Annotated in this window: 52 protein-coding genes and 6 pseudogenes; 43 read left to right on the top strand and 15 right to left on the bottom strand. The window is 69.7% G+C overall.

What is annotated here, in order from left to right:
- The 4 genes from BCY76_RS07950 to BCY76_RS19160 all read right to left on the bottom strand — a co-directional run.
- Nucleotides 1-647 (bottom strand): methyltransferase domain-containing protein (locus BCY76_RS07950; protein WP_139827681.1); only part of this gene is annotated, 647 nt, incomplete at its 3' end.
- The gene (locus tag BCY76_RS07945; protein ID WP_070161974.1) at nucleotides 590-1,699 is read right to left on the bottom strand and encodes a glycosyltransferase family 4 protein; all 1,110 of its coding nucleotides are present in this window, start codon (nucleotides 1,697-1,699) and stop codon (nucleotides 590-592) included. The genes BCY76_RS07950 and BCY76_RS07945, both read right to left, overlap by 58 nt.
- Complete coding sequence (locus tag BCY76_RS07940) at nucleotides 1,696-2,106, bottom strand: 6-pyruvoyl trahydropterin synthase family protein (protein ID WP_083277734.1); 411 nt, start codon at nucleotides 2,104-2,106, stop codon at nucleotides 1,696-1,698. The genes BCY76_RS07945 and BCY76_RS07940 overlap by 4 nt, the downstream gene beginning before the upstream one ends.
- Nucleotides 2,107-2,278: 172 nt before the next feature.
- Nucleotides 2,279-2,488: a hypothetical protein gene (locus BCY76_RS19160; RefSeq protein WP_237090043.1), complete on the bottom strand. Its 210-nt coding sequence runs from the start codon at nucleotides 2,486-2,488 to the stop codon at nucleotides 2,279-2,281.
- Between the two features lie 808 nt (nucleotides 2,489-3,296).
- Here BCY76_RS19160 and BCY76_RS17520 point away from each other — a divergent pair.
- Entirely contained in the window at nucleotides 3,297-4,109 is an 813-nt protein-coding gene (locus BCY76_RS17520; RefSeq protein ID WP_139827680.1) for a CDP-alcohol phosphatidyltransferase family protein, read from the top strand.
- 36 nt (nucleotides 4,110-4,145) lie between these two features.
- The gene (locus BCY76_RS07925) at nucleotides 4,146-5,270 is read left to right on the top strand and encodes a glycosyltransferase (RefSeq protein WP_085437492.1); all 1,125 of its coding nucleotides are present in this window, start codon (nucleotides 4,146-4,148) and stop codon (nucleotides 5,268-5,270) included.
- Between the two features lie 55 nt (nucleotides 5,271-5,325).
- Here BCY76_RS07925 and BCY76_RS07920 read toward each other — a convergent pair whose 3' ends face one another.
- Complete coding sequence (locus BCY76_RS07920) at nucleotides 5,326-6,087, bottom strand: M23 family metallopeptidase (protein WP_237090042.1); 762 nt, start codon at nucleotides 6,085-6,087, stop codon at nucleotides 5,326-5,328.
- 507 nt (nucleotides 6,088-6,594) lie between these two features.
- Here BCY76_RS07920 and rpsB point away from each other — a divergent pair.
- The 7 genes and pseudogenes from rpsB (at nucleotide 6,595) to BCY76_RS07890 (ending at nucleotide 11,637) form a co-directional block, all read left to right on the top strand.
- Complete coding sequence (gene rpsB, locus BCY76_RS07915) at nucleotides 6,595-7,449, top strand: 30S ribosomal protein S2 (protein ID WP_070161981.1); 855 nt, start codon at nucleotides 6,595-6,597, stop codon at nucleotides 7,447-7,449.
- Nucleotides 7,450-7,591: 142 nt separating this feature from the next.
- Nucleotides 7,592-8,434, top strand: coding sequence for a translation elongation factor Ts (tsf, locus tag BCY76_RS07910; protein ID WP_070161983.1), 843 nt, complete (start codon nucleotides 7,592-7,594; stop codon nucleotides 8,432-8,434).
- Nucleotides 8,435-8,732: 298 nt separating this feature from the next.
- On the top strand, nucleotides 8,733-9,500 hold the full coding sequence (gene pyrH / locus BCY76_RS07905; protein ID WP_070161985.1) for a UMP kinase: 768 nt from the start codon (nucleotides 8,733-8,735) through the stop codon (nucleotides 9,498-9,500).
- Between the two features lie 126 nt (nucleotides 9,501-9,626).
- On the top strand, nucleotides 9,627-10,184 hold the full coding sequence (gene frr / locus BCY76_RS07900; protein WP_085437490.1) for a ribosome recycling factor: 558 nt from the start codon (nucleotides 9,627-9,629) through the stop codon (nucleotides 10,182-10,184).
- A 5-nt stretch (nucleotides 10,185-10,189) separates the two neighbouring features.
- Complete coding sequence (locus BCY76_RS19155; RefSeq protein WP_237090041.1) at nucleotides 10,190-10,504, top strand: hypothetical protein; 315 nt, start codon at nucleotides 10,190-10,192, stop codon at nucleotides 10,502-10,504.
- Nucleotides 10,453-11,072: pseudogene (locus tag BCY76_RS20695) on the top strand (phosphatidate cytidylyltransferase). The gene BCY76_RS19155 and the pseudogene BCY76_RS20695 overlap by 52 nt, the downstream one beginning before the upstream one ends.
- A 4-nt stretch (nucleotides 11,073-11,076) precedes the next feature.
- Entirely contained in the window at nucleotides 11,077-11,637 is a 561-nt protein-coding gene (locus BCY76_RS07890) for a DivIVA domain-containing protein (protein WP_070161987.1), read from the top strand.
- Here BCY76_RS07890 and BCY76_RS07885 read toward each other — a convergent pair.
- A complete protein-coding gene (locus BCY76_RS07885; protein WP_070161989.1) occupies nucleotides 11,626-12,252 on the bottom strand; it encodes a TetR/AcrR family transcriptional regulator in 627 nt (208 codons plus the stop codon). The genes BCY76_RS07890 and BCY76_RS07885 overlap by 12 nt on opposite strands.
- Before the next feature lie 77 nt (nucleotides 12,253-12,329).
- Here BCY76_RS07885 and BCY76_RS07880 point away from each other — a divergent pair, with 77 nt between their 5' ends.
- The gene (locus tag BCY76_RS07880) at nucleotides 12,330-12,731 is read left to right on the top strand and encodes a VOC family protein (protein ID WP_070161991.1); all 402 of its coding nucleotides are present in this window, start codon (nucleotides 12,330-12,332) and stop codon (nucleotides 12,729-12,731) included.
- Nucleotides 12,732-12,844: 113 nt separating this feature from the next.
- Here the strand turns inward: BCY76_RS07880 and BCY76_RS07875 are convergent, their stop codons facing one another.
- Complete coding sequence (locus BCY76_RS07875; RefSeq protein WP_083277737.1) at nucleotides 12,845-14,509, bottom strand: solute symporter family protein; 1,665 nt, start codon at nucleotides 14,507-14,509, stop codon at nucleotides 12,845-12,847.
- Entirely contained in the window at nucleotides 14,506-14,922 is a 417-nt protein-coding gene (locus tag BCY76_RS07870; RefSeq protein WP_085437488.1) for a DUF485 domain-containing protein, read from the bottom strand. The genes BCY76_RS07875 and BCY76_RS07870 overlap by 4 nt, the downstream gene beginning before the upstream one ends.
- A 310-nt stretch (nucleotides 14,923-15,232) precedes the next feature.
- Here BCY76_RS07870 and BCY76_RS07865 point away from each other — a divergent pair, with 310 nt between their 5' ends.
- Genes BCY76_RS07865 through BCY76_RS07850 form a run of 4 tightly spaced genes read left to right on the top strand, consistent with a single transcriptional unit; the run spans nucleotide 15,233 to nucleotide 18,919 of the window.
- Entirely contained in the window at nucleotides 15,233-16,051 is an 819-nt protein-coding gene (locus BCY76_RS07865; protein ID WP_085437486.1) for a sensor histidine kinase, read from the top strand.
- Nucleotides 16,048-16,896, top strand: a complete 849-nt coding sequence (locus BCY76_RS07860; protein WP_083277739.1) for a LytR/AlgR family response regulator transcription factor — start codon at nucleotides 16,048-16,050, stop codon at nucleotides 16,894-16,896. Before BCY76_RS07865 ends, BCY76_RS07860 begins: the two co-directional genes overlap by 4 nt.
- On the top strand, nucleotides 16,893-17,336 hold the full coding sequence (locus BCY76_RS18050; protein ID WP_070161995.1) for a hypothetical protein: 444 nt from the start codon (nucleotides 16,893-16,895) through the stop codon (nucleotides 17,334-17,336). Before BCY76_RS07860 ends, BCY76_RS18050 begins: the two co-directional genes overlap by 4 nt.
- The gene (locus tag BCY76_RS07850; RefSeq protein WP_085437484.1) at nucleotides 17,333-18,919 is read left to right on the top strand and encodes a sodium/solute symporter; all 1,587 of its coding nucleotides are present in this window, start codon (nucleotides 17,333-17,335) and stop codon (nucleotides 18,917-18,919) included. The genes BCY76_RS18050 and BCY76_RS07850 overlap by 4 nt, the downstream gene beginning before the upstream one ends.
- 26 nt (nucleotides 18,920-18,945) lie before the next feature.
- Here BCY76_RS07850 and BCY76_RS07845 read toward each other — a convergent pair whose 3' ends face one another.
- The 3 genes from BCY76_RS07845 to BCY76_RS07835 are packed head-to-tail and all read right to left on the bottom strand — an operon-like array spanning nucleotide 18,946 to nucleotide 20,470.
- On the bottom strand, nucleotides 18,946-19,503 hold the full coding sequence (locus BCY76_RS07845; protein WP_070158977.1) for a dihydrofolate reductase family protein: 558 nt from the start codon (nucleotides 19,501-19,503) through the stop codon (nucleotides 18,946-18,948).
- Nucleotides 19,500-19,865: a YciI family protein gene (locus BCY76_RS07840; RefSeq protein WP_070158978.1), complete on the bottom strand. Its 366-nt coding sequence runs from the start codon at nucleotides 19,863-19,865 to the stop codon at nucleotides 19,500-19,502. Before BCY76_RS07840 ends, BCY76_RS07845 begins: the two co-directional genes overlap by 4 nt.
- Entirely contained in the window at nucleotides 19,862-20,470 is a 609-nt protein-coding gene (locus BCY76_RS07835) for a dihydrofolate reductase family protein (RefSeq protein WP_070158979.1), read from the bottom strand. The genes BCY76_RS07840 and BCY76_RS07835 overlap by 4 nt, the downstream gene beginning before the upstream one ends.
- Nucleotides 20,471-20,648: 178 nt before the next feature.
- Between BCY76_RS07835 and BCY76_RS07830 the strand changes: the two genes are divergently transcribed.
- Nucleotides 20,649-21,134: a winged helix-turn-helix transcriptional regulator gene (locus tag BCY76_RS07830; protein ID WP_237090038.1), complete on the top strand. Its 486-nt coding sequence runs from the start codon at nucleotides 20,649-20,651 to the stop codon at nucleotides 21,132-21,134.
- 4 nt (nucleotides 21,135-21,138) lie between these two features.
- Here BCY76_RS07830 and BCY76_RS07825 read toward each other — a convergent pair whose 3' ends face one another.
- Together BCY76_RS07825 and BCY76_RS07820 are read right to left on the bottom strand one after the other, a co-directional pair.
- Entirely contained in the window at nucleotides 21,139-21,759 is a 621-nt protein-coding gene (locus tag BCY76_RS07825) for a hypothetical protein (RefSeq protein WP_139827679.1), read from the bottom strand.
- Nucleotides 21,760-21,942: 183 nt separating this feature from the next.
- A complete protein-coding gene (locus BCY76_RS07820) occupies nucleotides 21,943-22,929 on the bottom strand; it encodes a Gfo/Idh/MocA family protein (protein ID WP_070158982.1) in 987 nt (328 codons plus the stop codon).
- Between the two features lie 193 nt (nucleotides 22,930-23,122).
- On the opposite strand from BCY76_RS07820, the gene BCY76_RS07815 reads away from it, so the two are divergent.
- The 3 genes from BCY76_RS07815 to BCY76_RS07810 are packed head-to-tail and all read left to right on the top strand — an operon-like array spanning nucleotide 23,123 to nucleotide 24,398.
- On the top strand, nucleotides 23,123-23,503 hold the full coding sequence (locus BCY76_RS07815) for an MFS transporter (protein ID WP_070158981.1): 381 nt from the start codon (nucleotides 23,123-23,125) through the stop codon (nucleotides 23,501-23,503).
- Nucleotides 23,500-23,658 carry an MFS transporter gene (locus BCY76_RS17515; RefSeq protein ID WP_139827678.1) on the top strand — a complete coding sequence of 53 codons (159 nt, stop codon included), beginning with the start codon at nucleotides 23,500-23,502 and terminating at the stop codon, nucleotides 23,656-23,658. The genes BCY76_RS07815 and BCY76_RS17515 overlap by 4 nt, the downstream gene beginning before the upstream one ends.
- A complete protein-coding gene (locus BCY76_RS07810) occupies nucleotides 23,655-24,398 on the top strand; it encodes an MFS transporter (RefSeq protein WP_085437482.1) in 744 nt (247 codons plus the stop codon). Before BCY76_RS17515 ends, BCY76_RS07810 begins: the two co-directional genes overlap by 4 nt.
- 46 nt (nucleotides 24,399-24,444) lie before the next feature.
- Here BCY76_RS07810 and BCY76_RS07805 read toward each other — a convergent pair whose 3' ends face one another.
- Nucleotides 24,445-24,915: a GNAT family N-acetyltransferase gene (locus BCY76_RS07805; protein ID WP_070160057.1), complete on the bottom strand. Its 471-nt coding sequence runs from the start codon at nucleotides 24,913-24,915 to the stop codon at nucleotides 24,445-24,447.
- A gap of 174 nt (nucleotides 24,916-25,089) precedes the next feature.
- Between BCY76_RS07805 and dxr the strand changes: the two are divergent.
- Together dxr and BCY76_RS07795 are read left to right on the top strand one after the other, a co-directional pair.
- A pseudogene (gene dxr / locus BCY76_RS07800) lies at nucleotides 25,090-26,450 on the top strand (1-deoxy-D-xylulose-5-phosphate reductoisomerase).
- Nucleotides 26,447-27,976 carry a M50 family metallopeptidase gene (locus BCY76_RS07795; protein WP_070160062.1) on the top strand — a complete coding sequence of 510 codons (1,530 nt, stop codon included), beginning with the start codon at nucleotides 26,447-26,449 and terminating at the stop codon, nucleotides 27,974-27,976. Before dxr ends, BCY76_RS07795 begins: the two are co-directional and overlap by 4 nt.
- 55 nt (nucleotides 27,977-28,031) lie before the next feature.
- Here the strand turns inward: BCY76_RS07795 and BCY76_RS07790 are convergent.
- Nucleotides 28,032-29,229 (bottom strand): annotated as a pseudogene (locus BCY76_RS07790) (ROK family protein).
- A 353-nt stretch (nucleotides 29,230-29,582) separates the two neighbouring features.
- Here BCY76_RS07790 and BCY76_RS07785 point away from each other — a divergent pair.
- The 23 genes and pseudogenes from BCY76_RS07785 to BCY76_RS07680 form a co-directional block, all read left to right on the top strand.
- Nucleotides 29,583-30,056 (top strand): annotated as a pseudogene (locus tag BCY76_RS07785) (sugar phosphate isomerase/epimerase family protein); the annotation flags it as partial.
- 168 nt (nucleotides 30,057-30,224) lie between these two features.
- Nucleotides 30,225-31,377 (top strand): annotated as a pseudogene (locus tag BCY76_RS07780) (Gfo/Idh/MocA family protein).
- A 76-nt stretch (nucleotides 31,378-31,453) separates the two neighbouring features.
- Complete coding sequence (locus BCY76_RS07775) at nucleotides 31,454-32,809, top strand: ABC transporter substrate-binding protein (protein WP_201791098.1); 1,356 nt, start codon at nucleotides 31,454-31,456, stop codon at nucleotides 32,807-32,809.
- Between the two features lie 12 nt (nucleotides 32,810-32,821).
- The gene (locus BCY76_RS07770; protein ID WP_201791097.1) at nucleotides 32,822-33,829 is read left to right on the top strand and encodes a carbohydrate ABC transporter permease; all 1,008 of its coding nucleotides are present in this window, start codon (nucleotides 32,822-32,824) and stop codon (nucleotides 33,827-33,829) included.
- 51 nt (nucleotides 33,830-33,880) lie between these two features.
- A complete protein-coding gene (locus BCY76_RS07765) occupies nucleotides 33,881-34,720 on the top strand; it encodes a carbohydrate ABC transporter permease (RefSeq protein WP_070160069.1) in 840 nt (279 codons plus the stop codon).
- 28 nt (nucleotides 34,721-34,748) lie between these two features.
- Nucleotides 34,749-35,909, top strand: a complete 1,161-nt coding sequence (locus BCY76_RS07760) for a Gfo/Idh/MocA family protein (RefSeq protein ID WP_272896829.1) — start codon at nucleotides 34,749-34,751, stop codon at nucleotides 35,907-35,909.
- Nucleotides 35,910-35,974: 65 nt separating this feature from the next.
- Entirely contained in the window at nucleotides 35,975-36,994 is a 1,020-nt protein-coding gene (locus BCY76_RS07755) for a sugar phosphate isomerase/epimerase family protein (protein WP_070160071.1), read from the top strand.
- A gap of 193 nt (nucleotides 36,995-37,187) precedes the next feature.
- Nucleotides 37,188-38,357, top strand: coding sequence for a flavodoxin-dependent (E)-4-hydroxy-3-methylbut-2-enyl-diphosphate synthase (gene ispG / locus BCY76_RS07750; RefSeq protein WP_070160073.1), 1,170 nt, complete (start codon nucleotides 37,188-37,190; stop codon nucleotides 38,355-38,357).
- Complete coding sequence (locus BCY76_RS07745; RefSeq protein ID WP_070160075.1) at nucleotides 38,332-39,285, top strand: GNAT family N-acetyltransferase; 954 nt, start codon at nucleotides 38,332-38,334, stop codon at nucleotides 39,283-39,285. The genes ispG and BCY76_RS07745 overlap by 26 nt, the downstream gene beginning before the upstream one ends.
- 66 nt (nucleotides 39,286-39,351) lie before the next feature.
- Nucleotides 39,352-40,422 carry a LacI family DNA-binding transcriptional regulator gene (locus tag BCY76_RS07740; protein WP_070160077.1) on the top strand — a complete coding sequence of 357 codons (1,071 nt, stop codon included), beginning with the start codon at nucleotides 39,352-39,354 and terminating at the stop codon, nucleotides 40,420-40,422.
- 216 nt (nucleotides 40,423-40,638) lie between these two features.
- A complete protein-coding gene (locus tag BCY76_RS07735; protein ID WP_237090037.1) occupies nucleotides 40,639-41,862 on the top strand; it encodes an extracellular solute-binding protein in 1,224 nt (407 codons plus the stop codon).
- Nucleotides 41,844-41,969, top strand: a complete 126-nt coding sequence (locus BCY76_RS19890; protein ID WP_272896828.1) for a hypothetical protein — start codon at nucleotides 41,844-41,846, stop codon at nucleotides 41,967-41,969. Before BCY76_RS07735 ends, BCY76_RS19890 begins: the two co-directional genes overlap by 19 nt.
- Nucleotides 41,966-42,934: a carbohydrate ABC transporter permease gene (locus tag BCY76_RS07730; protein WP_237090036.1), complete on the top strand. Its 969-nt coding sequence runs from the start codon at nucleotides 41,966-41,968 to the stop codon at nucleotides 42,932-42,934. The genes BCY76_RS19890 and BCY76_RS07730 overlap by 4 nt, the downstream gene beginning before the upstream one ends.
- Complete coding sequence (locus tag BCY76_RS07725) at nucleotides 42,931-43,821, top strand: carbohydrate ABC transporter permease (protein WP_070160079.1); 891 nt, start codon at nucleotides 42,931-42,933, stop codon at nucleotides 43,819-43,821. Before BCY76_RS07730 ends, BCY76_RS07725 begins: the two co-directional genes overlap by 4 nt.
- A 93-nt stretch (nucleotides 43,822-43,914) precedes the next feature.
- Nucleotides 43,915-45,465, top strand: coding sequence for an arabinosylfuranosidase ArfA (gene arfA / locus BCY76_RS07720; protein ID WP_070160081.1), 1,551 nt, complete (start codon nucleotides 43,915-43,917; stop codon nucleotides 45,463-45,465).
- Between the two features lie 180 nt (nucleotides 45,466-45,645).
- Nucleotides 45,646-46,635, top strand: a complete 990-nt coding sequence (locus BCY76_RS07715) for a hypothetical protein (protein ID WP_085437478.1) — start codon at nucleotides 45,646-45,648, stop codon at nucleotides 46,633-46,635.
- A gap of 75 nt (nucleotides 46,636-46,710) precedes the next feature.
- Nucleotides 46,711-48,515, top strand: a pseudogene (locus BCY76_RS07710) (proline--tRNA ligase).
- 12 nt (nucleotides 48,516-48,527) lie between these two features.
- Nucleotides 48,528-49,331, top strand: a complete 804-nt coding sequence (locus BCY76_RS07705) for a TSUP family transporter (RefSeq protein ID WP_085437476.1) — start codon at nucleotides 48,528-48,530, stop codon at nucleotides 49,329-49,331.
- Between the two features lie 259 nt (nucleotides 49,332-49,590).
- Entirely contained in the window at nucleotides 49,591-50,661 is a 1,071-nt protein-coding gene (locus tag BCY76_RS07700; RefSeq protein ID WP_139827677.1) for a hypothetical protein, read from the top strand.
- Between the two features lie 162 nt (nucleotides 50,662-50,823).
- A complete protein-coding gene (gene rimP / locus BCY76_RS07695; RefSeq protein ID WP_070160087.1) occupies nucleotides 50,824-51,384 on the top strand; it encodes a ribosome maturation factor RimP in 561 nt (186 codons plus the stop codon).
- Between the two features lie 104 nt (nucleotides 51,385-51,488).
- Entirely contained in the window at nucleotides 51,489-52,493 is a 1,005-nt protein-coding gene (gene nusA, locus BCY76_RS07690; RefSeq protein WP_070160088.1) for a transcription termination factor NusA, read from the top strand.
- Between the two features lie 190 nt (nucleotides 52,494-52,683).
- Complete coding sequence (locus BCY76_RS07685; RefSeq protein WP_237090035.1) at nucleotides 52,684-52,953, top strand: YlxR family protein; 270 nt, start codon at nucleotides 52,684-52,686, stop codon at nucleotides 52,951-52,953.
- Between the two features lie 202 nt (nucleotides 52,954-53,155).
- A partial coding sequence (locus BCY76_RS07680; protein ID WP_170922627.1) for a translation initiation factor IF-2 N-terminal domain-containing protein occupies nucleotides 53,156-53,642 on the top strand: 487 nt, incomplete at its 3' end.

Below are 53,642 nucleotides of genomic sequence, written 5' to 3'. Positions count from 1 at the left end.
GGGCCGAGCCGCCAGGGGGTCTCCCAGGTGCGCACCGGAGTCCCCTGGCCGCGGGCGGCCTCCGTCAGGACGGCGACGGCGTCGGGCCCGCAGCGGCCGCCGCGTCGTTGGTGGCAGTTGAAGGCTTCGGTGACCAGTCCGTCCTCGGGGTGCCCGGGGTCCGCCGTCATCCGGCCGGTCACGGTGAGGGCGACGAGCAGGGGAGCGCCGCGCCGGATGCAGGTGTGCACCAGCTCCTGGACCTGGGAGGGGGTGAGCAGGTCCAGCAGTGCGGAGGCGATCGTCAGGGTGTGCCCGGCGGCGCCGTCCAGCGCGGCGTCGAGGTCGGCGACGTCGGCTTCACGCGTCTCCACCGGACCCGTCGCACCCCGCGCAGCAAGACGTTCGGCGGTGTCGGCGAGCAGGTCGGGGTCATGGTCCAGCAGGAGCCAGCCCGGATCGCCGGACAGCAGGGGCAGCAGCCACCGGCCGCCGGCCCCTGTGCCGCAGCCGACGTCGACCACCGTGGTGGGACGCAGCTCGGCCAGCAGGGCGGCCACCTCTGGGCGTGTGGGCTCCCGGGCGGCGGCGTCGGCGGCTTCGCGGAGGCTCAGCCATTCGGCAGAGATCCGATCAGCCGATGCCAGTGGTTCGCGGTCTTCTCCCATGTGGGCAGACTATCGGCTCGGGTGCGGGCAGCCTCGGCCCACCGGCCGCGCAGGCTGGGATCCTCCATCCAACGGCGCAGACGCAGGGCCCACTGCTCGGGCCGGGCGGGGTCCGCGACATCGCCGGCGGCGCCGAGCGCCTCCACTGCGCCGGTACCGGCGGAGACGATCCCGGGCACGCCGTGGGCGCAGGCCTCGACCACCACCATCCCGTAGGTCTCGGCCCAGGAGGGCAGCAGCACCAGGTCGGTGTCCTCCCACAGGGCCTTCATCTGCCCTGGAGTGAGGGCACCGTGGTGGATCACCCGGCCGGGCAGGCGGCGTCGCAGCACCGTCAGCACGTGGGAGCCGTGGTCCGTCTCGCCGCCGGGGCCCGCCACCTGGAGGACCCAGGGCTGGTCGAGCAGGCTCCCGAGGGCCTCGGCGAGCAGGAGATGGTTCTTCCGCGGCGTCAGGGAGGCCGCCACGGTGAGCCGCCACGGCCCGTCGTCCCCGAAAGCCCGGGTGGTGCGCCTCTGCGGCGCATCGGCAGGGTCCGCCCCGGGGACTACGACGTCGACGTCGTCCCGTCCGTGACGTCGGTGCAGGTCTTCGGCGGCCCACTGACTGGTGGTCACCACCCGGGCGGCGGAGGTCACCGCTCGCTGCTCGGCCGCCGACTGATCGGAAGGCGCCGGCCCCGGGACCTGGGCGGGTTCCGTTCCGGGGCGTTCGTGCTCGGCCTCCAGCGGCAGGTGGATCAGCAGGATGTCGGCGACGGGGCGCGCCTGACCGTCCGGGTCCGGGCTGAACAGCTCCGGTGCGGCGGAGCCGATGAGACCGTCCACCACCACGGCCGCGTCGGGGTGCTGAGTCCGTCGGGCGGCGAGGGTGGTTCTCAGTGCCGCGCGGCTGTCCTCGTCCGGGGAGGGCCAGGCGCCGGGGATGCGCAGAACCTCGGTGGGCAGGCCGAGGCGGTCCAGGCCGGCGATGACCCGTGCGTTGTACAGGGAGCCTCCGCTGGGGCCGGGCAGATCCGGCTCGACCCAGATCAGTCGGTCCGGAGGAGTCACAGCTCGATCCGCACGGAGGCGCTGGCCCGCGGGTTCTCCTCGGCCTCGACCTCGATGGCGGTCAGCCCGTGGTCGGCCGGCAGCACCTGGGCCAGCTGCTGGGCCAGGTAGGCGATGATCACCTCGGTGGTGCTGAGCTTGTTCTCGAAGGCGGGGTGTTCGTCCAGGTTCTGGTGCCGCAGGGGATCCAGGACGCCGGAGAGCAGCTCGGCGGCGGCTCCGATGTCCATGACCACCCCGTGCGGATCCAGCCCGGGGCGTTCGAAGGTCGCCCGGATGTGCAGGGTCGCTCCGTGCAGGTTCTGGGCGGGCCCGAAGAACGGGTCCGCCAGGCTGTGGGCGATCATCAGGTGGTCGTCCACGGTGAGGCGGAAACGGGTCATCGACGGCGTGCTCGTGGTGCTCATGGGTGCTCCTGTCGTGTCGGCGTCTGGCGGCGTCTGGCGGCGGGTGGGCGCGGGAGGCGCTGGCTCTCATCGGTGGTCCACCACGTGGCAGATGGTCCCTGCCCAGCTGGGTCGCCGTAGGCCAGGGCATCCATGACCTGTGGGAGGTCCTCCAGGGGAGAGCGTCCCGTGATCAGGCGTCGAAGCGATCGTCAAGCAGGGACAGCCCCAGGCGCAGGCGTGCGCGGCGGTCCCGACGCAGCCGGCGCGGCTGAGCCACCTCGCCCACCTGGGAGGCGATGATCCGCAGCCGGCGGGCGTGGAAGTCGCCTCCCAGCGGAATCTGCGGACGCTCGTCGCCGTACCAGGACTGCTCGATGATCAGCGCGTCGTCGCCGGCCACACGCAGCGCCTCGGCAAGGCCCGCGGCGGTGGCGGAGGAGTGCAGGACGACGTCGCTGTCGGTGCGGCCGCCCCGGGAGCGACGGCGTGCAGTCCCAGGCGTCGATGAGCTGCCGCCGGTCCTCGTCGACGACGACGACCTCGAGCCGTTCCAGGGGGATCCTGTGCGCCAGCAGGGCGGTGCTCAGGCCGATCATGCCGCCGCCGATCACCGTGACCCGGTCGCCCAGACTGATGCCGGCCTCCCAGAGGGCGTTCAGGGCGGTCTCCGCGGCTCCGGCCAGCAGGGCCCGCTCCGCGGAGCAGCCGTCCGGCAGTGGGTGGCAGTCCTGGGCGGGGACGACCACGTGGTCCCGGTGGCCGGCCAGGGTGAACACCGTCCGTCCGCGGAGAGCCGCAGCGTCGGGTCCTTCTCCGTCACGGACGATGCCGACGTTCAGGTACCCGTGGCTGACCGGATGGGGCAGCTCGCCCAGCTGATGCGGAGCGCACATGATCCCGGCCACATCGTCGGGGACCATGCCCCGGTGGACCAGGCTCTCCGTGCCGCGCGAGATCCCGGACAGGAGAGTCTCCACCAGGACCTCGCTGGGGCCCGGTGTGGGCACGGGGGCGCTGACGACCTCACCCCGCCCGGGGGCGGTCGTCCAGTACTGGCGGCTGCGCAGGGCGCCGGACGGCGAGGTGCCGGGGCTCTGGTGCAGTTCCTCCATGGTCGTATCCTGCCACGTCAGCGGGGGCGGAGGACATGGCCGCCGCGGGGCGAGCCCCTGAGATGTGCGGAGGCGGCCGGGCCTATGATCGCTGGCATGGATCATCGCCGTCGGCCTGTGCTCGGCACCCTCGCCGTCCTGCTGGCAGCGGCGCTGCTGCTGCTCGCCCTCCTGGGGCTCGGCGATCACCTGGCGGCGGCTCTCACGGCCGGATTCTCCCGCGGGCCCGACGGCGGCCCCGTGGCCCATGAGGGATTCGGCGGCCTCGCCGTGGGGGCGGGGCTGCTGGCCTTCGCCGGGTGCCAGCTGCACGCGGTCCGTGGGGCCGGGGGATTCCGTGCCGCCGATGCGGTCACCCTGCTGCGTTCGGGGCTGTTGGGCATCTTCGCCGCCGGGGTGGTCGCAGCGTCCGGTGACCTCCCGGTGCCCACCGGCGTCGGTCTCCCGCTTCCGCTGATCCTGCTGGCCGGGGTGATCCTCCTCATGGACGGGCTCGACGGCGCGGTGGCCCGGGCCGGGGCGGGAGGAACGTCGGCCGGAGCCCGGTACGACGAGACCACTGATGCTGTGGTGCTGATGGTGCTCGCGCTGGCCGCCGCGCTCGCCGTCGGATGGTGGGCCGCACTTCTGGGTCTGCTGCGGCCCGGCTTCGCCCTGGGCGCTCGGATCCGACCGGCCTGGCGTCGCCCGTTGCCGGACTCCCGACGACGGAAGGTGCTGGGCATGGCACCGGGGATCCTGGTGCTGGCCGCACTGGCGCCGTGGCACCTGACTCCGTGGCACCTGGGGGAGGTGGAGTTCCCGCTGGAGCTGCTGCTGCGGGCCCTTCCGGTGGCGTTGGGCCTGGCCCTGGTGACGTTCTCCTTCGGTGTGGACATCCGCACACTGGAACGCCCCGCCGAGGAATGACGGTGCAGGAGGGGAGGACCGCGTCGGGTTGGCACAATGGCACCTGTGCTGCGACTCTTCTTCGACGCCCGATACACCCGCACCCGGGTCCACGACGGGATCTCCCGCTTCTCCGCCTCTCTGGTCGAGGCGGTCGCCGACCGGGCGGACGTCACCATGCTCATCAGCGATCCCGCGCAGCTGCGCCTGCTGCCCGCGGGGGTGCCCTGGCTGCGGATCAGCGCCCCCACCTCGGCGGCCGAGCCGTGGGTCGCCCGGCAGATCAACCCGCACCGTCCCGACGTCGTCTTCTCCCCGATGCAGACCATGGGCGGCTGGGGTCGGCGCTATCCGCTGATCCTCACGCTGCACGACCTCATCTACTACGAGCACCGCACGCCTCCCCGGGACCTGCCCGCTCCCATCCGCATGGGCTGGAGGCTGTACCACCTCAGTCCGTGGCCGCAGCGGCTCGTGCTGGACCAAGCGGACGCCGTCGCCACCGTCTCCGAGACGACGCGCGGGCTCATGCGCGCCCACCGGCTCACTCGCCGGCCGATAGAGGTCATTCCGAACGCGCCGCAACCGGTCCAGCGGCCGCGCGACCCGCACGTCGCACCGGTCCGGCAGCTGGTCTACATGGGATCCTTCATGGACTACAAGAACGTCGAGGGGGTGATCCGCGGGCTGCGTGGCCTGCCGGACCACACCCTGCACCTGTGCAGCCCGATCGACGACCGTCGCCGGGCGGAGCTGGTGGACCTCGCGCCGCGGGAGGACCAGCTGATCTTCCACGACGGGATCTCCGAGTCTGGGTACCGGCAGCTGCTCCGGGAGTCCGCGGCCCTGGTGACGCTGTCCCGCGCGGAGGGCTACGGCCTGCCCGTCATCGAGGCGATGGCTCAGGGGACGCCCACGGTGGTCTCGGATCTGCCGATCTTCCGGGAGATCGTCGGGCAGGCGGGCGCAGGACATGGGGCGCAGTGTGTGGACCCGGATCACCCGGAGGCCTTCGCCGCCGCCGTCCGCCGGCTGCACGAGCCCGGGGTCTTCGCCGCCGCTTCCCGGGCGGCCCGCGCCAGGAGCCTCGACTTCAGCTGGGAGGACTCGGCTGATCGGCTCGGTGCGCCTGGCCGACGGCCTCGCGCAGCGTGGCGACGACGGAGCGATCCCTGGGACTGAGCCGCCGGGCGCCGTGCCGAGACGGAGCGGAGACGGCGCTGAGACGGAGCGGCCCTCATCCCGCCTCCAGCGGCAGGAGCACGGAAGGCTCCAGGTCGCCCAGGAGCATCAGCGGGTTGATGTACTCCCCCTGGAGCCGCACGCCCCAGTGCAGGCATCGACGGTCGCAGTGGTGGCCTCCGTCGGCGTAGGTTCCCAGCTCCGCGACGACGTCGCCGGCCGCCACGGTGTCGCCCACGGCGAGCTCCGACGGGGCCGGCTCGAAGGAGCTCACCAGACCGCCGCCGTGGTCCAGGGTCAGCACCTCCCGGTCGACCACCACACCGGTGAATCTCACCACGCCGTCGGCGGGGGCTCGGACGTCGCCTGATGCGGCCGCCAGGTCCACGCCTCGGTGTCCGGCCGCCCAGGGAGAGGGCGGCGCGGCGAAGGGACGGATCACCTCCAGGGCTCCGCTGAGGGGAGGGCGCCAGGCCCCTGGGGTGGACGGCCCCGCCCCACCGGGGCCCTCCGAGATCCGTGACACGGGTGCGACGGGCTCCGTCGGGGCGGCTGTGGCCGAGGGCGCCGGACCGCCGGCGCCGATCAGGCGAAGCAGCAGCACCACGATCAGCACGGCTCCCGCACGCGGCGGCGTGGTCAGCGGCGAGACGAGTTCGACCGGTTGGCATGCGGCCGCCGGGCCGCTCGGCATGCTCCGGGAGACTGTGGCGCCGGTGGGAGGGAGAGGCGCACGGACCTCCGCAGTGCCGGCCGGCAGGCGGCTCGAGAGGTCTGCTGAGGGGATGCCGGAGCGGCGAGTGGGGTGCTGATCCATGGCGCCATGCTGCCCGCTCGCCGGTCTCTCGGAACGGCCGCGGCCACCCTTGTGGAGGGGCCGGCGTGTCACCGCGGTCACCCGTCGTGCTGTGGAGGACTGCGCGCCGGGGGATGCGATCCGTCTGTAGTACACTGATCCCCAGCAGTTGACGCTGACGTTCTATCGCCCTGCCCACTTCTGGGACTTTCCCGTCATGGAATCCGGGAGGGACGAGCGCCCGCAGACGCTGACTACGCGCAGAGCCTGCCTCCTTCGCGTCGCCTGGGGCGTCGCAGGGAGGGTGATCCGCTCGGTCCGCATCGGATGGCCCCTCCAGGGCCGACCCGTCATGGGTCCGGTGCGGTCGGATCCACGATCCTCGCATCCCTGCTCTGCCAGGAGCCCCGGAGAACGGGGTGGCACGACCCGACCAACCGAAAAGAACCAGCCGGTGCTGCACGCACCTGTTCCGATCCTGATGATCGGTCGACCGCGTGTTCGAAGCCCGGCATCGAAAGGAACACCATGCCTGTCGTCACCATGCGCCAGCTCCTGGACTCCGGTGTGCACTTCGGCCACCAGACCCGCCGCTGGAACCCGAAGATGAAGCGCTACATCTTCACCGAGCGCAACGGCATCTACATCATCGACCTGCAGCAGTCGCTGTCCTACATCGACCGCGCGTTCGACTTCATCAAGCAGACCGTCGCCCACGGCGGCTCCATCCTGTTCGTCGGCACCAAGAAGCAGGCGCAGGAGGCCATCGCCGAGCAGGCGACCCGCGTCGGCCAGCCCTACGTGAACCACCGCTGGCTGGGCGGCATGCTCACCAACTTCGCCACGGTCTCCAAGCGCGTCCAGCGCATGAAGGAGCTCGAGGAGATCGACTTCGACGACGTCGCCGGCTCCGGCCACACCAAGAAGGAGCTGCTGCTGCTCAGCCGCGAGCTGGACAAGCTGCAGGCCAACCTGGGCGGCATCCGCAACCTCACCAAGACGCCGTCGGCGGTGTGGGTCGTGGACACCAAGAAGGAGCACCTGGCCGTGGACGAGGCCCGCAAGCTGGGCATCCCGGTCATCGCCATCCTGGACACCAACTGCGACCCGGACGAGGTCGACTACCCGATCCCGGGCAACGACGACGCCATCCGCTCCGTCGACCTGCTCACCCGTGTGGTCGCCGACGCTGTCGCCGAGGGCCTCATCGCCCGCGAGGAGAAGCGCGGCGGGGGCTCCGGCGCCGCCGCCGAGCCGATGGCCGAGTGGGAGCGCGAGCTGCTCGAGCAGCACGCCGCCGAGAAGGCCGGCCAGACCGAGGGCGAGGCCGCCGAGGCCCCGGCCGAGGCTGCCGCCGAGGCACCCGCCGAGAACGCCGAGTAAGACTCTCGTCGCGTCAGCTCCTCACGCTCGTCACCTGGGCTTCGCCGTCCAGGTGGCGGGCGTGAGGGCTGTGCAGAGTGCACTTTCATCGATCTGATCCGATTCATCGATCCCCATCGAACCCCAACGGAGGACGGGACTTATGGCGAACTACACCGCCGCTGACATCAAGGCACTGCGCGAGCGCACCGGCGCCGGCATGATGGACGTCAAGAAGGCACTGGACGAGGCCGACGGCAACTTCGACAAGGCCATCGAGGCCATCCGCATCAAGGGCCTCAAGGGCGCCGCCAAGCGCGAGGGCCGCTCGGCCGCCGAGGGCCTGGTGCTGGCGAAGGTCGTCGACGGCACCACCGGCTACCTGCTCGAGGTCAACGCCGAGACCGACTTCGTCGCCAAGTCCGACAAGTTCGTGGGCCTGGCCGAGAAGGTCCTCGAGGTGGCCGTGGCCAACGGCCTCGGCGACGTCGAAGCCCTCCTGGAGGCTGACGTCGACGGCAAGAAGGTCTCCGACTTCGTGACCGAGGAGGGCGCAGCCGTGCTCGGCGAGAAGATCGTCGTCCGCCGTCTGGCCAAGGTCGAGGGCGCCTACGTGGACGCCTACCTGCACAAGACCTCCAAGGACCTGCCGGCCCAGGTCGGCGTGCTCTTCGCGGTGGACTCCGACTCCGAGGCGGCCCAGACCGCCGCGCACGACGTGGCCGTCCACGCCGCCGCCATCGTGCCGCAGTTCCTCACCCGTGACGAGGTCCCGGCTGAGACCGTGGAGAACGAGCGTCGCATCGCCGAGGAGACCGCCCGCGCGGAGAACAAGCCGGAGCAGGCCCTGCCGAAGATCATCGAGGGTCGCACCAACGCGTACTTCAAGGAGCACGTCCTGGTCGACCAGCCGTTCGCCAAGGACCCGAAGCAGTCCGTCGCCCAGGTCCTTGAGGCCGCCGGCGCCGGCGCGACCGCTTTCGCCCGCTTCCGGGTCGGCAACTGACGCCTCGCACTCCACGCACCCCGACCCCGTCGTCGGGTGCTCGTCTCGGACCGTGCTCATGCCTACAATGAGGCAGAGCACATGATCTGAGACGTCAGGGGGTGGCCACGCACACGCGGTGGTCACCCCCTTTCCATGCCCGGAACCCGACCACATCCGTACGACGCCGACCCCTCGTCCCTGCCGTCTTCTCGCCCACACCGTCTTCTCGCCGCCCGCCGCCGATCCTGTCTGCAGCACCGAGCATCGCTGGAGCGGCCCGGCGGACGGGCTGAGCCCCGAAAGGACTCTGACGCCGATGACCACACAGCCTGCCGTCCCCGTCTCCGCCCAGTCCACCGACCTCGAGCTCCCCGAGGGGGTCGAGCGTCGTCGAGTGCTCCTGAAACTCTCCGGGGAGGTCTTCGGCGGCGGCAGCGTCGGCGTCGACCCGGCCACCGTGCGAGGGATCGCCGAGCAGATCGCCGCAGTCGGCGGCAAGGTGGAGGTCTCCGTCGTCGTCGGCGGGGGCAACTTCTTCCGGGGTGCCGAGCTCTCCAAGGCGGGGATGGACCGGGCGCGCGCCGACTACATGGGCATGCTCGGCACCGTGATGAACTGCCTGGCCCTGCAGGACTTCCTCGAGCAGGCCGGACAGCCGACCCGCGTCCAGACCGCCATCACCATGGGCCAGGTCGCCGAGTCCTACATCCCGCTGCGGGCGATCCGCCACATGGAGAAGGGCCGTGTGGTGGTCTTCGGTGCGGGAGCCGGGATGCCGTACTTCTCCACGGACACCGTCTGCGCCCAGCGTGCCCTGGAGGTCGGAGCGGACATGGTGCTCATGGCGAAGTCCGGAGTAGACGGCGTCTACACCTCGGACCCGAAGACCAACGACGACGCCGAGAAGTTGGACCACCTGACCTACACGGATGCGCTGCGGCGCAACATCCGAGTCATGGACCAGACCGCGATGACCATGTGCAACGACAACGAGCTGCCCATGCGGGTGTTCGGCATGGAGGGCGACGGCAACGTCACCCGCGCGCTGCTGGGAGACGAGATCGGCACCCTGGTGACCACCTGAGCGAGGCGGACGGCCCCGGTGCAGGTCAGCACGGCCCCGCCGGATGCCGACCCCCGGTGTGGGCCCGCCTCAGCGGGTCCGCACCACGTAGACTGAGACGGAAGTTCCCACCTCAAGGAGACCGACGTGATTGACGAGACCCTGGTTGAAGCCGAAGAGCTCATGGAGCGGGCCGTGGAGGCCACCAGTGAAGACTTCGCCACGGTGCGGACCGGCCGCGCCAACCCCGCGCTGTATTCGAAGGTGATGGTCGACTACTACGGCGCCGCGACGCCGCTGCAGCAGCTGGCCTCCTTCACGGTCCCGGATGCGCGGACCATCCTCATCACCCCCTACGACGTCTCCGCGATGCGAGAGATCGAGAAGGCCCTCTCGGACTCCGAGATCGGGGCGAACCCGTCCAACGACGGCAAGCAGATCCGCATCACCATGCCGGAGCTCACCGAGGAGCGCCGCAAGGAGTACGTGAAGCTCATCAAGGCCAAGAGCGAAGACCACAAGGTCTCGGTCCGCAACGCACGCCGCAAGGCCAAGGACATCATGGACAAGGCCGTCAAGGACGGCGAGGTGGGCGAGGACGAGCGCGACCGGGGCCTCAAGGAGCTCGAGGCGGCCACGAAGAAGCACGTGGAGCGCATCGATGAGATGGCCAAGCGCAAGGAAGCCGAGCTCCTCGAGGTCTGAGGCCCATGACAGGACCCGAGCGCACCGACGAGCCGTCTGAGGCGTCGAAGCCGGTGCGCACGCCGCGGGCAGGACGGGACCTGCCCGCGGCGATCATCACCGGCGCCGCCCTGCTGATCCCGGCGGTGCTGGGGATCATGTTCTTCCCGCTGCTGCTGATCATGGTGGCGGTCGTGCTGCTCTCCATGGGCGTCTGGGAGGTGGCCCGAGCCTGGAGACGCAGGGGCTGCGGCTGCCCAAGGTGCCGCTGTTCCTGGGTGCGGCCGCCATGCCGCTGTCCGCCTACTTCGGCGGGGTGGAGGCGCTCACCCTGGCACTGATGGTGACCTGCACCGCCATCGCGGTGACCGCCGCGCTGCTGCATGTGGAGGACCCCGGGCGGTCGATCATGTCCTCGATGTTCGTGGCCTGCTGGGTGCCGTATCTGATCTCCTTCGCGGTGTTGCTGCTCAGTCAGCCCGACGGGCAGTGGCGACTCGCCGTCGTCGTGCTGCTGGTGGTCTCCAATGACACGTTCGGCTACATCGTCGGCGTCCTGTTCGGCAAGCATCCGATGGCCCCGAAGATCAGCCGAAGAAGTCCTGGGAAGGCTTTGCCGGCTCGATGGGAGGTTCCATCGCCGTCGGGGTGCTGGCCTCATGGCTGATCTTCGGCGAGCCCTTGCACGTCGGGGCCCTGCTGGCCGCCGCCGTCGTCGTCGCCGCCACGGCAGGGGACTTCTCCGAGTCCATGGTCAAACGCGAGCTGGGGCTCAAGGACATGTCCCAGGTGCTTCCCGGACACGGGGGAGTGATGGACCGGCTGGACTCCCTGGTGTTCGCGATGCCCACCGCCTATTTCGTGATCGTGGCGCTCACCCGGGATTCCGGGGGAGTTCCATTAGGCTGAGAGCATGGCGCACACAGAGAACGCACTGTTCACCCTGCTCGACCCCGAGGAGCAGGGCTACAACCGCGACGAGGTCGACGAGTTCATGGCCCGAGCTCGTGTGGCCTACGACTCCGGCACCGGTATGGCGCTCTCGGAGATCCGGGAGGCCAGCTTCTCCATGGGCTCCGGCGGCTATGACCCCGCGGAGGTCGACGGCGCCCTGGACCGTCTGGAGGACGCCTTCGCCGCCGCCGAGCGGGACCGGTACATCGAGCAGCACGGCGAGGACGCCTGGTATGAGCTGCTGGCGGAGCGGGCCGCGCCCCTGCGCGTACGGTTGGAGCGTCCCGACGGGAAGCGGTTCCGGGAGCCTGCGCACTCCTCGGCGCTGGGCTACCGCAAGGAGCAGGTGGACGAGCTCTGCCGTGAGCTCGAGCAGTACCTCGACGGGGAGAACCCGATGAGTGTTGACGAGGTCCGCACCATCATCTTCGCCGGCGCGCATGGATCCAACGGCTACGACGAGGCCCAGGTGGACGCCTTCCTGGATCGCATGACCGAGATCATGGCCTCAGTGGGCTGAGCGCGGGCCCTGCCCGGACATGGCGGTACCGCCTGCGTCCGTCACGGCGTCGAGGAGCCGGTCGAGCAGCTCGTGCGCTGCTCTTCTGCGCGCGTCTCGTTCCTCGCCACCTTCGGCGATCCACAGGGCGGCATCGTTCATCGCTCCGGAGAGCTGCGCCGTGGCCGCCTCCTGGAGCTGACCCGAGTAGCCCAGCTGCCCCAGTCCTTCCTTGAGGTGTGCGGCGGCGTTCTCCGCGTCCATCCGGCGCCAGCGGGCCCATCCGAGCACCGAGGGGGCGTCGAGGAGCAGGATTCGCGCACGGGGCGCCTCGGTGATGGCGTCCAGGAATGCGTGGCAGCCGCGCCGCAGCTGCTGCTCGGGGTCGGCACCGCTCGCTTCCGCGGCGCTGCGGACCTCGGCCCCGACCTGGATCTGCAGCTCTTCCGCGACGGCGGCGAAGAGCTCCTGCTTGGTGCGGTGCCGGTGATAGACGGCTCCCCGTGAGGCGCCCACGCTCCGAGCGACGTCGTCCACCGACACGCCGGCGAAGCCGTGCTCTGCGAGGAGGGACCTCGCATGGTCGAGGATCGCGCGGGCGGTCTTGGCCGCATCCGCTGCGGAGGAGCGGGGCATGAACCCTCCCTTTACATTCGTTGTGTATGTATTCTGCGAGATGTCACATTCACAGTGTATGTATAGGAGGCCCAGCAATGGCCGTCACCAGTGTCTACCCCGTCCTCATGGTCGTCGATGTCCCGTCCGCCGCGGACTTCTTCCGAGAGGTGCTGGACTTTGAGACCGTGTTCGACGCCGGCTGGTACATCAGCCAGCGGCGAGGTCCCCACGAGCTGGCGCTGCTGGCACGTGATCATCCCACGGTCCCGGCAGGGCGCCGATCCAGCGTGGCTGGTGTGCTTCTCAATGTCGAGGTCGATGACGTCGATGCGGTGCACCGAGCCGTGACCGCGCGGTCCGACGTGCGCCTCCTGGCCCCGCTGAGAGATGAGGACTTCGGCCAACGGCACTTCATCCTCGACGGCCCGGAGGGACTCATGGTCGACGTGATCCAGCCCATCGCGCCCACTGCGGAGTTCAGTGCTGCGTACCGGTGAAGGCCGAGGCCGGTCGCATCCGCCGACGACGGCGGCCCCGCCGTGGTGCTGGAGCCGCCGTCGTGTGTGGTGCCGGAGCCGAGTGCGCAGGGCTCCGACGCAGCAGGTGTCCTTCAGTGCTCGGAGGCCTTCTCCGCGCCCACGCCGGTGAGTGAGCGGATGTCCATCTCGGCCTGCTTGGCGGGGTCTTCGAGGACTGTGGAGGTCTTCGACCCGATCCAGCCGAGCAGGAACGCCAGCGGGATGGACACCAGGCCCGGGTTGGTCAGCGGGTAGAGCGCCAGGTCGACCTCCGGGAAGAAGGACGTCTCGGCGCCCCAGACCACCGGGGAGAAGGCGATCAGCAGGATCGAGGATCCCAGACCCCCGTACATGGACCACAGGGCGCCGCGGGTGGTGAAGCCCTTCCAGAACAGGGAGTACAGGATGGTCGGCAGGTTCGCGGAGGCAGCCACCGCGAAGGCCAGCGCCACCAGGAACGCCACATTCTGGCCCTGGGCGCCGATGCCGCCCAGGATCGCGAGGATGCCCACGACCACCACGGTCATCCGGGCGGCGCGGACCTCGCCCTTGTTGTCGATCTTGCCCTTCTTGATCACCTGCCCATAGATGTCGTGGGCGAAGGATGCCGACGCGGTGATCGTCAGGCCTGCGACCACGGCCAGAATGGTGGCGAAGGCGACGGCGGCGATGACGCCGAGCAGCAGCGTGCCGCCGAGCTCATAGGCCAGCAGCGGGGCGGCCGAGTTCTGGCCTCCGGGGGCGGAGAGGATGTCCTCCTGGTTCAGCATGGCGGCGGCCCCGTACCCGAGCACCAGGGTGAACAGGTAGAAGGCGCCGATCAGCCAGATCGCCCACACCACGGACTTCCGGGCGTCCTTGGCGGTGGGGACGGTGTAGAAGCGGATGAGCACATGCGGCAGGCCCGCGGTGCCCAGCACCAGGGCGATGCCCAGGGACAGGAAGTCCATCTTGGTCAGGAAGTCCAGCCCGTACTGCATGCCCGGTTCGAGCAGGGCCTCCTGGCCGGTGCGGTCGACGGCGTCGCCCAGCAGGTCGGAGAAGTTGAAGCCGTAGAGCGCCAGCACCCAGACGGTCATGATCGCGGAACCGGCGATCAGCAGGGCGGCCTTGATGATCTGCACCCAGGTGGTGCCCTTCATGCCGCCGATGAACACGTAGACGATCATCAGCGCGCCGACCACGGCGATGATCAGCGACTGCCCGGCATGGGAGTCGATGCCCAGCAGCAGGGAGACCAGCGCGCCGGCGCCGGCCATCTGGGCCAGCAGGTAGAACAGGCACACCGCCAGGGTGGAGGCCGCGGCGGCGATGCGCACCGGCTGCTGGCGCAGACGGAAGCTCAGGACGTCGGCCATGGTGAACTTGCCGGTGTTGCGCAGCAGCTCCGCCACCAGGAGCAGCGCCACCAGCCAGGCCACCAGGAAGCCGATGGAGTAGAGGAACCCGTCATAGCCGTAGACGGCGATCGCTCCGACGATCCCCAGGAAGGAGGCAGCCGAGAGGTAGTCCCCGGCGATCGCGGTGCCGTTCTGGGTCCCGGAGAACGAGCGTCCGCCGGCGTAGTAGTCGGCGGCGGTGTTGTTGTTCTTCGAGGCGCGCAGCACGAAGAACAGGGTCACGCCGACGAAGACCAGGAAGATCCCGATGTTCGCCCAGGGGCTGCCGACCTCGGTGGAGAGGACCTCCTCCTCGCCGGAGGCGCTGAGTCTCGGCAGGGCTGCCAGGGGTGTCGATGATGTCAGGGCGGCGGTCATCGGCTCGCTCCTCCTGCGGGGGTCGTCGGGGTCGGCTCGGACGTGTCGGCGGCCGTGGGGGTCTCGTCGGGAAGCCCGACGCCGGCGGCCTCGAGCTCATGGCGGATGGCGCTGGACTTCGGATCCAGGGCCTTGGTGGAGAACGAGACATAGGCCGCGGTGATCAGGAAGGTGGTCAGGAACTGCGCCAGTCCGAGCACGATGCCGAGGTTGATGTTGCCCAGCACCGGGATGGCCATGATCTGCGGGGCGAAGGCGGCCAGCAGCACATAAGCCAGGTACCAGGCGAGGAAGACCACCGCCATCGGGAACACGAAGCTCCGGTGGGTCCTCTTCAGCTCCTGGAACTCAGGCCGGCTCTGCACCTCCTGATAGTCGACGGTCGCCGCGTGCGTCGCGGTCGGTGAGCTCATCGCTCCTCCTCGTGGTCATCGCTGCGCCGGCCGCCCGGTCAGCGGTCGGCGGGGCGGCGCCGCAGCAGCGGCGTCGCGGGTCGGTGACAGGGGTCTCCCCGTCAGTGCACGCTGACCACAGTGCCGCAGTGATCCAGGTCACGTGAAGCGGATCACGGGGTGCCTGCGACGAGCGGCGCCATCCGTGCGACGAGCGGTCTGTCCTCGTCGTCGGCCACCGCAGCTCAGCAGGAGGGGACGGAGGGCTGGCCTACGATGGTCCCCATGTTCGACGTCAGCCCTGCGATGGTCGCCCTGATGGGCCTGGTCGGTGTCCTCACCGCCTGCGTGCTGCTGCTGGCCACACGGCGCACCAGCCCGTCTGAAGTGCCCGCCGCAGCCGCGGAGCGCCCAGGGCGCCGACGCCGACGGTCAGGGCGGCGCCGCGGGTGCCGAGGCGGAGGGACCGGACTACCGACGCTTGGCCGAGTCGCGCCGTCGACAGCTGGTGGAGGCTGAGCTGCGCACGCTGCGGGCCCAGATCTCTCCGCATTTCATCTACAACAGTCTCAACGCGATCGCGGCGTTCATCCCCACGGACCCGGTCCGCGCCCGGGAGCTGGTCCTGGACTTCGCAGACTTCACGCGATACAGCCTGCGGGCTGAGGGGGACTTCTCCACGCTGGAGGAGGAGCTGGACGCCGTCGAACGCTACGTGCTGCTGGAGCAGGCACGCTTCGAGGACCGGGTGCAGGTGGAGCTGCAGGTCGCTCCTGAGGTCCTGGGAGTGCAGATCCCCTTCCTGGCGGTCCAGCCCTTGGTGGAGAACGCGGTGCGACACGGTCTCGACTCCGAGGACGGACAGGTGACGGTGCGGCTGAAGGCTGCCGACGACGGGACCCACGCGCTCATCTCCGTGGAGGACGACGGCGTGGGTGCGGACCCGGAGCATATGGCATGCGTGCTGGCCGGTCGGGCCGGGGGTTCGCACATCGGGCTGCGCAATGTGGACCTGCGGCTGCGCCAGGCCTACGGCGGCGGCCAGGGTCTGGTGATCGACACCGCCGTGGGAGCAGGCATGATGGTGTCCATGCGCATCCCCAAGTTCCAGCCGCAGCAGGCCCCGGACGCGGAGGTGGGAGCCCCATGAATGCCGTGCCGTCAGGAGCGTCCCGTCCTGAAGCGTCCCGTCCTGAATCGTCCCGGTCGGGATCGGCTCCGCAGGAGCGGGCGCTGCGGGTCCTCGTGGTCGATGATGAGCCGCCGGCGGTCGCGCAGATGCAGTGGCTGCTGGAGGCCGACCCGCAGGTGGGGGAGATCCACACCGCATCGAATGCTGCTCAGGCGAAGCACCAGCTGGACACCCGCCGGATCGACGTCGTGCTGCTGGACATCCACATGCCGGGCCCCTCCGGTCTGGCCCTGGCCCGTGAGCTGCCCGGCGACGATGCCGCACCGCAGATCATCTTCGTCACCGCGGACGCCGCACCGGCGGTGGAGGCCTTCGAACTCGCGGCTCGGGACTACCTCCTCAAACCGGTGCGCGCCGCTCGACTCGCTGAGGCGCTGCGCCGTGCGTCCGACGCCTTGCGGCCGGCCGCCGAACCCGCGCCGGACAGCGCGCCCCAGCGGGTCTCGGTGCTGCAGGGTGACACCACGGTGCTGCTGGACATCGCCTCCATCCGCTGGGTCCAGGCACAGGGGGACTACGCCCGTCTGCACACGGCCGAGGGCTCCTATCTGCTGCGGATCGCCTTGAGCGACCTGGAGGAGCAGTGGGCCGAGCACGGTTTCGTGAGGGTGCACCGTTCCTCGGCGGTCAACCTCCACCATGTCCGTCGGGTGCTCCACCGTCAGGGCCGGATGTCGGTGCAGCTGCGGGATCCTGCCGGCACGGAGCAGGAGATCGCGGTGAGCCGCCGGCTGATGCACCACGTCCGGGAGCGCCTGGAGGTCCACAGGGTCCGCGGCGCCGGTCGAGGCGGTCAGGGATGACCCACCCGGCTCATCCTGACCCGTCCGGGGCAGAGCACCTGGACGCCCAGCGGGCGGCCCGGGTGCGTGTGCGAGGGCCAGCGACGGCTCCGGAGGAGGAGGAGGTCCTGCTCGCCCCACGGCGCGGGCATGTCCGGAGGCGAGCGACCCCCGGACAGGTCAGGGAGCTGATCCGGCACCAGCTGCGACTGGGCGTGCTGCTGGGCCTGGGCTTCTTCCTGCTGGTGGTGGTGCTCTACCTGCTGCTCTCCACCGTGGCGGGGCTCGCGGACGTCACGGTGCTGGGGGTGCCGCTGCCGTGGGTGGTGCCGGCCGTCTGCTTCTATCCGCTGCTGATCCTCGGCGGCTGGCTGCACGTGCGCGCCAGCGATGCCGCCGAGCGTCGCCTGCTGACCACGATCGGCGCGGCAGAGGCGCAGGGGGTGGAGCGGCGGCCATGAGCTCCCCGTCTGCGGTGCTTCTCGCGGTCGCCCTGGTCTGCGTGTTCTCGGTGGCGATCAGCGTCGGTGGTCTGCGGTCGCGCACCACCAGTGACTTCTATGTGGCCTCCCGGCGGGTGCCGCCGTGGATGAACGCCTCGGCCATCGCCGGGGACTACCTCTCCGCGGCCAGCTTCCTGGGGGTGGCCGGGCTGATCGTCGCCTACGGGGCACAGGGACTGTGGTTCCCGGTGGGCTACACGGCAGGCTTCTTCACGCTGCTGCTGTTCGTGGCCGCCCCGTTGCGACGTTCCGGGGCCTATACGCTGCCGGACTTCGCCACCTTGCGGTTCCGCTCCGCGCAGCTGCGGCGCCTGACCGCGCTGATCGTCATCATGACCGGCTGGCTCTACGTCGTGCCGCAGCTCCACGGCGCGTCCCTGACCCTGAGCACGACGGCGGGGATGCCCGGGTGGGTCGGCCCGCTGGTGGTGGTGCTGGTGGTGCTGCCCACGGTGCTGGCCGGCGGGATGCGGTCGGTCACGGTCGCGCAGGCGGTGCAGTACTGGATGAAGCTGTGCGCCCTGCTGATCCCGTGCGTGTTCATCCTGATCCGTCTGCAGCGCGACGCATCGACCGGAGGTTCTCCGCTGACCGACGCGCTGCCCCCGCTCGGCGACGTCTGGGAGACCGGGCTGCTGCCGCAGGCCCTCGACGGCGGCGCCGGCCTGTACCAGACCGCATCGCTGGCGCTGGCGCTGATGATGGGCACCGTCGGGCTGCCTCACGTGCTGGTGCGGTTCTCCACGAACCCGGACGGGGCCGCGGCCCGGCGCACGACGCTGCTGCTGCTCAGCCTGCTCTCGATGTTCTATCTGCTGCCGGTGATCCTGGGGGTGCTGGCCCGGCTTGTGCTGCCGGTGGCCGAAGGAGGCTTGGGGCCCGCGGCGGACGACGGCGGCGCCGCGACCCCGGCGCCGTCCGGCGGCACCGCCGCGGACGTCGGCGGAGGAGCCGCCGATGCGGCGCTGCTGCGTCTGCCCGCTGCCGTCTTCGAGGGCGCGGCCGGCGATGTGCTGGTCGCGGTGGTCGCGGGTGGGGCCTTTGCCGCGTTCCTGTCCACGTGCTCCGGTCTGGTGGTCTCGATCGCCGGAGTCGTGTCCCAGGAGTTCTTCTCCGGCACCGTCCGCGGGTTCCGGCTCGGGGCCGTGGCGGCGGTGGGCCTGCCGCTGCTGGTCGGCGCCGTGACCAGCCAGGTGGCGCTCGCCGGTGCGGTGGCGATGGTGTTCACGTTCACCGCCTCCGCGTTGGGTCCGCTGATCCTGCTGGGGATCTGGTGGCGCGGGCTCACCGAAGCCGGTGCGATCGCGGGCATGGTCTCCGGGGCGGTCGTGTCGTCGCTGTCCCTGGTCATCGGGCTGGGGCTGGGGGAGCACACGGCTGGGGCGCAGGTTTTCCTGTATCCGGCACTGTGGTGCATCCCGCTGTCCTTCCTCCTCACCGTGGCGGTGAGCCGATTCGGTCGGCAGTCGCCGCCGCACAGTGCCGAGGCCGTGCTGGCCCGCCTTCATCTGCCCGAGGCCGCCCAGGCCCTCTCGCGGTGAGGCGCCGAGAGCTCCACCGGGCTCCGTCAGCTGTCGCTGCGGTCTCGAGGTTCCCCGTCCCGACGCACTCGGAAGAGCCGGGTGCGGGGACTCTCGTCCACCACGTCCAGGTCGATCTGGCCGGTCGAGCCCTGAAGAAGGGGCGTCCCCTGGCCCAGCATCACCGGCACGGTGGTCACCATCACCAGGTCCACGGCTCCGGCCTCGAGGCACTGACGGGCGACGTCGGCGCCCAGGATGGAGACGATGCCGTCCGGGGCGGCGGCGCGGCACGTGCTCAGGGCGACGTCGAGGTCGGTGGTGACGGTGATCCCCGGTGGCGGCGCGGCCGGCGGCCGGTGGGTGAGCAGCACCTGCGGGCCCGACCAGGATCCCTCGAATGCGCCCTCCTTCTCTGTGTCCCCGGCATGCGGGTCGTCCCCGTCGTAGGTGGTGCGCCCCACCAACAGGGCCTGGATCTGCGGCATCAGCCGGTCCAGGATCGGGTCGGGGCCCATGTGGGGGAGGAGCCAGGACATGTCCCCGTCGGCACCGGCGATCCGCCCGTCCACCGTCGCAGTGGCTGCGTAGAGGAACTGCGTCATCGCTGGTCCGTCATCAGGGGGCGCACCTCGGTGGACCCATACTCCAGATGCGGCATCTTCTCGGCGATGGCGTGGGCCTCGGCGTCGTCGGCGGCGGCCACGGCATGGACGGCGAAGACGATGCTGCGGCCTTCAGGGGCCTCGGCGTCGGTGGTCTCGGAGACCTCGTCAGTCCCGGCGCCGAAGCGCACCGTCTGCTCCTGGAGTGCGTAGGCGGCCACCAGCTGGCCCGCTTCGCGCAGTTCGGTGTCCAGGGCCTCCCAGGCGCTCATCTCGTCGTCGAGCTCGGTGGTGCCCTCTTGGGGCCCGGTGTCGGGGACGAAGCGGTGAATCAGCAGGTGTGTGGCGGTGTGGCGCGTCATGGTGTCCTCTCGAGAGTGCGGGGGCGGTAGGTGAGCAACGTGTTGCCTGAACGGAAGACGGTGGTGGGGCCGGCGTCGAGCAGCACCCGGTGCCGCAGGGCGTCCGTGAGCCGGCGGCCGTCGCCGAGCAGCACGGGGTGGACGAGGAGCCGCAGTTCGTCGATGAGGCCCTGCTCCAGCAGTGCGCAGGTCAGGGTCGGGCTGCCGAGGACGGCGACGTCCCCGCCGGTCTCGTCGCGGAGCGTGCCGACGACGCCGGCCAGGTCGTCTCCGTCCACCACACGGGTTCCGTCCCAGTCCTGCGGCGGGGCGTCGCGGCCGGTCACGACGGTCTTCTGCACGGTGTTCATGAAGGTCCAGACCTCCGGCATGGCAGCGGCCGCCGAGGGGGTGGTCCAGAACTCGGCGAAGTGGTCGAAGGTGCGGCGTCCCAGCAGCAGGGCGCCGATCTCGCGGGACTGCCGGATGTTCCAGGTGAAGAACTCCTCGTCGGTCAGGTTCCAGTCCAGCTCGCCGTCCGGGCCTTCGACGTATCCGTCCAGAGACATGAACAGGAAGGCGAAGATCTTCCGCGTGGAGGAGGTCGTCTCGGACGGGGACTGCATGGTGCCTCCAGATGTGTGGGACAACTGCTTGCGTGGTGCATGCGGTGAGTCACATCCCAGCATAACCGGGTGTAGAATGCAAGCAGTCCTGTCCCTGAGGAAGGAGGGCGCCGTCCATGTCAGCTGATCCCGCCCATGAGCACCGCTCCGGCTGCCCCATCAACTCACGCTGGAGGCGTTGGGGGACACCTGGTCGCTGATCATCATCCGAGACATCATCTTCGGAGACCGCAGGCACTACCGCCGCCTGTTGGAGGAGTCCGAGGAGGGCATCGCCTCGAACATCCTCGGCGATCGCCTCAAGCGGCTGCTGGCAGCGGGGGTCCTCACTCGCGAGCCCGACCCGTCTCATCGGCAGCGCCGCATCTACAGCCTCACCGAAGCCGGCATCCAGCTGCTTCCTGTGCTGGTGCAGCTCGGCGCCTGGGGGCGACGTCATCGACCGGCCACGGAGGAGCTCAGCGTCCGGGCGCAGCTGCTCGAGGAGGGCGGCCCTCAGCTGTGGGAGGAGTTCATGGATGAGCTGCGCCGCCACCACCTCGGGCAGGAGCAGGCCGGTCCCGGCCCGGAGGGGCCTTCGGTGCTGGAGCGCCTGGATGAGGCGTATCACGCCGCCCGGCGGGCCGCCGCGGAGTCGGCAGGCGGCGGTGCTGCCCGGACCTGAACTCTCATGCGGCGTCGAGTGCCCGGGCGCGCAGGGCGGTGAGCTTGGAGGCCACGGCCTCGGGCTCCGGGACTGAGACCACATATTCGGCGGCGAGTCGTCGCACCGTGTCTCCTCCGATGCTTCCCTGGCGGGCCGCTTGGCGATACAGCGGGTGGATGCGGATGACCACCGAGGTGCTCCCGCCCGTGTAGCCGATGCGCCCGGGGCCGTACCAGCGTGGACCGACCTCCATGGTTCCTCCCGTCGGGCCGGGGCGCACCGATTCGATGGCCTGCCAGGGGATCTCGGTGCGCACGACGCGCCACGTGCGCACTGCGACGCCGTCCTCCACCGTTGCGCGCACCGTGATGGTGGAGGCGCTGACCATCCACCACAGCCCGGCCCCCAGCAGAGCGCAGCTCACCAGCAGCGTCGGCAGGGTCCAGGAGCTCACCGGCTCCGCCCCCGGTGCCAGCTGCGCGACGCCGAGGACGGCCAGCGGCAGGAATGTGATGATCGCGATGACCGACAGGGTGAAGGTGTAGGCGGCGTGCTCCGGGCGCGAGACCGTCTCCAGCGAGCTCTCACAGATGCGCAGCCGTGCGGGCGGCTCGGGGTGCGAAGCCGGGGAGGGCCTGGTCATCGAGCGGTCAACGGGCACAGTGATCATCCCCTCGTCTGTGCTGTGGGGCCTCGCTGAGCCGACTCTCGTCAGCGACCGTCCGTTCCGCCCCGTGAGGGCCAGTTCATCAGGGGTCGCGGCGCGGTGTCATCATCCTGCGGGCTGAGATCGGTGATCCGCGTCCGGGTGGGGAGATCCCGAAGGTCAGGACTCGGAGGGGTAGCGCAGGCCGATCTGGGCACGGATCTCGTCCAGGGTGCCCATGATGCCCACCGAGTCGTCCACCGTGAGGACATCGCCGTCGAGAGTGGCCTGCTGGACGTACCGTTCGGCGGCACGGGCCTGCAGATGCATCCCCCGGCCCACCACGTCGGACTCATAGCGCTCCACCACGGTGCCGTCCGGCGCGGAGACGGTGAAGTTCGCCGCGGTGTACCAGACCCGATCGACGTCGATGCGGCCCTCCGAGCCCACGACGTGCGCCGTGTTCGGACCGACGCCGCGGGAGGAGGACAACGACGTCGAGAGCGCCCCGCCGCTGTGCCGCAGGATCGTGGCGACCTCGGTGTCGGCGCCGGTCTCTCCGAGGCGCGCCTGGGCCGTCACCGAGGTGGGGGCGCCCAACAGATCCCAGGCGAAGGAGATCGGGTAGACCCCCAGATCCAACAGGGCCCCTCCACCCAGGGCGAGGTCATTGATCCGATGGCTCGGCTCGGTGGGCAGTCGCTGGGTGTGGTCGGCGAACAGGGCGCGGATCTCACCGATCGCGCCCCCGTTGACCAGCTCACGGATCCTGGCCATATGGGGGAGGTGTCGAGTCCACATGGCCTCCATGACCAGCAGGCCGCGCTCGCGGGCCAGGTCGCGCAGCTGCTCGGCCTCGGCCCGGTTCAGGGCGAAGGGCTTCTCCACCAGGGCGTGCTTGCCGTGCTCGAGCGCCAGACGGGCGTGCTCGGCGTGGAAGGGGTGGGGCGTGGCCACGTAGACGATGTCCACGCCTGGGTCCTCGACGAGCTCCTGGTAGGAGCCGTGGGCGCGGGGGACACCATGGTGACGGGCGAAGATGTCAGCCGAGGCTCGGCTCCGGGAGGCGACTGCCGCCACCTCCATCTCCACGGCATGCAGGTCGTCGGCGAAGGAGCGGGCGATCCCGCCGGTGGCCATGATTCCCCAGCTCAGTGATGACGTCATGATGGGCGAGTCTACCCGAGGAATGCGCTTGCCAGTGATGCGCGTCACCTGTGTGGCATGATGATCACGCCGCCGCCATCCTGCCGCGATCCTGCCGCGGTCCTGCCGCAGGCGTGCAGCATGCACGTGGAGAAGTGCAGAGGTCAGTGCAGAGGTCGAGGAACACGCACGGTGAGTCGAGGGGGGATCGCGCATGGGGGAGCGGGAGACGCGTCCAGCCCCGGCCGAGCCCCTGCGACGTCGGCCGTTCCTGCGCTTCTTCTCTGCCGATGCCATCACCGCGGCAGGGCTGAGCATCAGCGTGGTGGCCGTGGACGTGTTGGTGGTCCAGGTGCTGGAGGCCACCGAGCAGCAGGTGGGGCTGATCCGCGCCGTGCAGTTCCTGCCGTATCTGCTCCTGGGACTGCTGGCCGGCGCCCTGGTGGACCGGTGGCCGCGGCGTCCGGTGCTGGTCGTCTCTCACGCTGCCGCAGGTCTCGCTCTGCTCACCGTCCCGATGCTCTGGTGGCTGGGGCACCTCACGCTGCCGACGACGGCGGCCGTCCTGTTCCTCGTCGCGCCTGCGGAGTCATGAGCGTGGCGGCCGAGCAGTCTGCGGTGCCGGACCTGGTGGGCCGTGAGCAGCTGGTGCTCGCCAACGCCCGGCTGGGCCAGGCCCGCACGGTCGCCCAGACCTCGGGGCCGGCCGCCGCCGGTAGTGCTCGTGGGCCTGGGTCGGCGCGCCGATGACCCTGCTGCTCACAGCGGGAGGCCGGCTCGTCTCCGCGGGGCTGCTGGCCATGGTGGCGATGGGGCCCGCGCCGGCCCGCGACCGTGGCCGGAGCGGTCTCGACGGCGGCCTGACCCGTTCCATGGGTCAGGGTCTGGCCTTCGTGTACCGGCATCGGACGTTGGCGCCCCTGGCGCTGTCCACCCACGTCTGGTTCCTGGCCAACAGTGCAGCGATGACGGTGTTCGCGCTCTACGCGCTGCGACACCTGGGGATCTCTCCGGCCCTCTACGGCGTCGTCCTGGCCTGCGCGGGAGTGGGCGGACTCGCCGGAGCGCTGACGGCCCCGTGGATCGCCCGCAGTCTGGGGGAGGGGAGCACGGTGCTGCTCGGGCGAACTCTGATGCCCCTGGCCTGGACGACGGTGATCCTGGTCCCGGACGCCTCAGCGGGCTCCGTGCTGGCTCTGGCCGGGGCGAAGACGCTCTATGGGTTGGCCATGGGCGTGGAGGATCCTGCCGAGGCCGGGTTCCAGCAGTCGGTGACGCCGCGGGGCATGCTGGGGCGGATGAACTCCACCATGCGGACGGCCAACCGGGGCTGTGGGGCTGCCGGTGCGGTCCTGGGAGGTGCAGCGGCAGGGGCGCTGGGCCTGCAGGAGACCCTCTGGATCACCGTGGCGGTGTTCGTGGTGGCCGCGCTGATCATCGTGTTCTCACCGTTGCGCGGGGCCCGAGCCGCCCGTCATGCTCCGCTGTGAACCCCAGCAGCGAACTGCGGTGGTCAGGAGACCGCGTGCGCCGGGATCAGCTGAGCTGGAGGATCTTCTCCTGCACGACCGCGGCCCGCACGTTGGAGAAGTTCGACTCCTCGCCGACTTCCACGAAGCCCAGCGCCTGCAGGATCTTCAGGGTTCCCACGTTGTCCACGACTACGCGGGCACGCACGGGGCGCTCCGGGAAGTCGTGGAGGAACTTGGAGACGGCCTCGGTGGTGATGCCGCGGCCCCAGAACTGCTTGTCCGTCCAGAACATGATCTCGCGGGATCCGTCGTCCTCGAAGGCGGCGATGGAGCCGATCGGCTGGCCCTCGAAGTCGATGGTGCGCACTATCGTGTCCGGCGAGTTCAGCAGCTCGCCCCAGTGGTGGTCGAAGACGCCGCGGTCAGTCGGGTTCGTGGAGGCGAAGCCGGCCATATGGGCGGCGTCGGCATCCTGCTGGAACAGGAAGAACTGATCCAGGTCGCTCGGCTGTACTTCCCGCAGCGTGATCATCATGTGGCTCCTCGTCGTCGGCCGGACGGCCGAAGGTGGGGACAGGTGCAGTGTGTCCAGGGTACCGGCACAAGCTCCGCGCACGTGCATCAGGTCGCATCACCCGGGGCGTGCGGCGTCATCAGCGAGGGGCCGCCCGATTCCCGGATATCCAGGCGGGACCGTGATAATGGGGCCATGTCCTCCCACCCCGCCTCCGATCCCGCCCGGCCGCAGCCCCCGGACCCCGTGCCGAGCATCCGCCCCGGCGACGAGGGCGCGTCCCGCGTGGTGCTGCTGGGCTCCACCGGCTCCATCGGCACCCAGGCGCTCGAGGTCATCGCCGCGAACCCCGGGCGGTTCGACGTCGTGGGGCTCGCCGCAGGCACGAACACGGGCCTGCTGGCCGACCAGGTGCGCGCCACCGGAGCTCGCGTGGCGGGCATCGCCGTCGACGGCGGTACCGCCGCGAATCCGGATCAGCTCCCGCTGGTCGAGGCGCTGCGTGCGGCGGGTGTGACCCACGAGGTCGAGGTCCTCCTCGGAGAGGAGGCCGCCGTGGCCTGCGCCGGCGAGCTTGACGCCGACGTCGTGCTCAACGGCATGACCGGCTCCATCGGTCTGCGGCCCACGCTGGCGGCGCTCGCCTCCGGGGCGACGCTGGCCCTGGCGAACAAGGAGTCTCTGGTGGTCGGTGGGGCGCTGGTGGCCTCCGCCCAGCGGCGTCCCGGCCAAGTGGTGCCGGTGGACTCCGAGCACTCCGCCCTGGCCCAGGCGCTCAGCTCCGGACGGCACGAGCGTGGCCTCTGTGCCCCGGTGGTCACCGGACGCAGCGAGGTGAGTCGCTGATCGTCACTGCCTCGGGCGGTCCGTTCCGCGGGTGCAGCCCCACTCAGCTGGCCGAAGTGACCCCCGCTCAGGCGCTCCGTCACCCGAACTTTGCGATGGGGCGGGTGGTCACCACCAACTCGGCCACCATGGTCAACAAGGCGCTCGAGGTGGTCGAGGCCCATCTGCTCTTCGACGTCCCCCTGGAGGACGTCACCGCCGTGGTGCATCCGCAGCAGGTCATCCACTCGCTGGTGGAATTCCAGGACGGCTCCACTCTGGCGCAGGCCGGGCCGCCGCGCATGTATGTGCCGATCGCTCTGGGGCTCTCCTGGCCGGAGCGGCTGCCGCAGGTGGACACCGCCATCGACTGGACCCAGACGATGCGCTGGGACTTCGAGCCCCTCGACGACGACGCCTTCCCCGCCGTGCGTCTGGCCAAGCAGGCCTGTGCGGCCTCCGCCACCCACATGGCCGTGTACAACGCCGCCAACGAACAGGCGGTGGACGCCTTCCACGACGGTGCGCTGGGCTTCACGGAGATCCTGCCGACAGTGGAGAAGGTGCTCGCCGCTCACGCGGCGGGCACCGGGACGCCGACCTTGGACGAGGTGCTGGAGGTGGAACGTGAGGCACGGGCCCACGCGGATGAGCTCATCGCCGCCGCCGCGGTGACGGTGCCCACGCACCGGGCGCCCCGCGCCGTCGAGGTGGGGGAGGGCCAGGCATGACCGTTCTGCTCATGACGCTGGGCATCCTGGTCGTCGCCGTGGGGATCATCCTGTCGATCGCCCTGCATGAGATCGGGCACCTGGTGCCTGCCAAGCTGTTCAAGGTCCGGGTCACCCAGTACATGGTCGGTTTCGGGCCCACCCTGTGGTCGAAGCGCCGGGGTGAGACGGAATACGGCGTCAAAGCGGTGCCGCTGGGTGGTTACGTGGCGATGATCGGCATGTATCCGCCGCCGGAGCAGGACGCTGGAACGGACGCTCAGGGCTCGGAGGCTCAAGGTTCGGATGCTCCCGACGATGGCCCCACCGATCCGTATCTTCGGGAGATCGGTGCGCAGTACGCGGACCCCGACCGCCCCGGCACGCAGGATCAGCCGGGCGCGCAGGACGGACCGGGCACAGTGCCAGGCTCCGCCGACGCCGGGGACGCCCCGGTGCGGACGGTGAGCTCCCAGTCCACCGGGCTGTTCCAGCAGATGTCGGCCGAGGCCAGAGAAGTGGCCGCCGAGGAGCTGCAGCCCGGCGACGAGGACCGCATGTTCCATCGTCTGCCGGTGTGGAAGCGCATCATCATCATGCTCGGCGGACCGGCGATGAACGGGCTGATCGCGCTGGTGCTCACCGCCGGGATGATCACCGTCCACGGCACCGCTGAGCCGAACACCCAGGTTCGCGAGGTCTACGAGTGTGTGGTCTCGGCCGAGGCCGCCGACGCCGGGCAGACCGCCTGCACCGACGACGACCCCGCCGGTCCCGCCTATGAGGCCGGCCTGCGGCCCGGTGACGAGATCGTCGCCTACGGAGGACAGGAGGTCGAGGACTGGGAGGAGCTGACCGGGCTGATCCGGGACTCGGCCGGTGCCTCGACTCCCGTGGAGTACGTGCGCGACGGCGAGCGGCACAGCACCGCCCTGACCCCGATTCTCACGGAGCGTCCCGTGCTGGACGGGCTGGGGCGCGTCGAACGCGACGGCGACGGGGCGCTGGTCACCGAGCCGGTGGGCTTCATCGGCATGGGGGCCGAGCAGGAGCTGGTCCGCCAGCCCGCCTGGGAGGCCGGCCCGATGGTGTGGACGCAGTCCAAGGCTGTGCTCGAAGTGGTGGCCAACCTGCCGGTGCGGCTCTATGACGTGGCCGTGTCCACCTTCACCGAGGCCGAGCGTGACCCGGACGGGCCGCTGAGCGTGGTCGGCGTCGGCCGGATCGCCGGGGAGCTCTCTGTGCAGGACGAGATCCCGCTGGAGTCCCGCTTCGCCTCCCTGATCTCGCTGATCGCCGGCGTCAACGTGGCGCTGATGGTGTTCAATCTGATCCCGCTGCTGCCGCTGGACGGCGGGCATGTGGCCGGTGCCCTGTATGAGGCGTTCCGGCGGCGTCTCGCGCGCCTGTTCGGGCGTCCGGATCCTGGACCGTTCGACATCTCGCGGCTGCTGCCGCTGACCTATGTGGTGGCCGGGATGCTGTTGGTGATGGGGCTGCTGCTCATCTATGCCGACATCGTCAACCCCATACGCCTCTTCGGCTGACCCAGCGACTGACCCGGACGGGACTGGCCCGGCTCCGCGGAGGCGCGGCGACGGCTCAGGCGGAGGAGGCGTCGGCCAGCGCGTCGATGCCGGCGGGGGAGAGCGCGTGGTGCAGCGCCAGCAGGCTGGCGCCGAGCAGGCCGGCGTCGCGCGTCTGGGCGGCGGTGTGGATGTCCAGGCGTTGGGTGGCCAGCGCATGGCTCGCTGGTAGACGACTTCGCGCACCCCTGCCAGCAGGTGCTCACCGGCGCCCGCCATGCGACCTCCGACGGCGATGACCTCCGGGTTGAGGAAGCTGATGCTGGCGGCCAGCACCTCGCCGAGGTCGCGGCCCGCCTGACGCACCGCGGCCGGATGGCGTCCAGGTCGCCGGCGTCCACGAGCCGCACGACGTCCCGGCCGCCGGAGATGTCCCGGTGCGCGCGGCGCAGCTGCTCGGCCAGTCGTGAGCCGGAGGCGACCGCTTCCAGGCAGCCTTCGTTGCCGCAGTGGCAGAAGACGCCGTCGCCGGAGCGGACCCGCACATGCCCGATGTCGCCGGCGATGCCCTGGGCGCCGCGCTGCAGGCGGCCCCCGGAGATGATCCCGGCGCCGATCCCGGTGGCGACTTTGACGAACAGGAAGTGTTCCACCGGGCGGGAGAGCCGACTGTGCTCGCCGAGCGCCATGATGTTGACGTCGTTGTCCACCAGCACCGGGACGCGGACGTGCTGGTGGAACCAGCCGGGCACGTCGAAGCCGTCCCAGCCGGGCATGATCGGGGGGCGGGAGGGGCGCCCGGAGTCGAAGTGCACCGGACCGGGCAGGCCGATGCCGACGGCCATGATGTCCTGGCGGTCCCGTCCGAGCCCGGCGAGCAGCTCGTCGGCGAGCTCCATGACCCGGGCCAGCACCGGTTCCGGGCCGGCGGCGATGTCCAGAGATTCCTCATGGGCGCTCAGCTGGGCATTGAGCAGGTTCACCACCGCCAGACGCACATGGCTGGCGCCGAGGTCCACGGCCAGCGCCAGACGAGCGTCCGGCAGCAGGGCGACTCTCCGCGGGGGACGGCCTCCGGTGGAGACGCCGTCGGCGGCCGGGCCGATCAGCCCGAGCTCCGTCAGGGCGGAGAGCCGGTCGTTGACGGTGGAGCGGGCCATCCCTGTGAGCGCGGCCAGCTCGGTGCGGCTCTTGGGCACGCCGTCACGCAGGAGCTGGAAGACGTCGGAGGCTCCTGTTCCGCCGAGGGCGTTGATGCTTCTGGCCACGTGCATGGGACCAGTCAAGCACACTTCCATCGAATTCTGCGGCGCCTCTGAAGATCCGAGTCACAGTTCTGTTGACGATCGACAGAAGTGCGTCTACTGTGTGCAGAGAACGCAGAGTGACCCGCCTCACAGCTGGGAGAGATCGCTCTCATCAGCATTCGACCAGCGCCGCCCGCATCATCCGTCCACCCTCCCGAAGGAGCACCATCATCGTGAACTCTCTGTCCATCCAGCTCTACACGGTACGAGACCACCTGACCGCCGACGCCGGGGAGACTCTGGAGCGTCTGGCCGGCATCGGGTTCACCCAGGTGGAGCCCTTCGGTCTCGTGGACTTCGCCGATCAGCTTGCCGAGCCCATGGCCCGGTTGGGGCTCTCGGCGCCCACCGCCCACGTCAAGCTCGCGGGGGCAGACCTGGATGCGGTCTTCTCCGCCGCCCGTCGGCTCGGCGTCGGCACCGTCGTCGATCCGATGATCGACCCCGCCCGCTGGAGCAGCCGAGACGGTGTCGAGGGGGTGGCGCGCGAGCTGCGCGAGGCCTCGGCCCGCGCCGCCGACCAGGGCCTGCGCGTGGGGTATCACAACCACGCCTTCGAGCTGGAGAACCGGATCGCCGGCGTCCCCGCCCTCGAGGTCTTCGCGGAGGCGGCAGGGGATGCCGTCGACCTCGAGGTGGACACCTACTGGGCCGAGGTCGGCGGAGAGTCCGCTCCGGACCTGCTCCGCCGTCTGGGGGAGCGCGTCGTGGCCATCCATGTGAAGGACGGGCCGAAGACGAAGGAGAACACCGATCAGGTGGCCGTCGGCTCCGGCAGCATGCCCATCGCCGAGATCCTCGCTGCCGCCCCGCAGGCCCTGCCGGTGGTCGAGCTGGACGACTTCGCCGGGGAGATCTTCGACGCCATCGTCGCCAGCCACGCCCACCTGGCGGGCACCCCGCAGCGCCTGACCCACCGGAGCAGGATGAACCACCCCATGAGAAGACACCAGGAGACCCCCATGGCCCCGAGCACGACCACTGCCGCCTCCGCGGCGACCGACCAGACCTCCCCGGCCGACGGCCGTGTGGGCGTCGGCGTCGTCGGCGCCGGCGTGATCAGCAACGAATACCTGAAGAACCTCACCGCCTTCGCCGACCTGCAGGTGAGGTTCATCGCCGACATCGACACGCAGCGGGCCGCCGAGCAGGCTGAGGCCTGGGGCGTGCCGCACTCCGGCAGCTATGAGGAGCTGTTGGCGCGTGACGACATCGAGATCGTGGTGAATCTGACCATCCCGGCGGTGCACGTGGAGGTGGCCCTTCAGGCTGTGGCCGCGGGCAAGCACGTCTGGGGGGAGAAGCCCTATGCGCTGGACCGGGAGTCCGGACGCCGGCTGAAGGAGGCCGCGGAGCAGGCCGGGGTGCGGGTTCGACGTCGCGCCGGACACGTTCCTGGGGGCGGGTCTGCAGACCGCGCTGCGGAGCGTGCGCGACGGCTCCATCGGCACACCGCTGACCGCGCTGACCCTCTTCCAGGTGCCCGGTCCCGAGTCCTGGCACCCCAGCCCGGAGTTCCTCTTCGCCCGCGGGGCCGGCCCGCTGTTCGACATCGGCCCCTACTACCTCACCACTCTGGTCCAGGTGTTCGGGCCCATCCGGCGGGTCGCCGCCACCGGGTCCCAAGCCCGTGCCACCCGGGTCATCGGCTCCGGCCCGAAGGCCGGCACGGAGTTCCCGGTGGAGGTCCCCACCCACGTGAGCGCCCTGATCGAGTTCGAGTCCGGGGCCAGCGCCCAGTCGGTCTTCAGTTTCGACTCGAAGCTGCCCCGGGCGGGCTTCGTGGAGATCGCCGGCAGCGAAGGGACCGCGGTGTTCCCCGACCCCAACATGTTCGACGGCGAGACCACGCTGCACACCGGCGGTGAGGAGCCTCAGGTGATCCCGGCCGAAGGTTCCTTCCATACCCGCGGCACCGGGGTGGTGGAGCTGGCCCAGTCCATCCGCGCCGGTCGCCGGGAACGCGTCCCCGGCGACCTGGCCTTCCACGTGCTGGACGCGATGGTCTCCATCGCCGAATCCGTGGAGTCCGGTCAGTTCGTGGAGGTCACCAGCACCGTGGAGTCCTCCGCCCCTCTCGACGCCGACTGGGACCCCACCCAGCCGTCTCTCTGAGCTCTCCCGGGCCCCTGAAGCAAGGGCCCTCACCATCGCTCGTCACCACTCTCACCTCTGATGAAAGGACCCTGTCATGGCACTCACCGGTCGTTCCGCGCTCCGGCGCCGGACTCTCCGCCGTATGACCACCCTGCCGCTGGCTGTGCTCGCTGTCGGCTCCCTGGCCGCCTGCGGCTCCAGCCCCGCTGAGGAGGTGGACACGGAGAACCTCTCCGGCAGCATCACCTACTGGGCCTCCAACCAGGGCGAGTCGGTGACCCAGGACGAAGAGGTACTCTCCGAGACCATCGAACGGTTCACCGACGAGACGGGCGTGGAGGTGGAGCTGGAGGTCATTCCGTGGAACGACCTGCAGAACCGCATCCTGACCGCCGTGTCCTCCGGCGACGCCCCGGATGTGCTCAACATCGGCAACACCTGGGCCACCTCGCTGCAGGCCACCGGGGCGTTCCTCGAGTGGGAGGGTGAGGCGCTGGAGGCGATCGGCGGTGAGGAGCGCTTCATCCCGTCCAGCTGGGCCACCGGCGGCGCCGAGGGCCAGGCGCCCACCTCCGTGCCGCTGTACGCGCTGAGCTACTCGCTGTACTACAACACGGAGATCTTCGAGGAGAACGGCATCGACGGGCCTCCGGCGACCTGGGAGGAGTTCGTCGAGGTCGCCCAGGAGCTGACTCAGGACACCAATGACGACGGCAGCATCGATCAGTGGGGCTTCACCATGGCCGGGGCCAGCATCTCCAACAACTCGCATGCCGCCTTCATCAGGGGCCTGCAGCACGGCGGTGAGCTCTACGATGACGACGGCGAGCCGGACTTCACCAATGACGCCGTGGTCGCCGGGGTCAACGAGTGGATTCAGCTGATGGGCGCAGACGGCGTGGTCTCGCCCTCGGATGCGGAGCTGGTCAACGGCGCCGAGTCCGTGGAGCAGGTCGCCAGCGGACAGGCCGCGATGGTCTTCGACCAAGCGCCCGGCAACGTGTTCGACAACCGCGGCTTCGAGGACTACCAGGCGGCCCCGATGCCGATGCTCGACGCCGACGCCACCGGCCTGGAGGCCACTCAGTCTCACGTGGCGGGCATCAACATGAGTGTCTTTGAGAACTCCGACAACATCGATGCCGCCGTCGCGTTCGTCGCCCACATGACCAGCGACGAGGAGCAGACCTACCTGAACCAGGAGTTCACCGGGCTGCCGGTGGTCAACGACCTCTATGAGGACGAGGCGTTCCAGTCCGACGAGATCCAGCTCAAGCAGCAGATCCTGCAGGACCACGCCCAGCCGATGCCGCTCTATCCGTCCGAGAGCCAGATGGAGACGGTGGTCGGCACGGCGATGCGGGACCTGCTCGCCGACGTCGCCCAGGGCCGCGAGGTGACCGAGGACGACGTGCGCGACGCTCTGACCACCGCCGAATCGCAGATGTGACGGAGGCTGAGCATGCCGGTCGAACCGAAGTTGAAGGACCCGCCGGAGCCTGACCAGGGCGTCGCCGGGGCAGGGCGGGAGGCATCGACGACGCGCCCCTCGCCCGGTGAGAGGAACCAGCGTCGTGCCCAGGCCGCCGTCGCCAGTCAGGTGGTGCAGACTGCCGGTGCCAGCCGCCGGTCGCGGCTGTTCCCGTACGGACTGATCGCCCCGGCCAGCGTCATGGAGATGCTGATCCACATCATCCCGATGGTGCTGGGCGTCTACATCGCCTTCCTGGGGCTGAACCAGTTCACCATCGGCAACTGGCTGCAGGCGCCGTTCGTCGGCCTGGAGAATTTCGTCACCGGTCTGGACCCGGAGGGTCCGATCGGCAGCCAGTTCTACGCCGCGCTGCTGCGCACGGTCGTCTACACGGTGATCAGCGTCGGCGCGGCCTGGGCCCTGGGGATGTTTGCCGCCGTGCTGCTGACCTCCAAGGTCAAGGGTCGAGGCTTCCTGCGCACCCTGTTCCTGACCCCCTATGCGCTGCCGCAGTACGTCGGGGCCATCGCCTGGGCGTTCATGTTCAACCAGCGCGACGGCGTCATCAACCGGATCCTGGTCCATGACCTGGGGATCCTGGACTCCGGACCGTTCTGGCTGTTGGGCGGCAACGCGTTCTGGGTGACCGTCATCGTCACCGTCTGGCAGTTCTGGCCCTTCGCGTTCCTGATGCTGCTGGCCGCTCTGCAGAACATCCCGGACGAGGTCTATGAGGCCGCCGCCATGGACGGGGCGAGCCTGTGGAAGCAGTTCACCTCCATCACCCTGCCGATGATCCGGCAGGCCAATGTGGTCATGCTGCTGATCCTCTCGCTGTGGATCTTCAACCAGTTCAACATCCCCTATGTGCTGTTCGGTCCGGCCTCACCGCCGGAGGCGACCCTGATCTCGCCGCTGATCTACGAACAGTCGTTCAACTACTGGAACTTCGGCGTCGGCGGTGCGATGAGCGTGCTGCTGCTGGTGGCCTGGTGATCGCCTCGGCGTTCTACATCAAGCTGGTCATGCCGAAGGGGAAGGCACTCCATGATTGAGACCCGGGGATTCAAGATCCTGCGTGCCGTGGGGCTGACCTTCCTCACCGCCATCGTCGTGCTGCCGCTCTATGTGGTCGTGGTGACCAGCGTGAAGCCGCTGGAGGATGTGCGAGGGATGTTCAGCTGGTGGCCCACCACCGTCACCCTGCAGCCTTACCTGGACATCTGGTCGACCGTTCCGCTGGCACACTACTTCGTCAACAGCCTGATCGTGGTGGTGACCGCGACGATCTGCTCCGTGGTGCTGGCGGTCCTGGCCGCCTACGCGCTGTCCCGATTCCCGTTCAAGGGGGCGCGCACCTTCTCCATGATGGTGCTCTCCACCCAGATGTTCCCGGGCATCCTGTTCCTGCTGCCGCTGTTCCTGATCTTCACGCAGATCCAGCGCACCGTGGGGATCCAGCTCAACGGCACACATCTGGGGCTGATCCTGACCTATATGACGTTCTCGCTGCCGTTCGCGATCTGGATGCTCAGCGGGTTCTTCGCCTCCATCCCGAAGGATCTGGAGGAAGCGGCCATGATCGACGGCACCGGACGCATGGGGGCGCTCATCCGAGTGGTGCTTCCGGTCGCACGGCCCGGGATTATCGCCGTCTCGGTGTACTGCTTCATCACCGCCTGGGGCGAGGTGCTCTTCGCCTCGGTGATGACCAACGCGGACACCCGCACCCTGGCCATCGGGCTGCGGGCCTACGCCTCCCAGACCGACGTGTTCTGGAACCAGCTGATGGCCGCCTCCGTGGTGGTCTCCCTGCCCGTGCTGCTCGGCTTCATGCTGGTCCAGCGGCACTTGGTCACCGGACTCTCGGCCGGGGCCGTGAAGTGAGGTCCGTCCCCGACGACGGCATCCCGGGCTGAGCAGCCCGGACGACAGACACAGACGTGGTCCACAGAAGGAAGAGACATCCATGCAGAACCTGAAAGTCGGCATCATCGGGGGCGGGTTCATGGCCCGTACCCACACCGCCGCCGCCCGCGCGGCCGGCGCCGAGGTCGTGGGACTGACCTCTTCGTCGCCGGAGCGCAGCGCGGCGGCGGCCGCGCCGCTGGGGGTGGAGCCCGTCGCCGGTGTGGAGGAGCTGATCTCCCGCAGCGACGTCGTCCACGTGTGCTCGCCGAACGCCCTCCACGCCGAGCATGTCCGGGCTGCCCTCCAGGCGGGACGGCACGTGGTCTGCGAGAAGCCGTTGGCCGTCGATGCCGAGGAGGCCGCCGCCCTGGCCTCGCTGGCCGAAGAAGCCGGTGTGGTCGCCTCGGTGCCGTTCGTCTACCGGTTCCACCCGATGGCCCGGCAGGCCCGGGAGGAGACGGCGTCGGGTCGGGTCGGTCGACTGCTGACCGTCCGGGGGGCCTATCTTCAGGACTGGCTGCTGGACGCCGGCGAGTCGAACTGGCGGGTGGACCCGCAGGTCGCGGGGCGCTCGCGGGCCTTCGGGGACATCGGGTCCCACCTGGTGGATCTGCTGGAGTTCGTCTCCGGAGAGCGGATCGTCCGGCTCAGCGCGGCCACCGCGATCGCCCACCCCCGCCGGGGCGGCGTCGAGGTGGTCACCGAGGATGCCGCCGCCCTGACCGTGGAGCTCTCAGGAGGGGCCCTGGGAAGCCTGATGGTCTCCCAGGTCAACGCCGGGCGGAAGAACCAGCTCACCCTGGAGCTCGCCGGCGCTGACGGCAGCGTGTTCTTCGACCAGGAGCACCCGGACGAGCTGTGGCTGGGCCGCACCGACGGCTCGGTGACGATCTCTCGCGACCCGGCGACGATGGGTCAGGACGCCTCGCGGCTCTCCGTGGTGCCCTCGGGCCACCCGATGGGCTACCTGGACGCCTTCACGGCCTTCGCGAGGGACACCTACGCCCGCATCGGCGGGGAACATCTCCCGGGGCTGCCGACCTTCGCCGACGGTGCCCGGGCCAACCGGATCATCGACGCTGTGCTGGCCTCCGCGGAGTCGGGCGCCTGGGTGGACGTCGCACCGGTCGGCGAACCGGTCAGCGAGGCGGTCACTGCCCTGTGATCACAGCGACCTCCGCCGGAGCGACCGCATCGAATCCCCGATCCCTGGATCTGAGAAGGAGAGACATGACCACAGAACACGCCTCCCATCCCGTCACCCTGTTCACCGGACAGTGGGCCGACATGCCGTTCGAGGAGCTGGCGGCCCGCGCCGCCGAATGGGGCTATGACGGCCTGGAGATCGCCGCCAGCGGCGACCACTTGGACCTGAAACGCGCCGACGAGGACGACGACTACGTGGCCTCGCGCCTGGAGGTCCTGGAGCGTCACGGGCTCAAGGTTTGGGCGATCTCCCACCATCTGGGCGGCCAGGCCGTCTGCGACGACCCCATCGACTTCCGTCACCAGGCGATCCTGCGTGACTATGTCTGGGGCGACGGCGACCCTGAAGGCGTGCGTCAGCGCGCCGCGGAGGACATGAAGCGTTCGGCGCGGGTGGCCCGCAAACTCGGCGCGGACGTCGTCGTCGGGTTCACGGGCTCGAAGATCTGGCAGTACGTGGCGATGTTCCCACCCGTGCCGGCCGAGGTGATCGACGCCGGCTACCAGGACTTCGCCGACCGCTGGAACCCGATCATGGACGTCTTCGATGAGCAGGGGGTGAAGTTTGCTCTGGAGGTGCACCCCTCCGAGATCGCCTATGACCACTGGACCACCGTCCGAGCGCTGGAGGCGATCGGCCACCGGGAGGCGTTCGGCCTGAACTGGGACCCCTCCCACATGTTCTGGCAGGGGATCGACGCCGTCGGGTTCATCACCGACTTCGCTGACCGCATCTACCACGTCGACTGCAAGGACACCCGCCTGCGTCCGCCCAACGGCCGCAACGGCATCCTGGGCTCCCATCTGCCGTGGGGTGACCCGCGCCGGCGCTGGGACTTCGTCTCCACCGGCCACGGGGACGTCCCCTGGGAGGACGCCTTCCGCGCGCTGGAGCACATCGGCTACTCCGGACCGATCTCCATCGAGTGGGAGGACGCCGGCATGGACCGCCTCCACGGTGCCGCCGAGGCGGTGGGGCGGATCCGCTCGCTGCTGTGGAAGCGTCCTGAGGCCTCTTTCGACGCCGCCTTCTCGAACCAGTAGGCGAACGGGCAGGGCAGCCGTGCCGGTCAGCGTGCAGGGGCGGTCAGCGTGAAGGGGCGGTCGGGCTCGACCCGAACACGGTGAGCCTGGCCACCCCTGCGGCCAGGAATGGGAGCTCGTCAGCTCGGCGGCGTACCATGGGAGCAGCCGGGACAACCTCCCCGCGAGCACAGTCAACACCCCAGGAGAGTCCGTGACCGCCATCAACCTCGGCATGCCGTCCGCCCCTCCGCCCGTCCTGGCTCCGCGCCGGAAGACGCGGAACTTCCAGGTCGGCAGCGTCGGCGTCGGCAGTGATCATCAGATCTCCGTGCAGTCGATGACCACCACCAAGACGCACGACATCAACGCCACCCTGCAGCAGATCGCCGAGCTGACCGCCTCGGGCTGCGACATCGTGCGTGTGGCCTGCCCCACGGACAAGGACGCCGAGGCGCTGCCGATCATCGCGATGAAGTCGCAGATCCCGGTGATCGCGGACATCCATTTCCAGCCCAAGTACGTGTTCGCCGCGATCGAGGCCGGCTGCGGTGCGGTCCGCGTGAACCCCGGCAACATCCGGAAGTTCGACGACAAGGTCGGCGAGATCGCCAAGGCGGCCAAGGACCACGGCACCTCGTTGCGCATCGGCGTCAACGCCGGGTCCCTGGACAAGCGGCTCATGGACAAGTACGGAAAGGCCACCCCTGAAGCGCTGGTGGAGTCGGCGGTCTGGGAGGCCTCGCTGTTCGAGGAGCATGACTTCCACGACTTCAAGATCTCCGTGAAGCACCACGACCCGGTGATCATGGTCCAGGCCTACGAGATGCTCGCCGAGCGTGGCGACTGGCCGCTGCATCTGGGCGTGACGGAGGCCGGGCCGGCCTTCCAGGGCACCATCAAGTCGGCGACGGCCTTCGGCGCCCTGCTGGCCAAGGGCATCGGTGACACCATCCGTGTCTCGCTGTCCGCTCCGCCGGCCGAGGAGGTCAAGGTGGGCAGCCAGATCCTGGAGTCGCTGAACCTGAGGCCCCGGAAGCTGGAGATCGTCTCCTGCCCGTCCTGCGGACGCGCGCAGGTGGACGTCTACACGTTGGCGGACGAGGTCACCGCAGGGTTGGAGGGCATGGAGGTCCCGCTGCGCGTGGCCGTCATGGGCTGCGTGGTCAACGGGCCGGGGGAGGCGCGCGACGCCGACCTCGGTGTGGCCTCCGGCAACGGCAAGGGACAGATCTTCGTCAAGGGTGAGGTCATCAAGACCGTGCCGGAGGACCAGATCGTCGAGACGCTGATCGCAGAGGCCAACCGCCTCGCTGAAGAGATGGATCTGGACACCGATGGAGATGCTCAGGCAACGGGTGCCCCTGTGGTCTCCGTCAGCTAACACCCTCGCCGGCCGGATCCACCGGGCCACCGGCGGGGTCGTCCGTGTGCTCGACGCCGGGGACACCCCGGCGTTGCGCCGACTCATGGCGGCGGATCCCGTCTCCAACGTCTCGGTGATCACCACGCTCGCCGCCCGCGGCGGCGCCGGGCCGGGGAAGGGGCGCAACGGTGCGGTCTTCCTGGGCATCGACGCGCCCCCGGAGACGACGCGGCCGCCCGGACAGGAGGGTCCGGCCGTCGGGGGCACCGTCACCCGGAAGGAGCTCGCGGCCGCCTGCTGGGTGGGGTCCAACATCAATCCGGTCGGCGCCGACCTCGCCCAGGCGGAGCTGTTCGGCCTGGCGGTGGGGGCCATGCGGCGCCGGGTCTCATCCATCTATGGCCCCGCCGAGGCCGTGCTGGAGCTCTATGACGCCGTCGGGTGGCTCAGTCCTCGCGACGTCCGTGCCGACCAGCCGCTGCTGACGATCACCCAGTCCTCGACGGTGGAGCCCCTGCCCGGGGTGCGGACCGCCACCGTGGAGGACTATCCCCAGGTGGAGCCCGCCTGTGCGGCCATGTTCACCGAGGAACTGGGCTTCTCTCCCTATGCTCAGGGCTCGGCCCAGTACCGCGAGCGGATCCGCGCCCTGATCCTGGCAGGGCATTCGCAGGTGTTCACGGATCCTGCCACCGGAGAGGTCATCTTCAAGGCTGAGTACGGGGCGGTCACCGACGACGTCGTGCAGATCCAGGGGGTCTGGGTGCGGCCGGACCACCGGGGGCGCGGCCTGGCGGCCACCGGCATGGCCGCCGTCGTCTCCCATGCCCTCACCCTGGCGCCGACGGTGAGCCTGTACGTCAACAGCTACAACACCGCGGCCCTTCGAGCGTATCTGCGCGTCGGGTTCCGCCAGGTGGGCACTTTCGCCACGGTCCTGTTCTGACAGGCCGGTCTCCTCGACACGGCCCGGGTCGATCCGCGCCCGGGTGGTGATGCGTAGGCTGGAGCCATGCCTCACCCTCGAACGCGCGCCACCATGAAGGACGTCGCCCAGCTCGCCGGAGTCTCCCCGAAGACCGTCTCCAACGTGCTCACTGGCGCGGTGGCCGTCCGGGAGGGGACCCGGGAGCGGGTGCAGGCGGCCATGGATGAGCTGGACTTCGTCCCGAACCTGAGCGCCCGCGGGCTGCGCAACGGGCGCACCGGCATCATCGGGGTGGCGCTTCCGGATCTCGCCACGGCCTTCTCCGCCGACCTCGCCCACACGATCGTGGAGCAGGCCCATGAGCGGGGTCTGGCCGTGCAGTTCGAGGAGACCGCGGCAGAGCCCGAGCGGGAGCATGACCTGGTCTCCCGTGCCCGCACCCACCTGATCGACGGGCTCATCCTCAACCCGGTCCGTCTGGAGGATTCGGTGATCGAACGGGTGGACCATCTGCCGCCCGTGGTGCTCATCGGCGAGGTGGAGCAGCATCGCGCCGACCGGGTGTACGTGGACAGCCGCGTTGCCTCCCGGGAGATCACCGAGCATGTGCTGTCCCGCGGGGCGCGTCGCATCGCTGCGCTGGGCGGCGCGGTGCGCGGGCAGGACGGCAAGGCCACCGCCGGTCTGCGCCTGCTGGGATACCTGGACGCTCTGCGCGATGCCGGCCTGGAGGCGGACCCCCAGCTGCAGGTGGACGTGGAGCAGTGGACCATCGGCGGGGCCGCGGCAGCTGTGGAGGAGCTGCTGGCCCGGCAGGTGCCCTTCGACGCCGTCGTCGCCTTCACCGACACGTTGGCCTTCGGTGCGCTGCACGCCTTGCACCGGGCGGGGCTCCGTATGCCCGAGGACGTGCTGGTCACCGGCTTCGACGACGTGGAGCATGCGGCCTTCACCCTGCCGCCGCTGACCACCGTGGCCTTCACCCGGACCGACTACGTCAGTGCCGCCCTGGACCTGCTCTCAGCGCGGTTCGAGGAACGGGTGGGGCGGCGCGACGATGGCCCCTCTCAGGCGGTGGTGATCCCGCACCGGCTGGTGCTCCGCGAGTCCACCCAGGGCACCCCCGCGGGGTATGTCCCGACGGGCTCGCCTTGACGGGCGTCAGGTCTCCAGTAGCATGGTGCCCATCGTGATGTGCGCCACAGGGAGATTCTCTGAGGCGTAGTTCCATCGATGGAATTCCTGTCTTCGATCACGCTCGGCCGAGCGTGGAAGGAAGGGGCTGGGTTCTCCGAGGCAAAATTACATCGATGTAAAGATGATGGGGGCGCACCTGCGGACCCCATGGTCCCGACCAAGGAATGAGCATCTATGAGACGACCCATCCTCAGCAGGAGGCAGCTCCTCGGCGGCGCGCTCGCCGGCGCAGGAGCTGCCGCGCTGGCCGGATGCGCGCCCAACGTCGGGCCCGCTGACCGGACCACCCTGCAGTTCTGGCATCTGCTCAGCGGCGGCGACGGCATCACCATGGCCGAGCTGCTGGACGGCATCAATGACTCCCAGGACGACTTCTTCGTCCGCCCCACCGTGCTGGCCTGGGGCACCCCGTACTACACGAAGCTGGCCATGGCCGGCGCGGGCGGCCGGGCCCCGGAGGTCGCCATCATGCACTCCACGCGGGTGCCCGGCTATGTGCCGGGCGGCCTCCTGGACCCGTGGGACGAGGGACAGCTCGCCGAGCTCGGCGTCGACGAGTCCACCTTCACGGGCCCCATGTGGGAGAACAGCCTCGTGGGCGGCGAGCTCTACAGCGTGCCGCTCGATGCCCATCCGTTCCTGATGATGTTCAACCGCGACATCTGCCAGGAGGCAGGCGTCCTCGAAGGCGACGGACGCCTGAGCGTCCCGCAGTCCCCGGACGAGTTCATCTCCCTGTGTGAGGAGATCGGAGGAGTGACCGGCGGCAACGCGCTGTCCTACGGATTCCTGGGTGACGCTCCGCAGATCTGGCGACTCTTCTACACCTTCTACGCCCAGCACGGGGTCACCATGGAGTTCCCCGACGGAGGCGAAGCCGTCATCGACGATGACGCCTTCCTCAGCTCCCTGGAGTACATGAGCCGTTTGGTCGACGGGACCATCGCCTCCAGCCGCGGCAACTACGACTCCGCCGTCGCGGAGTTCTCCTCCGGCAGCACCGGGCTGTTCTTCAGCGGCGTCTGGGAGCTGCCCACGATGCAGAACGCCGGCATCCCGGTGGACATGGACATGATTCCGCCGATCTTCGGCGAGCCCATCACCTACGCGGACTCGCATGCCTTCGTGCTGCCGCACCAGCTCAGCCCGGACCCTCAGGCTCGCGAGCATACCTACGAGTTCGTCGCCCAGCTGCTCAAAGACTCCGTGAACTGGGCGACCGCCGGCCATATCGCCGCCTATCTGCCGTGGTGGACAGCCCGGAGTATCAGGAGCTGCTGCCGCAGGCCAACTACGCGGACGCCGCCGACCACATCGTCTACGACCCCACCGCCTGGTTCACCGGATCCGGGTCGAACTTCGTCAACGAGCTGGGGCAGATGTTCCAGCGCGCGATGACCGCCGGAGACGGCTTCGAGGACGCCCTGGACCAGTTCCGTTCCTACGTGAACTCGATCCTGTCCAATCCCAACCCCGTGGACCCGGAGGGGGCTGAGCAGGTATGAGCGACATCCGAATGACCACCACCGAGAAGACCGACCGCCTCGACGAGAAGGCACCGCCCGGCACCGGCATCGCCCAGGTCGGCGAACGGGCCGCGCGCCGGAAGGAGCGCCTGGTGGCCTGGGCCTTTCTGGCCCCCTTCATGATCGCGTTCCTGATGTTCGTCGTCTGGCCGATGCTCCACGGCGCCTGGCTGAGCTTCACCGACCAGTCGCTGGCCGGTTCGGGCGGGAACTTCGTGGGCCTGGACAACTATGCCGAGGCCTTCGCCGACTCCACGATGTGGGGCGCGATCCGCAACACCGTGTGGTTCACGATCATCTCCACTGTGCCCCTGGTGCTTTTCGCGATGGTCATGGCCCTGCTGGTCAACACCGGCCTGCCGGGGCAGTGGCTGTGGCGACTCTCCTTCTTCATGCCGTTCCTGCTGGCCTCCACCGTGATCTCACAGATCTGGGCGTGGATCTTCAACCCGGAGATCGGCGCGGCCAACGCGGTGCTCTCCGCCGTCGGACTGGAGCCGCTGGCCTGGCTGCAGACCCCGCACCTGGACCTGATCTCCATCACCATCGCCACCGTGTGGTGGACGGTCGGCTTCAACTTCCTGCTCTACCTGGCCGCACTGCAGAACATCCCGGAGAGCCAGTACGAGGCCGCGGCGGTGGACGGCGCCGGCCGCTGGCGCCAGCTGTGGTCGATCACGATTCCGCAGCTGCTGCCCGTGACCGGGGTGATCTTCATCCTGCAGATCCTGGCCTCGCTGAAGCTCTTCGACCAGGCCTACCAGATGCTCGGCGGGATCTCCTCGGACACCTCGCGGCCCATCGTGCAGTACATCTTCGAGGCCGGCTTCGTCGGCTACCGCTTCGGCTATGCCGCGTCCATCTCGTACGTGTTCTTCGCCCTGATCGTCGTGGTCGGCGTGATCCAGATGGGCATCCTCAACCGCAGGAAGGGGCAGCGATGACCACCACGGCAGCACTCCCGCAGATCGGGAGCGTCAAGCGCAGCTACAAGCCGGGGGAGGGGCCCTTCACACCGGCCCGCATCCTGGCCTTCATCGCCCTGACCGTGATGGCTCTGGTCTGGCTCCTGCCCTTCGTGTGGGCCGTGGCCACCTCGTTGAAGACCGAGACCGACGCCGCCTCCGGTCGGCTGACGCTCATCGGCTCGGAGGGCATCTCCTTCGCGGCCTTCGACACGGTCCTCTCCGAGGGCAACGTCTACATCTGGGCGTGGAACAGCTTCTGGACCTCGGCGGTGATCACCTTCCTCACCGTGGCGATCTCCGCGCTGGCCGCCTACGCGTTCTCCCGGATGCAGTTCCGCGGCCGGGCCACCGTGTTCTTCGCCGTCATCGCGTCGATCATCGTGCCGCCGCAGGTGCTGATCATCCCGCTGTACTACCAGATGCTGGCGTTCAACATGGTCGACACCTACTGGGGTCTGATCCTGCCGCAGGTGGTCATGGCGCCGATCGTGTTCATCCTGAAGAAGTTCTTCGACGCAGTGCCCATCGAGCTGGAGGACGCCGCCCGGGTGGACGGCGCCGGACGGCTGCGGGTCTTCTGGTCGGTGGTGCTGCCGCTGTCCAAGCCGATCCTCGGCGCGGTGTCGATCTTCGTCTTCATCCAAGCCTGGAACAACTTCCTGTGGCCGTTCATCATCATCAACGACACGCTGCTGATGACGCTGCCGGTCGGACTGCAGACCGTGATCAGCGCCTACGGCGTCGCCTATGCCCAGGTGATGGCCCAGGCCGTGCTGGCCGCGCTGCCGCTGATCGTGGTGTTCCTCTTCTTCCAGCGCCAGATCGTCCAGGGTGTGGCCACCACCGGCTTCGGCGGGAAGTGACCTCCCCACCCCGGCGGCGCCGTCGTACGGCGGTGCCGCCGGGGCGCCCAGCTCTCTCCAGACATCCCCTCACCCTTTAAGAACAGGAGACTCATGTCCAAGGCCCATCTGACCGTCGACCGCGCCTTCACCGTCGCGGATGTCCCCCACCGGCTCTTCGGATCCTTTGTGGAGCACATGGGTCGGTGCGTGTACACCGGCATCTACGAACCCGGCCACCCGCAGGCTGACCAGCGCGGCTTCCGCCAGGACGTCATGGCCCTGGTCAAGGAGCTGGGCCCCACCGTGGTCCGCTACCCCGGCGGGAACTTCGTCTCCGGCTACCTGTGGGAGGACGGCGTCGGCCCGGTGGAGGATCGACCGGTGCGCATCGACGGCGCCTGGCACACCATCGAGACCAACGCTTTCGGACTGCACGAGTTCGTCGACTGGGCCCGGGAGGCCGGTGTCGAGGTCATGGAGGCGGTCAACCTCGGCACCCGCGGGGTGGAGGAGGCCCGCGCCCTGGTGGAGTACGCCAACCACCCCGGCGGCACATACTGGTCGGACCTGCGCCGGAAGAACGGCGCGGCCACCGGCACCACGCAGGACCCCTTCGACATCAAGCTGTGGTGCCTGGGCAACGAGCTCGACGGCCCCTGGCAGATCGGCCACAAGACGGCCGACGAGTACGGCCGGCTGGCCCAGGAGACCGCCAAAGCCATGAAGCTGGTGGACCCCACGCTGGAGCTGGTCGCCGTCGGCTCCTCGAACCGGGGGATGCCCACCTTCGGGTCCTGGGAGCACACGGTGCTCTCCCACGCCTACGAGGAGGTCGACTACATCTCCATGCACGCCTACTACCAGGAGCACGACGGCGACGCCGCGTCCTTCCTGGCCGAGGCCGTGGACATGGACGCCTTCATCGACGGCGTGGTCTCCACCATCGACGCCGTCAAGGCCGCCGGCAAGCACAGCAAGCAGGTCGACATCTCCTTCGACGAGTGGAACGTCTGGTACCAGCGGGGCCTGGACACCGAGGACCAGCCGCACAACGTAGCGAAGGACTGGCAGCAGCACCCGCGGCTGATCGAGGACTCCTACAACGTCACCGACGCCGTGGTGGTCGGCACCCTGATGCACTCGCTGCTGCGCCACGGTGACCGGGTGCGCATCGCCAACCAGGCGCAGCTGGTCAACGTGATCGCCCCGATCCTGGCCGAGCAGGACGGCCCGGCCTGGCGGCAGTCGATCTTCTGGCCCTTCGCCCGGATCGCCGCGATGGCTCGTGGACAGATCCTGCGCCTGGCGGTGGACGCCGACCAGGTCTCCACGGCGAGGTTCGGTGACGTCGACGTCGTCGACGCCGCCGCCACCTGGGACGAGACCCCCGGCAAGCTCTCGCTGTTCGTGGCCAACCGCTCGCTGGAGGAGACCAACGACCTCACGCTGGACCTGCACGGGCTGGATGCCACGGCGGTGGTCTCAGCCGAGGTGCTGAGCATCCCGGAGGGCCGTGACCGCAAGGCCGCCAATGTGCTGAACGACCAGAACGCCGTCGGGCTGACCCCCCTGCGTGAGGTGGGACTGGAGGACGGCGCGCTGCGGGCGACGCTGCCGCCGCTGTCCTGGGCGGTGGTGCAGCTGGACGTCGCCACCGCCTGAGGGAGCGGGCGACGACGGGCCGCGTGTGAGCTTCGGCTGACACGCGGCCCGTCCGCGCGTCGGGTCAGGTGGCGCCCAGCGGCGGGGCCCATACTGGACACGGAGTCCTGCGAGCGAGGGCCGATCGGGCCCCGCCGCGTTCTGCCGAGCCGTCCGCCGTCCCTGCGAGGAGCCTTCGAGATGTCCCAGTCAGCCCCCGGCCGCCGCCGTCGTGTCGTCCCGGTCCTGGCCGTGGGTGTGGCGCTGGCGCTGACCGGGTGCGCTGACGACGTCGCCGTCCGGGACTCCGGCGGCGGGGGAGGGGCCATCGGGGACCCGGGTGGTGCCCAGCAGCTGAGCGCGCCGGAGCCCGAGGGCAGTCAGCTCTCCCATGAGGAGATGCGGGAGGCGCTCGAGAGCGAGTTCACCGGGGCGAGCATCACGGACACCGATGACGTGTTGCCGGGTCTGCGTGACCTGGAGACGGAGCTGCAGCGGCTCCGGGTGAACCCTCAGGAGTGCAAGCAGTATGTGGTGGAGTCTGCCAGCCCGCTGCCCGACGGCGCGCTGATGGCCCATGCGATCCAGCAGGCCGACGGTGGGTCAGGCGACTCCGACGGCGACACGGACGGTGACTCTGACAGCGACGGGGCAGACGGCGCGCGGGAGGCCACCGTGTACTCGTTCACGGACTGGCGCTCCGCCGATGCCTACCTGGCGGGCGAGGAGGACGGCCTACAGCTGTGCGAGTCCTACACCGTCACCCGTGACGTCGGGGGCGACGAGTCCCCCTCCACGGAGGTGGGGCTGGAGCTCCTCTCGGTGGGCACCGCCGCAGACGCCGGGTTGGGACTGACCCAGGAGATGACGGTCGGAGACGAGAGCACCCACCTGGTCGCAGTCGCGCTGCGCCAGGGTTCGCAGATCGTCCTCGTGGCCGAAGCCCCGAACGAGGAACCGGAGGACGACGACGTCGAGGACCTGGTGGAGGATCTGCAGGAGCAGGCGGCCGCGGTGCTCTCGGAGCTGACCGGCGACGACCTGTCGCTGGAGGAGGATGAGGAGGACACCGACGGCGACGACGAGGGCGACGGCGACGACGGCGAGGGTGAGGAGGACTCCGACGGCGAGGACTCGGATGAGGGTGCCGACGCCGATGCTGACGAGGACTCCGCTGACCAGGACTCCTGACGGTCAGGACCGACGGTGGGCCCTAGTAGACTTCCCTCTCGGCAGCAGTCCCGACGATCTGGAATTGAGTTCACCGTGCCCCTGAGACTGTCGAATCTGTTCCTCCGCACTCTGCGCGACAACCCCGCGGACGCCGAGGTGGCCAGCCACCGGCTGCTGGTGCGCGCCGGCTACATCCGCCGTGCCGCGCCCGGGGTCTACTCGTGGCTGCCGCTGGGGATCATGGTGCTGCGCAAGCTGGAGGCCATCGTCCGGGAGGAGATGGACCGGATCGGGGCCCAGGAGATCCACCTGCCCGCACTGCTGCCCAAGGAGCCCTATGAGGCCACCGGTCGCTGGGAGGACTACGGGGACAACATCTTTCGGCTGCAGGACCGCAAGGACGCGGACTACCTGCTGGCCCCCACCCATGAGGAGATCTTCACCCTGCTGGTGAAGGACCTCTACACCTCCTACAAGGACCTGCCGGTCTCGCTGTACCAGATCCAGACCAAGTACCGGGATGAGGCCCGCCCTCGGGCCGGGCTGCTGCGTGGCCGCGAGTTCATCATGAAGGACTCCTACTCCTTCTGCCTCGAGGAGGAGGACCAGCGAGCAGCCTATGACGCGCACCGGGCCGCCTACCTGCGGATCTTCGAGCGCCTGGGGCTGGACGTGGTCCCGGTGGACGCCGTCTCCGGGGCCATGGGCGGCTCCGCCAGCGAGGAGTTCCTCTTCCCCTGTGAGATCGGCGAAGACACCTTCGTGGAGTCCGACGGCGGCTACCGCGCCAACGTGGAGGCCGTCACCACGGTGCCCCCGCAGGAGATCTCCGTCGACGGCCTGCCCCCGGCCGAGGTGCACCACACGCCGGGCACCGACACGATCGAGACGCTGGTGGCTGCGGCGAACGCCGACCACCCGCGCGCCGACCGGCCGTGGACGGCGGCGGACACGCTGAAGAACGTGGTCATCGCCTCGTCATGCCCGACGGGGAGAGGCGCGTGGCGGTGATCGCCGTGCCCGGTGACCGCGATGTGGACCTCAAGCGCGTGGAGGCCACCGTCGGCGAGCATCTCGGTGCGGCCGGCGAGGTCACCGTGGAGGCGGCCACCGCGGAGGACCTGGAGGCCCACCCCCTGCTGGTCCGCGGGTACATCGGGCCCGGCCTGGAGCTGGAGAAGCAGGTGCTCGGAGAGGAGGCCGCCAGCGGCATCCCGTACCTGGTGGACCCGCGCGTGGTGCCGGGCACCAGATGGATCACCGGAGCGAACCACCGGGACCAGCACGTCTTCGGTCTCGTCGCCGGGCGGGACTTCACCTGGGACGGCGTCATCGAGTCTGTGGTGGTCCAGGAGGGTGACCCCGCTCCGGACGGCTCCGGGCCGCTGCGCACCCGCCGCGGCATCGAGCTGGGGCACATCTTCCACCTGGGGAAGCGCTACGCCGAGGCTCTGGGGCTGCAGGTCCTGGACGTCAACGGCAAGCTCTCCACGGTCACCATGGGCTCCTACGGCTTCGGCGTCACCCGTGTGCTGGCCGCGATCGCCGAGGCCAACAACGACGAGCGGGGCCTGGTGTGGCCCGGCTCCGTGGCTCCGGCCGACGTTCATGTGGTGGCCACCGGCAAGGATCCGGCCATCGCTGAGGCCGCCGAGACCCTGGTGGCCTCGCTGGAGGCCCAGGGTGTGTCCGTGATGTTCGACGACCGGCCCAAGGTCTCGCCGGGTGTGAAGTTCTCCGACGCCGAGCTGGTCGGTGTGCCCACCATCGTGGTGGTCGGCCGCGGCCTGGCCGAGGGGACGATCGAGCTGAAGGACCGCCGCTCCGGACAGGCCGAGCAGGTGCCGGTCGACGACGCCGTCACGGCCGTCGTCGAGCGTGTCTCCTCGCTGCGCTGACGGCCGGCGCACGTGGAGGTCGTTCTCGGTTCATTCGCCGAGATCTCGCCGCTGACGATCCTGCTGCTGGTGGTGGTGGGCTTCGCCGCCGGGTGGGTGGACGCCGTCGTCGGCGGCGGTGGGCTGCTGCAGCTGCCCGTGCTGCTCACGGTGCCGGGCATCACCCCGGTGCAGGCGCTGGCCACCAACAAGCTGGGGTCGATCTTCGGCACCACCACCTCGGCGATCACTTATATCCGCCGCGTGAAACCCAGCCTGACCACGGCCGGGCCGACGGCGCTCGCGGCCCTGTGCGCGAGCTTCGGCGGGGCGATGGTGGCCGCGTGGCTTCCGGAGGCGGTGATCCTGCCGCTGATCGTGCTGGCGCTGTTGGCCGTGGGCATCTTCACGGCGGCCAAGCCGAACGTGGGCCAGCTGGAGAAGCTGCGCCATGTGGGGCTCGGGCACGTCTCCCGGGCGGTGCTGATCGGCCTGCTGGTGGGCTTCTATGACGGTGTGCTGGGCCCGGGGACGGGCACGTTCCTGATCATCGGGTTGGTCACCGTGCTCGGGTACAGCTTCCTCAACGCCTCGGCGCACGCCAAGATCGTCAACGCGGCCACGAACCTCGGCGCGCTGCTGTACTTCGGACCCGCCGGCCACGCGCTGATCGCGATCGGACTGCTGCTGGGCGTGGCGAACATGCTCGGCGGATACACCGGCGCGCGGATGGCGATCGCCAAGGGGTCGCGGTTCGTGCGTGTGGTGTTCCTGGTCGTGGTCTTCGCGCTGGTAGCGAACCTGAGCTGGGACCTCATCGTCACCTGGTTCGGCTGAGGCGTCCGCGTCCCTTCGGCGGCCCCGTCTCGCCCCCACAAGATGTCGTATCCCCTCGAATCTTCGCGAGGCATCTGAATCTTGTCGGGGAAGTTCGTGTCGGTCGGCCGGTCCTCCGTGTCCCGATGGTCCTGCGCTCCATCCTCCGTCCCGGTCTGGGTCCACCACAGGACGGCAGGCCGTCCCGATGTTCTCCACAGATGCCGGTCGGGGATCGCGCGGAGGGTTCCCCGTCCCGGAGAGTCATGGCATGGACATCATGACGACGACCCCTGCGGATCCGATGCGGCTCATCCGTTCACGACTCCATGTGGACGGAAGCCATACGACGAGCTCCCTGAGCCAGGCTGTCCGTCGAGGCGAGATGCTGCGGCTGCGGCGGAGCGTGTACGTCCCCGCATCTCAGTGGTTCCAGGCGTACCCCTGGGATCGTCACCTGATGGCCGCCGCGGCCCATGCGCTCTGGCGCCCCGACAGCGTGTTCTGCCGAGAGACCGCATTGGCGCTGCACGGCCTCCCACTGCTCCGCACTCCCCGGGTCGTCCACGTCCGGACGGCGCGACGGCAGCAGGTGGGGCGGCGACGCCCCGCTCCGATGACCGGTACGGCATCGGACGCCGTCGTCCGGGAGATGCTGTCGCGGGAACGCGGTCCCGAGGGGCAGCGGCTCACGGCCCATGATCTGAACGGAGTCAGCACACGACGCGTCTTGACCCCAGAACCGTCCCTGGATGTCGAGGTGCTCGGTGGCCCTCCAGGGCTCGGCCAGGTGCTCCGCGTGGAGCTGCTGGAGGCCGCAGTGATGGACACGCTTCCGAGACTCAGGTTCGATGAGGCCGTCGTCGTGCTCGATGCGCTCCGAGCTGGCCGCCATCGACGTCCCACCGAGCTCTCCCAGGACAGTCTCGGACAGTGGGAGCATCTCCTCACGTCACGGATGGCCACGCAGCGGTGGACCCTTGCGTGGGAGGTGTCTGATCCGGCGGCGGAGTCACCGGGGGAGTCGCTGTCCCGTGCACGAATGGTCGAGGCAGGCCTGCTCCTGCCGGAGTTGCAGAAGGTGTTCGACCTGCCGGACGGCAGCCGCGCGCGCGTCGACTTCTGGTGGCCCGAGCTCGGACTCGTGGGCGAGTTCGACGGGAAGATGAAGTACACCAGGGCGAGGGAGCTCAGCGGCGTCGATGTGGCGCAGGCGGTGTTCGAGGAGAAGGTGCGGGAGGACCAGCTGCGGGCACTCGGCCTGGGAGTGGTCCGCTGGTGCTGGCCGGAGGCGTCCCATCCGACATCGCTCGGAAGGTTGCTGCGGGAGGTCGGAGTACCAGAAGGCTGAGACTCTCTGATGTCTGTCTGCCCCCACCTGATGGGTACGCCCCTGTCATCTAGCAGAGGCGGAGGAATCATGGAGGGGCGAGATCATGCCCCTGGCGCAGCCGGGGGAGCGTGGCAGAAGGCGCCGTCCTGGGCCGATACAATCGAGGCGCACCAGCACCCGATGTCGGAGGTAGACACCATGGCCGCCCCTCGCCGACCCCGTGAGGGGGAGAAGGCCCGCGACCCCCGCGCCGCGGAGCTGCTCCCCGTGATCGAGCCGATCGTCGCTGCGCAGGGCCTGCTCCTGGAGGAAGTGGAGCTGGTCGACGGGGCCATCGCCACGGTACGGGTGGTCGTCGACTACGCCACCGGGACCGAGCAGGTCGACCTGGACTCCGTGGCCGCCGTCTCCGAGGCGATCTCCGCGGCGCTGGACGAGGCGGAGGCGCTGGAGGACCTCACCTCCTACGAGCTGGAGGTCTCCACGCCCGGGGCTACCCGTCCGCTGACCGAGCCGCGGCATTTCGCCCGCAACATCGGCCGGCTGCTGGAGCTGGAGCGGGAGGGACAGCCGGACATGCTGGCCCGTCTTCAGGAGGTCACCGACGACGGCGTGGTGGTCGCCGAGCAGCGGCCGGCGCCGAAGAAGGGGATGCCGGTGAAGTACAGCGAGCCGGTGGAGCTTCCCTTCGATGCCATCAGCCGCGCCCGGGTGCAGGTAGAGTTTTCCCACACGGAGTGACCATACCGAGCGATGAGCCGACCGAACCCCCGGTCGGATGACCAGCGACGGAGCACAGAACGATCGGACCGGGCCAGAGATGTCCGGGCGAACTGGAGGAACAAGTGGATATCGATATGAGCGCCCTGCGCATGCTCGTCAAAGAGCGTGACATTCCCCTCGAGAAGCTGATACCGGCCATCGAGCAGGCACTCGTGCTGGCATACCACAAGTCTCCGGGCGCCCTGAAGCACGCCCGGGCCGAGATCGATCAGTCCACCGGTCATGTGACCGTCTGGGCCAAGGAGTTCGACGAGGACGGCACTGTCCTGGGCGAGTTCGACGACACCCCCAAGAACTTCGGCCGCATCGCCGCCTCCACAGCCCGCCAGGTCATCATGCAGCGCATCCGGGACGCCGAGGACGATCAGGTCCTCGGCGAGTTCAAGGGCCGCGAGGGCGAGCTGATCTCCGGCATCGTCCAGCAGGGGCGGAACCCCCATATGGTGCAGGTGGACCTGGGCTCGGTCGAGGCGGTGCTGCCCCCGCAGGAGCACGTGCCCGGCGAGGTCTACTCGCACGGTTCGCGTCTTCGTGCCTTCGTGGTCGACGTCCACCGGGGGCTCAAAGGGCCCTCGATCACGCTGTCCCGCTCGCACCCGGGCCTGGTGAAGAAGCTCTTCGAGCATGAGGTGCCGGAGATCGCCGACGGCACAGTGGAGATCACGGCGATCGCTCGGGAAGCCGGCCACCGCACCAAGATCGCAGTGCGCAGCACGCAGCCCGGCATCAACGCCAAGGGCGCCTGCATCGGGTCGATGGGCTCGCGGGTCCGGGCGGTGACCACGGAGCTCAACGAGGAGAAGATCGACATCATCGATCACAGCGACGACCCGGCGGAGTTCATCGCCCACGCGCTGTCGCCGTCGAAGGTCACCTCCGTGACGATCCTGGACGAGAACGCCCGCTCCGCCCGCGTGATCGTCCCGGACTCTCAGCTGTCGCTGGCCATCGGCAAGGAGGGGCAGAACGCCCGCCTGGCCGCGAAGCTGACCGGCTGGCGGATCGACATCGCCTCCGACGCCGCCCCCAACACGCCGGCGGCCCCTGCTGCGCCGGACGCCCCCTGACCCATCACGACTGAGGAGTCGCCGCGTCCCCTGACCCACCGGTGGACCGCCGCCATGACGGTGACCGGCGCCGCCCGTGGGGGACGTGTCGCAGGATGATTCTCCAGTGACCACCTTGAGGGGGTAGACTGTCATGGTCCCTGTCCGCACCTGCGTCGGCTGTCGCCGACGGGTCGAGCAGGGAGACGTCGTGAGACTCGCGCTGGCGCCCGAGGCCGCGGAGCCCGATGTCGACCGGTCGCCCGGTCGGCGCCGTGAGGCTTCACAGCCTGGACGCGTGGTGGTCGACGCCGCAGGTCGGATGCCCGGCCGCGGGGCGTGGATCCATCCGGAGCAGGAATGCTTCGACACAGCAGTGCGGCGGAAGGCCTTCTCGAGGGCGTTCCGCCGACCTGTCAGCGTCGAGTCCCTCAGCTTCGACGACGTCGAGGCCGCCGCGCGGTCGAGACGCCGAAGCTGACGATGTCCCAGCACACACCAGATGAAAGCGGGTTGGAAAGAGATGGACACCCGATGAGCACCGACGGATGAGTGCCCAGTGAAGACATCCCTGAGTGACTCCGTCATGAATCTCAGAACGTTCGACGGCTCCGTCCGGTGAACCGCTGACATCAGCCCCGCTGATCTCGGCGGGGCACTGTGCGGGCCAGACAAGGAGTAATGTGGCCAAGGCCCGCGTACACGAGCTCGCCAAGGAGCTCGGCATCACGTCCAAAGATGCTCTTGCCAAGTTGCAGGAGATGGGCGAATTTGTGAAGTCCCCGTCATCCACGGTGGAACCCCCGGTGGCCAAGAAGCTCCGTGCGGCGTTCCCCGGCGCGAAGAAGGACGGCGCCAAGAAGGAGTCCTCCAAGGGCTCCGGCGCCCCCGCGTCGAAGGACGGGTCCCCGGCAGGCGCCTCATCGAAGCCTGCCCCGAAGCCCGGCGCAGGTTCTGCGCCGACCCCCAGCTCGGTCAAGCCCGGTGCAGTCAGGCCCGGTCCCAAGCCGGGGCAGAAGCCTGCTCCCGGCCCGGCCGAGCAGAAGCCCGCCGCCCAGGAGCCGCAGGCCCAGGAGCCTCAGGCTCAGGCGCCGAAGGCTCCTGCGTTAAGACGGCGGCCCCTCGGCGCCCGCCCAGGGCACCGACGCCCCCCAGAAGGGCGCGCCCAAG

The sequence above is a fragment of the Nesterenkonia sp. PF2B19 genome (assembly GCF_001758425.2).
Classification (GTDB): domain Bacteria; phylum Actinomycetota; class Actinomycetes; order Actinomycetales; family Micrococcaceae; genus Nesterenkonia; species Nesterenkonia aethiopica.
The sequence above is the reverse complement of the archived record's forward strand: the minus strand, read 5'-3'. Positions and strand labels throughout refer to the sequence as shown.

What these genes read in the sequence shown, in the direction of transcription:
- BCY76_RS07810 (WP_085437482.1), top strand. Translation starts at nt 23,655, where the DNA reads ATGACCCTGCTGCTCACAGCGGGAGGCCGGCTCGTCTCCGCGGGGCTG.
- BCY76_RS07715 (WP_085437478.1), top strand. Translation starts at nt 45,646, where the DNA reads ATGTCCCAGTCAGCCCCCGGCCGCCGCCGTCGTGTCGTCCCGGTCCTG.
- arfA (WP_070160081.1), top strand. Translation starts at nt 43,915, where the DNA reads ATGTCCAAGGCCCATCTGACCGTCGACCGCGCCTTCACCGTCGCGGAT.
- BCY76_RS07840 (WP_070158978.1), bottom strand. Translation starts at nt 19,865, where the DNA reads ATGACGCGCCACACCGCCACACACCTGCTGATTCACCGCTTCGTCCCC.
- BCY76_RS07925 (WP_085437492.1), top strand. Translation starts at nt 4,146, where the DNA reads ATGGCACCTGTGCTGCGACTCTTCTTCGACGCCCGATACACCCGCACC.
- BCY76_RS07725 (WP_070160079.1), top strand. Translation starts at nt 42,931, where the DNA reads ATGACCACCACGGCAGCACTCCCGCAGATCGGGAGCGTCAAGCGCAGC.
- pyrH (WP_070161985.1), top strand. Translation starts at nt 8,733, where the DNA reads ATGACCACACAGCCTGCCGTCCCCGTCTCCGCCCAGTCCACCGACCTC.
- BCY76_RS17515 (WP_139827678.1), top strand. Translation starts at nt 23,500, where the DNA reads ATGAGCGTGGCGGCCGAGCAGTCTGCGGTGCCGGACCTGGTGGGCCGT.
- BCY76_RS07765 (WP_070160069.1), top strand. Translation starts at nt 33,881, where the DNA reads ATGATTGAGACCCGGGGATTCAAGATCCTGCGTGCCGTGGGGCTGACC.
- BCY76_RS07890 (WP_070161987.1), top strand. Translation starts at nt 11,077, where the DNA reads ATGGCGCACACAGAGAACGCACTGTTCACCCTGCTCGACCCCGAGGAG.
- BCY76_RS07850 (WP_085437484.1), top strand. Translation starts at nt 17,333, where the DNA reads ATGAGCTCCCCGTCTGCGGTGCTTCTCGCGGTCGCCCTGGTCTGCGTG.
- BCY76_RS07820 (WP_070158982.1), bottom strand. Translation starts at nt 22,929, where the DNA reads ATGACGTCATCACTGAGCTGGGGAATCATGGCCACCGGCGGGATCGCC.
- BCY76_RS07920 (WP_237090042.1), bottom strand. Translation starts at nt 6,087, where the DNA reads ATGGATCAGCACCCCACTCGCCGCTCCGGCATCCCCTCAGCAGACCTC.
- BCY76_RS07940 (WP_083277734.1), bottom strand. Translation starts at nt 2,106, where the DNA reads ATGAGCACCACGAGCACGCCGTCGATGACCCGTTTCCGCCTCACCGTG.
- BCY76_RS07755 (WP_070160071.1), top strand. Translation starts at nt 35,975, where the DNA reads ATGACCACAGAACACGCCTCCCATCCCGTCACCCTGTTCACCGGACAG.
- BCY76_RS07770 (WP_201791097.1), top strand. Translation starts at nt 32,822, where the DNA reads ATGCCGGTCGAACCGAAGTTGAAGGACCCGCCGGAGCCTGACCAGGGC.
- BCY76_RS18050 (WP_070161995.1), top strand. Translation starts at nt 16,893, where the DNA reads ATGACCCACCCGGCTCATCCTGACCCGTCCGGGGCAGAGCACCTGGAC.
- BCY76_RS07880 (WP_070161991.1), top strand. Translation starts at nt 12,330, where the DNA reads ATGGCCGTCACCAGTGTCTACCCCGTCCTCATGGTCGTCGATGTCCCG.
- BCY76_RS07870 (WP_085437488.1), bottom strand. Translation starts at nt 14,922, where the DNA reads ATGAGCTCACCGACCGCGACGCACGCGGCGACCGTCGACTATCAGGAG.
- BCY76_RS07795 (WP_070160062.1), top strand. Translation starts at nt 26,447, where the DNA reads ATGACCGTTCTGCTCATGACGCTGGGCATCCTGGTCGTCGCCGTGGGG.
- BCY76_RS17520 (WP_139827680.1), top strand. Translation starts at nt 3,297, where the DNA reads ATGGATCATCGCCGTCGGCCTGTGCTCGGCACCCTCGCCGTCCTGCTG.
- BCY76_RS19890 (WP_272896828.1), top strand. Translation starts at nt 41,844, where the DNA reads ATGTTCCAGCGCGCGATGACCGCCGGAGACGGCTTCGAGGACGCCCTG.
- BCY76_RS07835 (WP_070158979.1), bottom strand. Translation starts at nt 20,470, where the DNA reads ATGCAGTCCCCGTCCGAGACGACCTCCTCCACGCGGAAGATCTTCGCC.
- rimP (WP_070160087.1), top strand. Translation starts at nt 50,824, where the DNA reads ATGTCGGAGGTAGACACCATGGCCGCCCCTCGCCGACCCCGTGAGGGG.
- BCY76_RS07845 (WP_070158977.1), bottom strand. Translation starts at nt 19,503, where the DNA reads ATGACGCAGTTCCTCTACGCAGCCACTGCGACGGTGGACGGGCGGATC.
- BCY76_RS07740 (WP_070160077.1), top strand. Translation starts at nt 39,352, where the DNA reads ATGCCTCACCCTCGAACGCGCGCCACCATGAAGGACGTCGCCCAGCTC.
- BCY76_RS07860 (WP_083277739.1), top strand. Translation starts at nt 16,048, where the DNA reads ATGAATGCCGTGCCGTCAGGAGCGTCCCGTCCTGAAGCGTCCCGTCCT.
- BCY76_RS07775 (WP_201791098.1), top strand. Translation starts at nt 31,454, where the DNA reads ATGGCACTCACCGGTCGTTCCGCGCTCCGGCGCCGGACTCTCCGCCGT.
- BCY76_RS07875 (WP_083277737.1), bottom strand. Translation starts at nt 14,509, where the DNA reads ATGACCGCCGCCCTGACATCATCGACACCCCTGGCAGCCCTGCCGAGA.
- rpsB (WP_070161981.1), top strand. Translation starts at nt 6,595, where the DNA reads ATGCCTGTCGTCACCATGCGCCAGCTCCTGGACTCCGGTGTGCACTTC.
- tsf (WP_070161983.1), top strand. Translation starts at nt 7,592, where the DNA reads ATGGCGAACTACACCGCCGCTGACATCAAGGCACTGCGCGAGCGCACC.
- BCY76_RS07730 (WP_237090036.1), top strand. Translation starts at nt 41,966, where the DNA reads ATGAGCGACATCCGAATGACCACCACCGAGAAGACCGACCGCCTCGAC.
- BCY76_RS07700 (WP_139827677.1), top strand. Translation starts at nt 49,591, where the DNA reads ATGACGACGACCCCTGCGGATCCGATGCGGCTCATCCGTTCACGACTC.
- BCY76_RS19155 (WP_237090041.1), top strand. Translation starts at nt 10,190, where the DNA reads ATGACAGGACCCGAGCGCACCGACGAGCCGTCTGAGGCGTCGAAGCCG.
- BCY76_RS07825 (WP_139827679.1), bottom strand. Translation starts at nt 21,759, where the DNA reads ATGACCAGGCCCTCCCCGGCTTCGCACCCCGAGCCGCCCGCACGGCTG.
- BCY76_RS07815 (WP_070158981.1), top strand. Translation starts at nt 23,123, where the DNA reads ATGGGGGAGCGGGAGACGCGTCCAGCCCCGGCCGAGCCCCTGCGACGT.
- BCY76_RS07885 (WP_070161989.1), bottom strand. Translation starts at nt 12,252, where the DNA reads ATGCCCCGCTCCTCCGCAGCGGATGCGGCCAAGACCGCCCGCGCGATC.
- BCY76_RS07735 (WP_237090037.1), top strand. Translation starts at nt 40,639, where the DNA reads ATGAGACGACCCATCCTCAGCAGGAGGCAGCTCCTCGGCGGCGCGCTC.
- BCY76_RS07805 (WP_070160057.1), bottom strand. Translation starts at nt 24,915, where the DNA reads ATGATGATCACGCTGCGGGAAGTACAGCCGAGCGACCTGGATCAGTTC.